A 57,671-nucleotide genomic window follows, 5' to 3' on the forward strand; every position below is an offset into this window, starting at 1 on the left:
GGTCAGTTGGGAGTCAGGCCTCGCCCTCCTCGGCGAACTGGGACCGCTGCTTGCGGTCCTCGCCGGGCTGCCCGTGCGGCCCTTGCTGATGCGGGACCCGCACGTCGGGGTGGGGCAACGGCACGGCGGCGTGCGGGGAGCGGGCGGCTTCCAGCTGGGAGCGCAGCGAGCGCAGCTCCACATCCTGCAGCCGGACCTGGATGTCGAGCGCCTGCATCCGGCGGCGCTGGGCCAGGAGATAGCGCACCTTCGTCCGCAGCGACCAGGGGTCCACCGGTTTCATCACCAGATCGGCGACGCCAAGGCGATAGGCGACACGGGCCAGTTCGCTGTCCCGTCCGAACCCGGTCAGCAGGATCACGGGTATGTGCTGGGTCTGTTCGACGCGCTGCATGTAGCGGACCACATCGAGACCGCTGACCTGCGGCATCACCACATCAAGCAGGACCAGGGCGATCCCGCCGCGCAGCAGCGACTTCAGCGCGTCATTGCCGCTGGTCGCCCGCTCCAAGGGCTGGCCGAGCGGCGCCAGCGCGCTTTCCAGGGCGAACAGGTTGTCCTCGTGGTCATCGACCAGGAGAACCTTCTCCTCACCACCCGCCATATGCCGGCCCCCTCGCTCACCTGTCCAGGGTAGGGCGCGGACGGGGCCGCGCAGGAGCGGATGCGAGAAAGCGGTTTAGCCGCGGCCCATTGACCTCGCCTCCTCATCGACCTAGCCTCCATCTTCATACGCGAACGCCGTCTACATATGAGGATGAGAGCCATGACGGGGAACGAAGCGCAGCCGACGGAGACGAACGACCGGCGGGCGGACCTCACCCGGAGACTGCGCGAGGGCATGGTTCGCGGCGTGCTCTCCTTCCCCCTGACCAGCTTCGACGACGAGGGGGCGCTGGACCTCGAGGGCTACCGGTCCTACGTGGAGCGGCAGTTGGCGTCCGAGCCGGGCGCCGTCTTCCCCGCGTGCGGCACCGGTGAGTTCCACGCGCTGAACGAGGACGAGTACCGCGCGGTGGTCGAGGCGACCGTCGAGATCGCCGCGGGGCGGCTCCCCGTCGTCGCCGGGATCGGCTACGGCTGGGCGCAGGCGCTGCGCTTCGCACGGATCGCCGAAGAAGCGGGCGCGGACGCCCTGTTGGTGCTCCCGCACTATCTGGTGGCCGCCCCCGAGGCCGGCCTTGTCGAGCAGGTGCGCCGGATCGCCGCCGGCGCCACGCTGCCGCTGATCGCCTACCAGCGCGGCCAGGTCACCTTCAGTGCCGACGGCGTGCGGGCCCTTGCCCGGATCCCGGGGGTGATCGGGCTCAAGGACGGGCACAGCGACCTCGACCGGCTTCAGCGCCTCACGCTCGCCGCGCCGGACGGGTTCCTCTTCTTCAACGGCGCGCCGACCGCGGAGATCCAGGCCCGCGCGTACGCGACCGTCGGCGTCCCCGCGTACTCCTCGGCCGTACACGCCTTCGCACCCGAGATCGCGAACGCCTTCTTCGCCGCCCTCCAGGCCGACGACCTCGCCACCACCGACAAGCTCCTGCGGGAGTTCTACGTCCCGCTGGTCGAGCTGCGCGACACGGTCCCCGGCTACTCGGTCTCGCTGGTCAAGGCGGCCGCCCGGCTGCGCGGTCTGCCCGTCGGTCCGGTGCGTGCGCCGCTGACCGACCCGACGGCCGCCGATCTCGCCGCATTGGACCAACTCCTGGACACCGGGCTGAGGTTGGCCGACGCCACGCGCTGAACCGACCTCCCCGCCCTTGCCGCGCCCGTAGAACAGGAAGCCGCACCGATGACCCAGCCGACCGTCACCTCCTTCGCCGTCTACCCGGTCGCCGGCCGCGACTGCATGGAGCTGAACCTCTCCGGCGCCCACGGCCCGTACTTCACGCGCAACATCGTGGTGCTCACCGACTCCGAGGGCCGTACGGGGCTCGGCGAAGTGCCCGGCGGGGAGAAGATCACCCGCACGCTGCGGGACGCCGAGCCGCTGGTCCTCGGCGCGAAGGTGGGCGACTACCAGCGGGTCCTGCGCGAGATCGGCGACCGCTTCCGCGACCGGGACGCGGGCGGCCGTGGTGCGCAGACCTTCGATCTGCGCACCACCGTGCACGCGGTCACGGCCGTCGAATCGGCGCTCCTCGACCTGCTCGGGCAGCACTTGGACGTACCGGTGGCCGCGCTGCTCGGGGAGGGTCAACAGCGTTCCTCCGTACGCGTGTTGGGCTATCTCTTCTACGTGGGCGACCCGGACCGCACGGACCTGGAGTACGTCCGCGAACCGGACGCGGACCACGCTTGGCACCGCATCCGCCACGAGGAGGCCCTCACGCCGGAGGCGATCGTGCGGCAGGCGGAGGCCACGTACGAGCTGTACGGCTTCAAGGACTTCAAGCTGAAGGGCGGTGTCCTCGACGGGGCGCAGGAGGTCAAGGCGGTCGTCGCGCTCAAGAACCGCTTTCCCGGCGCGCGCATCACGCTCGACCCCAACGGCGCCTGGTCCCTGCGCGAGGCGATCGAGCTGTGCGCTCCGCTCGGCGACGTCCTCGCGTACGCCGAGGACCCGTGCGGCGCCGAGGAGGGCTACTCGGGCCGCGAGGTCCTCGCGGAGTTCCGGCGCGCGACCGGTCTGCCCACGGCCACCAACATGATCGCCACCGACTGGCGGCAGCTGACCCACGCGCTGGCGCTCCAGTCGGTCTCGATCCCGCTGGCGGACCCGCACTTTTGGACCATGCGGGGCTCGGTCCGTGTCGCGCAGCTGTGCCACGCGATGGGTCTCACCTGGGGCTGCCACTCCAACAACCACTTCGACATCTCGCTCGCGATGGTCACACACTGCGGCGCCGCGGCGCCCGGCGCGTACAACGCCCTGGACACGCACTGGATCTGGCAGGAGGGCCTGGAACGGCTCACGGTCGAGCCGCCGCGGATCGTGGGCGGCGAGATCGCGGTTCCGGACGCGCCCGGGCTCGGCGTCGAGCTGGACCGGGACCGGCTGCTCGCCGCGCACGAGCTGTACAAGGAGAAGGCGCTGGGGGCGCGCGACGATGCGGCGGGGATGCGATTCCTCGTCCCCGGCTGGGAGTTCGACCCGAAGCGGCCCTGTCTGGTGAGGTGAGGGGCGGCTGCTCGGGGTGCGGCCGGTCAGGGGCGCGGCTGCTCGGGGGCGCGGCTGGTCGGGGCCCGGCTGGTCGGGCGTTGACGATGCGCGTGCGACCGATCAGCCCTTGACGATCCGCGTCTCGACCCCCGGCATCCCCTTGTCCCACCAGTGCCCGTACCGCCGGTACACCTCGGGATCACGGTCCGCGAGCCAGGTGACGAGGCGTTCGGCCTCCTGCGTCAGACCGCGCCACTGACCCACCGTGAGCTTGCGGAACGCGGTGAGTTCCAGACCTCCGCCGTCGAGCGACCGCCACACGCCCGCGACCTGCCCGTCGACCAGGAGGCAGGGCAGCACATCGCCGTTGCGGCGGACGGCCGCCGGCCGGAACTCGGCCGGCATGAACCGGCCCGGCACGGCATGCGCGAGCAGCGAGCTGTCCCACATGGGCAGCAGCCGCGGCGGTACGGGCACGTCCTCGTCCGGCACGGTGGCCCCGGGCAGGTCGTACAGCACGGCGCGTCCGGTTCCGCCGACGGGGCGCAGGGTGTCGCGGAGGGCCTCGACGGCGTGCTTGACCGTGGCGCTCGGCAGCAGCGTGAACCGCGCGAAGTCCTGTGCCGTCGCCGGTCCGAAGGCCCGTAGATACGAGAGCAGCAGCTGCTGTGCCCCTTGTGCCGCCGTCACTTCGGGCGCCGGCGGTGCGGCGCGGAAGGTGTTGCGGTGGCCGAAGGACCAGGGGCCGCCGGAGGGCACGTGGTGCAGGGGCGCGTAGGTGCGCAGCGCCCACCAGGCGCGCTCGGTGCCCGCGCCGAGCCGCGCCACGACCTCGGCCTCCGCCTCGGCGCCGGTGCGGGATGCGCGCAGATACGGCGTGAGGTCGGCGAGCAGGGTGTCGGCGTCCTCGGCGCTCAACCCCGTGTCGGTGAAGCGCCGGTCGTACAGGCGCGCGGCCCGCAGACAGCTCAGCATCGCGGCGTGGAAGGCCGGGTAGTCCTCGGCGTGGACGGCGTGCAACGTGATCCGCATCAGGCTCGCCTTGACGATCCGGCCGTCCGCGAAGGCCGCGTCCAAGTGCTCGGGCGCGAGGTCCGCGACGCGGTTCCACAGCGCGAGATACGGGGAGGCGGGCGTCTGCGCCTGGAGGGCGCACAGGCGCCGTACCGCGTCCGTCACGTCGATCGGCCGGCGCTCCAGGAGGAGCTGCCGGTCCAGGGTGGCGAGGGCGAGACGGCGCGGGGAGAGGGTCACGTCGGGATTATGCCGCCCACCTCGGACAACCGGCCGGGTTCAGCCCACCGACCAGGACTCACGGTTGTTGAGATCGGCGACGTCCGCACCCGTGGTCGTGCGGTAGGCGGCGTGGAACGCGGCCAGTTCCTCGGCGGTCAGTACGTCCTCGATCCGCGTGAAGCCGTCCGGGGCGCGTCGGGCGACCGTGGCCAGGAGCCGGTCGGCGGGCATGGCGCGGTGGGCGAGGACCAGGGCGTTGGTGACGGGACGGCGTTCGGCTTCGTACGCCTTGAGGGCCTGTTCGGGACCGGGCGCCGTCGCCAGGTGGCGGGCCAGCGCGCGGGCGTCGAGGACCGACTGGGAGGCGCCGTTGGAACCGATGGGGTACATCGGATGCGCGGCGTCACCGAGCAGGGTGACCCGGCCTCGGCCCCACCAGGGCAGCGGGTCGCGGTCGACCATCGGGTATTCGAGGATGCGGCCGGTGGCCTCGAGCAGCGCCGGGACGTCGAGCCAGCCGAGCCGCCAGTCGGCGAAGTGCGGTAGTACGTCGGAGAGTTGACCGGCTCGATCCCAGTCGGCGGCCGGCCGGCCGGGGCCCCCGAGGCGTACCTCGGCGACCCAGTTGACCAGGGCGCGGCCGCGGATCCCGGCGGAGCGCGACACCGGGTAGGCGACGAATTTGGCGCTCTCGTTGCTTCCCGCGACGGCGAGGGTGCGGCCGCCCAGGAACGGGGCGGTCTCCACCAGGCCGCGCCACATACGGATGCCGTTCCACAGCGGCGGGCCCTCGCCTGGGTGCAGTTGGGCGCGGACGGCCGAGTGGAGTCCGTCGGCGCCGATCAGTGCGTCCGCCACCAGGGTGCCGCCGCCGGCGAAGTCCACCCGTACGCGGTCGCCTTCGTCGCGGAAGGCGGTCACGGCGGCGTTCGTCGTGATCTCACCGATGCGGGCGAGCACCGCGTCGAGCAGCAGCCGTTGCAGATCGCCGCGGTGCAGCGAGTACTGCGGCCAGTGGTAGCCGAGTGCGCGGCCGCGCGGCTCGCCCCAGATGCGGTTGCCGTGCCGGTCGAAGTGGACCATCTCGGCGGTGGGGACACCGGTCTCGGCGAGGACGGTGCCGAGTCCGAGCTCGGTCAACTCCCGTACGGCGTGCGGCAGCAGGTTGATCCCGACGCCGAGGGGCCGCAGCGAGTGGGCCGCGTCGACGAGCGTGACGCCGAGGCCCGCGGCGTGCAGGGACAGGGCCGCGGTGAGTCCGCCGATGCCGGCGCCCGCGATGAGGACGTGGGTCATGTCCGCCGTACCGCCCTTCCTCGTCCGGCCCGCGGGCCGCGTCGGCCGGCGGCCCCGGTGGCCAACAGGGCTATCCCTGCCCATAGTTGCCCGGGCAGGAAGCCTCGCCCGGCCGGTCCGGAAGCCTCACTCCGCCGGGAGCACCCGCCCCACGGCTCGGAGGTCCGCCGCAAGCACCCGCCCCACGGCTCGTACGCTCCCTTCATGCTGATCGAACACCGCGGCCGCCGGCCCTCCGTCCATCCGTCCGCCTACGTGGCCCCCTCCGCCGTACTCTGCGGCGCCGTCACCCTGGGCGAGGGCGTCCGGGTCCTGCACGGCGCCGTCCTGACCGCCGAGGACGGCGAGGTGCGGATCGGGGCGAACACCGTCGTCATGGAACAGGCGCTGCTGCGCGGCCGGGACGGGCATCCGGCCACGGTCGGCTCCTCCGTCCTGATCGGCCCGCACGCCCATGTCAACGGGGCGACGATCGAGGACGAGGTCTTCGTCGCGACGGGCGCCTCCGTGTTCCCGGGTGCGGTGGCCGGGACGCGTGCGGAGCTGCGGATCAACAGCGTCCTGCACGCCAACTCGACCCTCCCGCCGGACACCGTCCTGCCGATCGGCTGGATCGCGGCCGGCACCCCGGCCCGCCTCTTCTCCCCCGACCGGCACGAGGAACTCCAGCCCGCGCAGATGGAGTTGGACTTCCCCCGCACCGTGTACCACGTGGACCGCGGCACCCCGATGCACACGATCATGGCCCGCCAGTCGGAGTACTACGGAGCACATCGCACGGACCGCGTGATCGACGAGCCGTAACGGCTCGAGGGCGTAGGCATACGCCTCGGCGACTCTCGCTCTACGGTACGCGGATGCTCCCCTTGCTCTTCCTCGACGTCGACGGCCCGCTCATCCCCTTCGGCGGCGCCGATCACCCGACGTACGGGCCCATGTCCGCCACCTCGGACACGAACCCGCTCCTGGCCCGGATCAATCCCGCACTCGGCCCTCGCCTGCTCGCCCTGCCCTGCGAGCCGGTCTGGGCCACCACCTGGGGCGAGGACGCCAACGCGGAGGTGGCGCCCCGGCTCGGGCTGCCGGAGCTGCCCGTGCTCGGGTGGGAGGACGGCGGGCGGCCGCAGGGGCCGCTGCACTGGAAGACGCGGCCGATCGTCGCGTGGGCGGGCGGCCGCCCCTTCGTCTGGATCGACGACGAGATCGGTGAGCGGGACCGGTCCTGGGTGGTGGAGAACCACCCGGGACCGGCGCTGCTCCTGCGGGTCGCCCCTGAGGCCGGCCTGACGGAGGACGACCTGGCCGCCGTCGGGCGCTGGCTGGCTGAGCTCGACCGCTAACGTACGACCGGGAGTTGCACCGTGCCCGTGTCGCCCGGTGCGCTCGTCACCGTGACCGGCTTGACGCCCTTGTTGCCGAGGTAGGCCCCGTCGCTCGCCGCGATCACGAACTGGATGCGGTGCCCCTTCTCGTAACGGTGCACGATGCCCGGCAGGGACACCGTGAACGGCTTGGTCACGTCCGGCACACGCACGGGCGCGACAAGCCGGTGCACCAAGGTCTTCGTGCCGTCCGGCGCCACGTCGTACAGCTTCGCGAACAGCACCAGCTTGTCGGCGGCGTCCGACGAGTTCTGGACGCGCTCCGTCCTCGGCGAGACCACCTTCAGCGTCGCCTTCGGGCTGCCCACGACGTCTGTCGCCTCGGCGAGCGGCTCGGTCGACCAGTCGAGATACGTGCCGCGGGTGTCGTACGGCGCGGGGTCCGGCAGACCGATCAGGCCGGCGAGCGAGGACTCGGAGTGCGAGGTGGGGATCAGCCAGTTGCGGTACTCACGGCTGCCGCGCACCACCTTGCGCCGGTTGTCGACCAGCTTGCCGTCGCCGGAGAGGTAGTACGTGGTGGTCGGCGACGGGGGTCGCGACGCGCTGGCGTAGGTCCGCTGCGGATCGGCGACCCAGTCACGGTAGTACGCGAAGTCCGGCCCGGTGTCGGCACCGTCATCGCCCTGCAGATAGCGGTCGAACCAGGCGAGCACCCGCTGCCCGACGTAGCTCGTCTCGAAGTTGCCCGAGCCCAGGCTCAGTTCACCGCTCGCCGGGTCCGTGATCCCTCCGCTGTGCCCCCACGACTGCCAGATCATCTTGGCCGTGGTGCCCTGCGCGCGCAGCGTCTCGTACGTCGCCTGCGCCTCGTTGAGGTTGAACAGCGAGTCCGCCTGCCCCTGCACCAGCAGCGTCGGCGCCTCGACCTGCTTCAGATACGAGACCGGCGAGACGCTCCGCGCATAGTCGAGCAGCTCGTCGGTCCGCCCCGCGGGGTAGCGGCCGGAGTTCAGCATCCGGATCGTGTCGCAGGCCCGGTCGACGAAGTGCAGGCAGGTCAGCTTGTTGATCCGGGAGGGGTCGAGCGAGGGGACGAGCAGCGGCTGCCCCTCCCCCATCAGATAGAACCCGTTGGCCCACTGCCACTTGTACGCACCGGGCACGTCGGTGCCCACGGCGTTCTGCGGGTCGAGCGCGTAGGCGAGGTTGTTCCACGTGATCAGCGGAACGAGCGCGTCCACCCGGTGATCGACGGCCGCGGTCGCCAGCTGGATGGCCCCGCCGTACGAGCCGCCGATCATCCCGACGCGCGGATCGTCGCCCTGGCCGCCGCCGTCCGCCGTGACGTAGTCGACCTTCGTCCCGTCGTCTGCCGCGCGCTTGCCGGCGAGGAAGTCGATGAGCGCGGAGGCGGCCTTCGCGTCGATACGGGGGTCGTCGAGGGAGATCAGACAGCCGGAGTTCCCGAACCCGAGCCCGGAGTAGGCGAGCCCGACGTACCCGCGCTGCGCGAACGCCTTGGCCGCACCGGCCGTTCCCCCGTCGGCCTTGTTCCCGCCGAACCCGTTGGTGGTGATCACAGCGGGGGCGGTGTGCCGGGCGTCGACCCCCGCGGGCCGGTAGAGGTCGGCGTCGACGACGCAGGTGCGGTCGCCGGTGTCGACGGTGAACTTCAGGGCGGTGACGGTGTATTCACCCAGGTCCGGCGCGGTCGCCGCCGTCGCCGGCACGGTCAGGGCGAGCGGTGCGGCGAGGGCTGCGACCGCGGTGCCGATGGCTGCGGTGAGGGTGGCGCGGGATCTGGGCACGGCTCGGGGCACGGTGACCTCCACGGGGTTATACCGACCGGTAGGTTCGGGAATCGAGGTCATCGTGGGGGGTTGGTTACTCACGGGTCAATAAGCGCGCGGTGGGATTCGTGAACCTGCGCGGATTCTTCTCAACCTTGGGTTGCTCCAGGGTCTCGGTCGGCGCGATTCAGCGGTCCGGGTTGGTCACCCGGACGACACGGAATGGCAGGTGACCGCCGACGGGCGCGACAACTCCCTTTCCTGTGGGCGGGCCTGCGTACCAAATCGCCCGAGGGTCGTCGCCGCCACGCCGCGCAACGGTGTAGCTGAAGGCGACGGACTGGAGGAGCAGCTCACCTTCCGAGCCGGGCATCTCGACGCGGAGGCGGTAGTTACCTGGGCTGTCCACTCGCCGGCACGGCATCTCCTGCCACGGGTATGCCCGCAGGATGCGGCGCGCCCGCCACGAGTTGTAAACGCACACCATGCCCACCTGCACAGACATGACGGCTGCGATCATCGAGAAAACGAACGCCAGTACTGACCAGCTGCTGGCGATGAAGGCGTAGCCCACAACCACGCCGGCGGCGATGGCCGCGAGCACCACCAGGGCCCACACCGTCCCACGCTCCCGCGCGCGCTTGAGGCTGTTCGCCGTAGCCGGTTCGTCCATCGCGGCCTTGGCGAGGGATTGGGTGGTCATGTGATCAACTCCGCGATGCGAGATGTGGGTTGTCGTGGTGCACGCGCATGCTTCGGCTCTTCGAAACTGATCGTGCTCGCCACGGCGCTGAGGATCTCCGCGTACGCCTCCGCTTGCGTGAGATCGGAGCTGGTCAGCGTCGCTGTGATCAGAGTCGGAGTGCCAGGAATCAGAAAGGTGCACGCGGTCTGGCACACTGTCGCGGCGCCCTCGTCGTCGCAGCGCAGTACCCCGGTAGTGAATGCGGCGGCAGTTGTCCGTGCGACGGTACGCAGCTCACACGTGCCTGCGGTCCAATGAACCCACCCCTCGCGGGAGATCAAGGCCCGGGCGGCGGCCACTTGGGGATCGCTCACCAGCGTGCGGGTGGAGGACAGGGTGAACAGCGAAGTGGCCACCGCTTCGTACACGTCAGTGCGGTGCAGCCCCAACGCCGCGTAGAACGTGCCGTGGCGGAAGATCTCGTCCAGGGCATAGGCCCATTCGGGAGCGCGCTCTCGAATCGGATTCAGGCCTGCCGGGTCGAACTGCTGGTATCCCGGAGGCAGCCGGAACCACAGTTGCGGCCTGTCTTCCATGGAGGTCCTCACAGGGTTGTTGCGGCGCGCGACAGGCGCGCGAAGGTGCTGGGGATGTCATCTGCGACGATGCGCGCGCCATCGACTGCCGGCGCTACGGTCTCGTAGGTCTCGTCGTCCTTCAGCGGGGTCACGTCCCCCAGACTCGTCGCCACGCCCGCGGTCGCGATGCCTGCCTCGACTGCTTCCTTCGTCCCCGAGCTGACGCCGTGCAAGGCCCATTCGGTCACGCGATTCGTTCCTCTGGCCATCTCCAGACCGGTCGCCTTCGCGCCGTCCACCAGGCCCATCGCCCCGGCACGGGCAGCGTCATCCACCGAGCCGGCCGCCCTGACGGCGGTAACCGCACCCTTCGTGCCACCCGCGGCCAAGCCGAGGACAGGGAGGGCACCGATGCCGTCACCGATCAGCGTGACCGCGCCGTCCCAGAACTTGGCGTCCAACTTGCCCTCGCTGAGGCCGCCCCAGACCGCGTCACGGATCTTCGGATCCCTTGCGTGCAACCCGAACGCACCCGCACTCGCCGTCGCAGCAATCGTCAGAGCAATGGCGACCCCGACCGGAGGTGTGGCCAGAACGGCCGCCAGCCCCGCAACCGACGCCGCCACCGACAGGTAATCGCCGAGATCCTCCTCGATGAACCCCACAACCTCGTCCAGCACCCCCGGCTCCTCCGGAGCCAACCCCTCATCCGCAGCCTCGAGATCTCGAGCCACACCCCGAGCGGCCTCCGCATGCACCCCCTCCAACTCCCGCGCCAGCCGCCGCACATCGGCCACCGCGTCCCGCGCCTTCGAGAGCTGCTCGGGGTCCTCCGAGGCGGCCCGGGCCTCTGCCTCCGTGAGCGCCGAGACGGCCGCCCGCGCGCGGTCCTCGTAGGACTGGGCCGTCAGTCGGCGGTCGACGACGCCGTCGTGCCAGCGCAGCAGTGCGCCCGAGGCCTTCGAGAGGGACTGGTGCGCGTCCAGGAGCCGTTTGGGCAGGTCCTGCGACAGCGCCCGGCGGAACGCGTCGCCGCCCTCGCCCTGCCAGGACGAGGCCGACCGGAGCAGACGGTCGACCAGCTCGTGGCCCGTGCCCAGCGACTTCGCCGACTTCGCCACCTGCTTCTGGAGCGCGGAGATCTCCGCGGGGTTCCCCGGCACGGGATTGAACCCCAGGTGCGGATACGGTCCGCCGGCCGGACCCGCCTCACCCATCGACCCGCACCGCCCTGAACGCCTCCGCGATGGCCCGGTTCAGCTCGACGTACCCGTTGTGGCTGTGCGCCACCGCCGACTGGATGCGGGCGATCCGCTCGCCGAGCTCCTCGGCGCCGTGGCCCCAGGAGTCCTGGAAGGAGTCGCAGGCGGCGTCGAGTTCCGCCGTGCCGATCTGGTCGGCGCGTACGTGGTCGAGCGCGCGCCGCGCCTCGGCCAGCGACTCCACCGAGTCGTGCAGGGCCTTGGCGAACCGGCCCAACTCGGTCGTCTGCACCCGCAGATCGGGGTGTTCACCAGTCATGGGCGAGCACCTTGGCAGAGTCGGCGGCTCATCGGGCAATCAGCTCTCACCCGTACGTGGACCGGGCCGGGGATTCAGGGCGTGGAGCAACAGACCCGGCGCACAGGCCCGCCACCCGGACAGGTGGCGCACAGGACGCCGGATGACAGCCGTCGGCACCTCACAACGCCCCCGCCCCCGCCCGCGGTCGGCGTCAAGACACCTGCGCACACGCATCGGGCCGGGCACCCCTCGTACGAGGAGGCGCCCGGCCCGACCGTTGCAGCCGCGAGGAGACCCGTTACTTCTTGCCGCCGAAGTTGCCGAGCCCCTTCGGGTTGAGGTGCGCGATATGGCCGCTCTCGGTGCCGGCCGACGGATCGATGACGCAGTCGATCAGGGCCGGTCCGCCGGCGGCCAGCGCCTCGGTGAGGGCGGCGGTGATCTCGGCGGGCGTGGTGGCCCGGTAGCCCTTGCCGCCGAAGGCCTCGATCATCTGGTCGTGCCGTGCCGCGCTCATCAGGGCGGTCGGCGCGGGGTCGCTGGAGCCGCCGCCGGGTGCCTCGTCGCCCTTGTACACACCGCCGTTGTTCATGATGACGGTGACCACGGGCAGGTTGTAGCGGCAGATCGTCTCCAGGTCCATGCCGCTGAACCCGAAGGCGCTGTCCCCCTCGACGGCGACGACCGGCTGCCCGGACTCCACGGCCGCGGCGATCGCGTACCCCATGCCGATGCCCATGACGCCCCACGTACCGCTGTCGAGGCGGTGGCGCGGCACCTGCATGTCGATGACGTTGCGGGCGATGTCGAGCGCGTTGGCGCCCTCGTTGACGAGGTACACCTCCGGGCGCTCGCGCAGCACGTCCCGTACCGCCTTGAGCGCGCCCATGAACTGCATCGGGTGCGGATCCGCCTCGAGCCGCTTGGCCATCTTGGCCACGTTGTCCGCGGTCTTCGCGGCGAGCTCGTCCTTCCACGCCTGGGGCGCGGCGATCTGGCCGGGCTTGGTGCGCTCGGCGAGCGCGTCGAGCACCGACTCGATATCGCCGACGAGCGGTGCGGCGATGGGCTGGTTGGAGTCCATCTCCTTGGGCTCGATGTCGATCTGGATGAACTGGGCGTCCGGGTTCCAGCCCCGCTCCCCGTGGTTGAGCAGCCAGTTGAGGCGCGCGCCCATCAGGACCACGACATCGGCCCGCTTGAGCGCGAGCGAACGGGCGGCGGCCGCGGACTGCGGATGACCGTCGGGCAGCAGGCCCTTGGCCATCGACATCGGGGCGTACGGGATGCCGGTGGACTCGATGAACTGCTTGATCTTGTCGTCCGCCTGGGCGTACGCGGCGCCCTTGCCGAGCACGACGAGCGGGCGTTCCGCGGACGCGAGCAGCTCGATGGCGCGGTCCACGGCCTCGGGCGCGGGGAGCTGGCGAGGCGCGGGGTCGACCAGCCGGCTCAGTGTCTTCGCGCCCTCCTCGGCGGGCATGATCGAGCCGAGTACGGCGGCCGGGATGTCCAGGTAGACCCCGCCGGGCCGGCCGGAAATCGCGGTCCGCAGGGCACGGGCGATGCCGCGGCCGATGTCCTCGACCCGGCTGATGCGGTACGCGGCCTTCACGAAGGGCTGGGCGGCGGCGAGTTGGTCCATCTCCTCGTAGTCGCCCTGCTTGAGGTCGACGAGATGGCGTTCGCTGGAACCCGAGATCTGCACCATCGGGAAGCAGTTGGTGGTGGCGTTCGCCAGCGCTACGAGCCCGTTGAGGAAGCCGGGCGCGGATACGGTGAGCGCGATCCCGGGCTTCTTGGTGAGGTACCCGGCTATCGCGGCGGCGTGCCCTGCGTTGGACTCGTGCCGGAAGCCCACGTAGCGGATGCCCTCGGCCTGGGCGAGGCGTGCGAGGTCCGTGATCGGGATGCCGACGACTCCGTAGATCGTCTCGACATCGTTGAGCTTGAGCGCGTCGACGACCAGGTGATACCCGTCGGTGAGCTCGGCCCGGTCTTCATCGCTCGCCGCGGTGTCGGTGGCAGCAGCAGTGTCAGTCATGGTCCGAGCTCCTCCTTGAGCGTCATACCTGCTTCGGCAGTCATGCGTGCGGCTCCTGGTCTCACCTTGCGCACCCCGCTCGCCGCCGTCCAAGACGTATCGGCGACCAGCCGATAGACGGCGTCTATCGAGCAGCCGACTCCCCTTCGCCACCTGGGGGTTCGCCACGGTTGATAAGCACCTGCTATCGGCTGGTCGCCAGTGCGTATTGGACGTGCGCCGACGGGCCGCGCACGCTCACTGGACGGCGGCCTTACGAGGGCTGCGCCCCGGTGGTTCTTCCTTACGAAGAGGTGGTGGTCATGGCCGCTGCGACCGCAGCATCGGTGCGGGGCGTATCGCTGTACCGTCCGCCGGCGATCACCGGCCTCGCGGATCTCCTCGACCGGCCGGTACGGGAACGGCCCTCGGCCACCGCCCTCGTCCACGGCGCCGACCGGGTCCGCCTGTCCTACCGCGAACTGCGCGATCTGGCCGAGGATGCGGCGCAGCGGCTCACCCGGTCCGGGCTGCGACGCGGTGACACGGTGGCGCTGGTCGCCGCCAACACCGTGGAGTTCGTGGTCGGCCTGCTCGGCGCGGCCCGGGCCGGGCTCCTCGTGGCACCGGTGGATCCGGGCTGGGCGAAGGATCAACTCGGCGAGCGCCTGGCCGGGTTGGCGGCGCGCGCCGTCCTGGCCTCGCCCGACGTCGCCGTGCCGGAGGCCTGGACGCTGACGGTGGATGCGGCGCGCGGGGCGGTGGCGCTGGTGGAGGGCGAGGTGCGCGAGGCACGGGGCGACGGCCGGCCCGACCCCGCCGACGTACTGGTCCTGTTCACGGTCGGCACCAGCGACCGCGCCAAGATGGTTCCGCTCACCGATATCAACGTGATGGCGGCGGTCCGCGGGATCTGCGGCACGTACGAACTGGGGCCCGGTGACGCGACGGTCGCGGTGATGCCGTTCTTCCACAGCCACGGGCTGTTCGCGACGCTGCTCGCCTCCCTCGCGAGCGGCGGCTGTGTGCTGCTGCCCGACGGCGGGCGGTTCTCGGCCACCACCTTCTGGGATGACGTACGGGCGGTGGCGGCCACCTGGTTCACCGCGGTACCCGCCGTGCACGAACTGCTCCTGGAGCGTTCGGAACTCGACTATCCCGGTCCGCGCGCCGCCCCCTTGAAGTTCGTCCGCAGCTCCAGCGCCCCGCTCAACACGGCGACGCAGCGTGCCCTGGAACGCACCTTCGGGGCGCCGCTCCTGACCGCGTACGGCATGACGGAGTCCACGCATCAGGTCACCAGCGAACCGCTTCCGCAGCACGGTTTCCTCAAGCACGCCTCGGCCGGGCGGCCCACCGGAGTCGAGCTGCGGATCGCGGACGCGCAGGGCCGGCCGTGCGCGACGGGGTCGGAGGGCGAGGTGTGGGTGCGCGGTCCTGCCGTGGCCCGCGGCTACCTCGCCGATCCGGCGGCGACCGCGCGCGGTTTCCGGGACGGCTGGCTGCGCACCGGCGACCTGGGCCGCCTCGACGAGGACGGCTATCTGTTCCTGTCGGGCCGGATCAAGAACCTGATCCACCGGGGCGGCCGCAGGATCTCCCCGGAGTACGTGGAGGACATCCTGGCGGGCTGCCCGGGCGTTCTCGAAGCGGCGGTGTTCGCGCTGCCGGACGAGGAGTTGGGCCAGCGGGTGGGTGCGGCCGTGGTGGCGCGGGAGGGCGAGCACCTGGGGTCGGAGCAGGTACTGCGCTACTGCCGGGGACGGCTGGCGTCCGAGGGGGTACCGGACCGCGTGGAGATCGTCACCTCCTTGCCGCACACGGCCCAGGGCGGCCTCGACCGCCAGGCCGTCAGGGAAAGGTTCACTACCAGCCCCTGCGGCGCTTGAGCAGATCCGAACGAAGTTCGGATGCGGACGCTCACCCGACAGGCTGCCGCACCCGACGCCCACCCGCAGGCAACGGCTCCTCGAAGAACTCGTCCAAGGACAACCCCGTCGCGGCGGCGACAAAGGCACGGGCGGCCACCGACCCGGGCGTAGCCGCGTGAATCGCGACGGACACCTGCGCCCGCACATCCGGCGCCACCAACCGCACCGCCCGCGTCCGCCCGATCACCGGCATCGCCCGCAGCCAGGAGTGCGGCACGATGCTGGCCCACTCCCCCACGCCGACATGCGCGTACAGGGACGCGATCGAGTCGGTCTCGACCTGCGGGGTCGCGACAAGACCGCTGCGGGTGAGGACCTCGTCGATGAGCTGCCGGATCCGCATGTCCGGGGTCAGCAGCGCCAGCGGCAGCTGCGCGGCCTCGGCCCAGGTCATGGTCGCGGCCGGGGGCAGCAGCTGGTCCCCGGAGACGACCATGTACCGCTCCTCGTACAGCGGAACGATCTGCAGCCCCTCCTGGTCGTCGGCCCCGAAGTAGCCGATCACCGCGTCCAGCTCGAACTCCCTGAGCTGGCGCAGGAGCTCCTTGGTGGCGAGCCGCGAGCGCACCTGCACCTTGGCCAGGGGATGCGCCGAACAGAACGCGCCCACGGGCAGCGCCAGCGTCGTCGACGCCGTGGGTTCCGTGCCGAGCCGCAGGGTCCCGGTGATCCCGGACTGCACGGCGGCCACCTCGGCCTTGAACGCCTCCTGCTCGGCGAGGATCCGCTTGGCCCAGACGACGAGCCGCTCGCCCTCGGGCGTCAGCCCTTCGTAGGTGTGGCCGCGGTTGATCAGCGTGACGTTGAGCTCGCGCTCCAGCTTGGCGATCGCGGCGGACAGCGCCGGCTGCGATACGTAACAGGACTCGGCGGCCCGCGCGAAGTGCCGCTCCCGCGCCACGGCGACGAAGTACTCCAGCTGACGAAACAGCATGGGTGGCCCCTCCCGCCCGGCGCATGGCCCGATCCGGTCACCGGATCGCAGATTGCATACAGTAGACGAAGCGGTGGGGGCCAACAAGGAGTTGCGCAGAGCGCGACCGGCCTGCGGAGCGGCTGTCCTACGGAGTTGCTGTCCTACGGAACCGGTGCGGCAGCGGGGCGCGGCAGAGCGGGCCGGCGCGGCGACGGCACGGGCTTGTGCTCCCAGCGCCTGCTGATCCGTACGTAGCCGTAGATGACCGAACCCATCGCGCCCAGCACGATCAGCCCGAAGAGCACGGGGTAGCGGGACATCTCGACGGACGCGTACCGGTACATGACCAGCATGACCGTGAAGACGCCCGCGCCGTAGCCGGCGAGCTTGAGCGCCGAACGGTCCCAGCCGTGCTCCTGCGCGCGCAGCGCGGCTTCGATCGTCAGGACGAACACCACGCCGGACGCGAGATCGACCCCGTAGTGATAGCCGAACCCGAGCGTCGCGCTGAGCGTGGCCACGAGCCAGAACGTGCCCGCGAACCGCAGCAGGCGCGGCCCCTTGCGGGAGTGGATGAACAGCGCCGTCGCCCATGCGGTGTGCAGGCTTGGCATGCAGTTGCGCGGGGTGATCTGGTCGAAGGGGATCGCCTGCGGAGCGGTCAGCTTCACCGGCGTGTGCGGCCACACCTGGCCGGCCGCCCACAGGCCGCCGTCGATCCCGTACGCGAAGACCGGTCCGACCACCGGGAAGATCATGTAGATGCCGGGCCCGAGCAGACCTATCAGGAGGAAGGTCCGTACGAGGTGGTGCCGCGGGAAGCGACGGTCGGCCGAGACGTTCCGCAGCTGGTAGAGCGAGATGACGACCGCGGCCACGGCGAGCTGCACATAGACCCAGTCGAGGACATGAGCGCCGACCGGGCCGATGGCCTCCAGGATGCGTCCGGCCACCCACGAGGGATTGCCGAGCGCGTGGTCGGCGGTGGCGAGATAGGGGTCGAGGACGGTCGGGCGGGTCTTCGAGGTGATCAGCAGCCAGGCGTCACCGGTCTTGCGGCCGGCGACCAGGAGCAGTCCGAGGCCGACGCCCTTGAGCAGCAGCACCCGCTCCGGGCCGGTGCGGCGGGTGACGGCGAGGGCGGCGACGCCTGCCATCACCCACAGCGCGCCGTTGCCGAAGTTCATGTCGGCGCCGACGGCCCAGCGCGCTCCCCAGAAGGCCAGGTCGATGCCGACCGCGGCCCCGAAGGCGATGAACCGCTCCCGCTTGGTGAGCACGACCATCATCAGCGCCATGGCCGCGTACAGGAGCGGTCCCGAGGCGGGCGCGAAGATCAGTTCGCGCGCCTGCTGGGTGAGCGGTCCGGGCACGCCGTAGCGACGGGCCGCGACCTCCAGGCCCACGACGAACCCCAGGGCGATGACGCCCGCCGCGACCCAGAGCAGGGTCTTCGGCTGCCACCGTGCGGACTCCCGCGTACGGCTGCTGCTGCGCGACAATTCCCGCGACGGAATCGGTATCAATGCTCCTGGCCAGTTCGCTCGATATTGGCTCGATGGTCGCTATGTGTCCTTGAAGACGTTGCTTCCCGGTAGAAGGTTCATGCGCGCGATCTCCATGCGATCGAACATGCTAACGGAGCAGCTCGGGCCCCTGTGCATCGGCTGTGACCCGTGCCCTCGAAGGGATGGAAACAAAGTCCTGATCCCCGTGGTTCGCGTGGCCGGGAATCGCCCCTCTCCGCCTCACGGGACGGTTCAGCGGAGCCGGATCACATTCCACGACAGGGGCTCGAGGACCGCCTTCAGCGTGCCGTCCGCCAGGGACGTGCCGATGACCTCGTGCGGAGTGACGCGCTCGGGGTCGTCGAGGGTGTTGCGCGCGTTCGGGTCGGCGTCGGCGAGCGCGCTGTGACCGATGAGCTCGCTCGGGCCGAGGTCGCGCAGCGCCACCTCGAGCGGCAGCTCGTCGGTCCGGCTTCGGTTCACCGCGAAGACCGTGACCGTGCCGTCGTCGCCGCGTACCGCCGTGGCGTGCAGCAGCGGCACCTCGCCGTACTTCTTCGTCGTATACGAGGGAGAGTCCACGCGGACGTCGAGGACCTCGCCTCGGCCGTACCGGGACGCCTCGGCGAAGGGGAAGAAGGTGGTCTGCTTCCAGGCCGGACCGCCCGGCTCCGTCATGACCGGCGCGATGACGTTGACCAGCTGGGCGAGGCAGGCGATCTTCACGCGGTCGGCGTGGCGGAGCAGGGCGATCAGGAGCGAGCCGAGGACGACGGCGTCGGTGACGGTGTAGCTGTCCTCGAGGAGGCGCGGGGCCTCGGGCCAGTCCAGGGGGTTGCTCTCCGCCTCCTCCTGGGACGTGGTCATGTACCAGACGTTCCACTCGTCGAAGGAGAGGTTGATCTTCTTCGACGACTTGAGCTTCGCGCCGACGTGGTCGCAGGTGGCGACGACGTTCTCGATGAAGGACTCCATGTCCACGGCCGAGGCCAGGAAGGAGTCCACATCGCCGTCCGCCGGCTCGTAGTAGGCGTGCAGGGAGATGTGGTCGACGACGTCGTACGCCTCCGTGAGGACCGTCGCCTCCCACGCGGCGAAGGTCTCCATGGACTGGCCCGACGAACCGCAGGCGACCAGTTCGACGTCGCGGTCGATCTGCCGCATGGCGCGGGCGGTCTCGGCCGCGAGCCGCCCGTACTCCTCGGCGGTCTTGTGGCCGGTCTGCCAGGGGCCGTCCATCTCGTTGCCCAGGCACCACAGCCGGATGCCGAACGGGTCCTTGTCGCCGTGCGCCGCCCGCAGGTCCGAAAGCGCGGTCCCCGAGGGGTGGTTGGCGTACTCCTGCAGCTCGATGGCCTCACCGACGCCCCGGGTGCCGAGGTTGAGGGCCATCATCGGTTCGGCATCCGGGCCGAGCTTCCTGAGGAAGGCCATGAACTCGGCGAGCCCGAAACGGTTGGTCTCCGTGGACCGCCAGGCCAGGTCCAGACGGCGCGGACGCTCGTCGACGGGGCCGACGGAGTCCTCCCACCGGTACCCGGAGACGAAGTTGCCACCGGGATACCGGATGACGGTGACCCCCAACTCCCGTACGAGAGCGAGCACATCGCCGCGCAGCCCGGCCTCGTCGGCGGTGGGGTGGCCGGGCTCGAAGATGCCGGTGTACACACAGCGGCCGAGATGCTCGACGAAGGAGCCGTACAGGCGGGGGTCGACCCGGCCCACAGTGAAGGCCGGGTCGAGGGTGAGGCGGGCAGCGCGGGACATGAGGGTCCTTTGTTCGATATTTCGAAGGCTGATCGTCACATCGAACGGGACCGTAGAGTCGCCGCGCTCGCGCGTCAATGCCAGTTGCTGATCCGCACGTCGTGCGGCGCGGGTTCGCCCTTGCCCGTCTCGGTCAGGTTCTTGAGGCTCATCAGGAAGGTGGCCCACTTGGTGCTGCAGTGGTGCATGAACTCCCCCGGCTCCTCCCAGCCTTCATGCCGGAACAGCACGATGGTGTACCCGTCCTCCTGCTTCAGCTCGAAGACGATCCGCGTACCGATCCACTCCTTGGGGCCGTCGACGACCTCCCAGAGCACGCGCTCGGCGGGCTCGGCCTGAAGCACCTTCATGTCGAAGCCGTCGGGCATCGGCACTCCGTGGAAGCGGAACTTGAGGATCCCGCCCACGTCGCTGTCACCGGACGTCTCCTGCGTCCACCAGCTCGCGAGACCGTCGACCGTGGTCAGGGCGGCATAGACCTTCTCGGGAGTGGACGTCGTTCCGATCCTGTGCAGGATGTCGACCATGTCGTATCTCCTTGTCGTCTGCGGTTCCGTATGAGGTTTCGTACGAGGTTCCGTATGAGGCTTCGTACGAGGTTCCGTATGAGGCTTCGTCCGCGGTCAGTTCTCCTGACCCCGCTGAATGGCTTCGGCGATCCGCTTGATGCGCTGCAACCGGGCGTCCCAGGCGGCGGTCACCGAGGACAACTGCTCGACGGCGCGGGCGAGTTGCCCTTCGTCCACGCGGAAGCGACGCTCGCGCCCGGAGGCGGCGGAGTGGACAAGTCCGACCCGTTCGAGCAGCTGGAGATGCTTGGCCACCGCCTGCCGCGTCACGGGAAGACGCTCGCTCAGCGTGGTCGCCGTGCCGCCGCCCTCGGCCAGCATCAGGTCGAGCATCCGGCGCCGGGTGGGGTCCCCCACCGCGGACCAGAGCTCGTCGTCGACGGTGTCGCTCACGCCGTCCGCACCAGCCGGGCGGCGTAGGCGACGAGGCGGGGCAGGAAGTGGTCCCAGCCGGTGACGTGATCGTCGTACTGCTGCTCACGCTCGGCCTGGTCGGAGAACTTCTCCGCGAACCCGGTCTCGGTGAACCGCAGCAGTGTGCCCGCGCCCGACGGGATCAGATCGAAGGTCACCAGGAAGGAGTTGGACGGCGCGGCGGACTCGCCCTCGCCGTACACCCAGCGGAACGAGAACCGCCGGGGCGGGTCGGCTTCGAGGACCGTGAGGGGTACGACCTTCGCGTCCGGCGCACCCTTGTCGCCGAACGTGATGACGCCCGTGGCGCCGGCGGCCGGCGTGAGCTCGGCCTCGTCCGGCCACCACTGCCTGAGGTGCTCGGGGGTGCTGATGACCTTGTAGACGACGTCGGGTGCGGCGTCGATCCGGATCTCCCGTTCGATCCTGGCGTGCTGCATGCTCTCCTCCATCGTCGCGCAACCTTTCGTTGCACATGACGATAGAGCAACCCGCCCCTATGTGCAACCATCGGTTGCGCATAGGGGCGGGGACCCGTGGTCAGCTCAGCGAGAATGTGGCGAGCCGCAGCCCCTCCGTGAGGACCAGGTACACGTCCTGGCGCCGCGAGGCACCCGAGAGCGAGGCCGTCACCTCCGTGTACGCGTACCGCGAGCCCGTGCTCGTCACCGTCGCGCGGCCGGCCAGCCGGCCGTCCGGAGCGCCGAGCCGGACCTCGACCGCTCCCTCGCCCGACGACTCCTTCGCGACCCGCGCCGTCAGACGCCGCGCGCCGCCGCGCAGATCCGCGTCGGCGAACAGCAGCCAGGCCCGGGCGGATTCCGCGCCGACGGCCGTGCCGCGCGGCTTGGCCTCGTCGACCAGCCGTACGCCCGCGTAGTCGTCGAAGTTCTCCGCGCGCGTGGTGCGCGACAGATCGCGCGCCGGGACCGTCTCGCCCCGCACCTCCAGGGTCGTACGGCCGCGCAGGTCACCGGAGGACGAGCCGACCATGACCTCGTACGCGCTCTCCTCCACCACCCACCGGGAACGGGTGACGTCCCAGTGCGCCAGATCGTCCCGCGACAGCGGCAGGGTGACGGTCCGCGTCTGGCCCGGCTTCAGGGTGACCTTGCGGAACGCCTGAAGCTTCTTCAAGGGCTGCTTGACGCGTGAGGTGCGCTGCCGGGTGTAGAGCTGCACGACCTCGGCGCCGGTGCGGCGCCCGGTGTTGGTGACCGCGACCTCGATCCCGCCGCGGACGGCGCGCGGCTTGCCGTAGCGGAAGGAGGTGTACGAGAGGCCGTGCCCGAAGGGGTAGAGCACCTCGCCCTTGAAGTACTGGTACGTGCGGTCGAACTTGATGTTGTCGTATTCGAGCAGCGACGGCAGATCGTCCTCGGAGCGGTACCAGGTCTGGGTGAGCTTGCCGGACGGACTGACGTCGCCGAAGAGGACGTCGGCCAGTGCGTTGCCCGTCTCCTGGCCCGCGTGGGTCGTCCAGAGCAGGGCAGGGACGTGCTCCTGTTCCCAGGTGAGCGTCGTCGGGTAGCTGTTCTCCACCACGACCACCGTCTTCGGATTGGCCGCCCGCACGGCCTTGACCAGCGCCGCCTGGGTCTCGGCCAGGCCCATGTCCTCGCGGTCGTCGGTCTCGCGGGAGTTGATGAAGGGCATGGAGCCGACCACGACGACGGCCGTGTCCGCCGTCCGCGCCGCCGCGACCGCCTCCTTGATGCCGTCGCGCACGATCTCGCGGGTGTAGCGGCTCGCCTCGGCCGCGGAGCCGAGGACCAGGACGCCGTCCGCGGCGCGGGCACGCAGGTAGACGTTGTCGCCGAGCCAGTTCTCGTAGCCGACGTACTTGAGCAGGACCGTGCCGTCGCTCTGCTCCTGGAGCGAGAACAGCTGGGAGACGAACCAGCCGTTGGGCTGTGCCTGGTCGTTGAAGAACTGGTTGCCGCTCCCGCCGGGGTCGCGCATGCCGACGACCTTGCCGTTGGCGGCGGCCCGCAGCGTGACCACGCCCTGGCCCCAGCCGAACACGTCGAAGTGCTCCGTGGCGCCGGGCTCCGTGGCGCTCTCCTTGAGGGCCGCGCCGGCCGCTCCCGCGCCCGCCGTGACGTACGCGCCGGTCGAGGCGTTCTTGAGTGCGATCCGGTCGACGCCCTCGCTGCTCACCACATCGGCGCCCGCACCGAGCCGCTTCGCGATCCCGTCCAACGGCGTGACGCGGTACGGCAGTTCGCCGGAGTACCAGTCGGTGTAGAGGGTGTCCGCGAGCGGGCCCACGACGGCGACCTTCCGCAGCGCGCGGGCATCCAGCGGCAGGGCGCCGCGCTCGTTCTTCAGGAGCACGATCGCTTCGGCGGCGGCCTTGCGGGCGAGCCGCCGGTGCGCCGGGCTGTCGATGACGGACTTGTCGATGCGCCCGTGCGGGCCGCCGTCCTCGTCGAACTCGCCGAGTCGGAAACGGATGTCCAGGATGTGCCGTACGGCGGTGTCGACGTCGGACTCGGCCAACAGGCCCTTGTCCAGGGCCTCGTTGATCGCCGCGATGGTCTTGGAGGGGTCCGTGTCATCGGTGGTGAAGCTGTCGAGGCCCGCCTTGAGGATCGCGGCGTCGGCCTCGGCGAGGGTGTCGAAGTATTTCTGCGATCCACTGGCGGGCAGGTTGTTGGGCGCCCAGGCGTCGGTGACGTTCAAAAGCGCGCGGTCGGTCCAGGTGCGCACCGAGTTGTTGAGGTCGGTGACGGTGCAGGGGCGGCCGTTGACCAGGTTGTACGCGGTCATCACACCGCACGCCGCGTCGGCCGCGATGGCCGCCTTGTGCGCGGGCTCCTCGTACTCCTTGAGCACCCGGGGCCGCAGGTCCGAAGAGGTCTGGTCCCGCCTGACCTCGTTGTTGTTGGCCAGGTAGTGCTTGACCAGGGGCGCGGTCTTGAGGTGGTCCGGGTCGCCGCCGCTGAGGCCCTTCGCGTACGCCGTCGCCATCACGCCGACCAGGTGCGGGTCCTCGGAGTAGCCCTCCTCGTTGCGGCCCCAGCGCGGGTCGCGAAGGAGCTGGGTGACCGGCGCCCACACGTTCAGGCCCCAGCCCGCGGGGCGTTCGTGCTGCAGGCCGCGCACCTCGTCGCCGACGGCGGAGCCGACCTCCTCGATCAGCTCCGGGTTCCAGGTGGAGCCGAGGCCGATGGCCTGCGGGAAGACGGTGGCCGGGCCGAGCCAGGACAGACCGTGCAGCGCCTCGGTGCCGGTGCGGAACGCCTTCATCCCGAGACGGGGTATCGCCGGCTGCCACTGGTGCAGGAGCGAGATCTTCTCGTCCAGGGTGAGCTTGCCGAGCAACTCCTCGACGCGGCCCGCGAGTCGTGCGGCAGCCGGCGATGCGGCCGGGGCGCCGAGCGCGGCCGCCGGTCCGGCGACGGCGCCGGCGAGTGCGGCGGCGAACGGGATGGCGATCATGGTTCTGCGTTTCACGTACGTGTCTCCTTCTCATCTGGCTCAACTGGCTGAACTGGCTGATCTGGCTGATCTGGCTGATCTGGCTGATCTGGCTGATCTGGTCGAATCGCTTCGACCCGTGTCATGGATCCGGTATTGCCGTACGTACGTCTGGCGCTCCGCCCCTCGGCGGAAGCGGCCCAGGACACCGCTCCTCAGCCCGAAGCGGACCGCGGCGCCGTGGTCTGCCGGCGCGTCAACCGCGGGGGCAGCAGGGTGGATTCGGGCACGGGCAGCTGCTCCAGCTTGTGCATCAGGAGCTCCACCGCCTCGGCCCCGATCTCGGCCGACGGAACCGCCACGTTCGACACCGGCAGGGGCGCCTGTTCGGCCTGCGCGTCGGGGCAGATCGCCACCACCGACAGGTCATCGGGCACCCGCAGGCCCAGCTCGCGGAACGCGTCGATGAGCGGCTGCACCAGCGGTTCGTTGTGCACCACGAGGCCGGTCAGCCCCGGGTGTTCGCGCAGCAGCCGCTGCGCCATGTCGCGCGCCGCCGCCTGCGTTGCCTCGCAGGGATGGACCGTCGACGTGAGTCCGCGCTCGTCCGCGGCCGCGGTGAAGCCGCGCGTGACGCGCTGGGCGAAACCGGTCTCCCGCAGGTAGACCTCGGGCGGCGAGCCGACCAGCGCCACGCACCGGTGGCCCAGCTCGGCCAGATGCCGCACGCACGCCCCGCCCGCCGCCTCGAAATCGAGGTCGATGCAGGTGAGCCCCCGCGGCTCGGCGGGGAACCCGATGAGCACGCTCGGCCGGTCGAGTGCCCGCAGCAACGGCAGCCGGGCGTCGTGCAGTTGGACGTCCATCACGATCAGCGCGTCGACAAGCGCCGTGTCCGCGACGCGCCTCAGCCCCTCCTCCCCCTCCTCCTGGGTGAGCAGCAGCACGTCGTGGTCGTGCCGGCGCGCCGCGGTCACCACCGACACGGCGAACTGCATGACCACCGGCACATGCATCCCGGTGCGGAACGGCACCACCAGGGCGAGCACGTTGGACCTGCTGCTGGCCAGCGCGCGGGCGCCGGCGTGCGGCCGGTAGCCGAGCGTGTGGATGCTGGCTTCGATGCGCTGCCGGGTCTCCGCCGAGATCGGCCGCTTCCCGCTCAGCGCGTACGAGACCGTGCTCGGCGACACCCCGGCATGCCGGGCCACATCGGTGATCTTGACCATCAACTCCCCCTGGACGACTGGTCGGACGGACCCCGGCTCAGCCCAGCTCCGCCACGACCGCCCCGGTGCCGGCTTCGGCGCGCGTCTCGGGACCGCCCGCCACCTGAAGCCCCCACGGACGGCTCGTGTCGCTCGTCGAGGCCCGTACCGTGGAGCCCTCTCGTATGACGGTGAAGTCCACGCCGCCCACGGTCAGTTCGACCCGCTCGCCGCTGCGCAGCCCGTACGCACGCAGCGTCACACCGTCCGCGTGGTCGTAGTCCGGCCGGTCGTCGACGGCGCCCACCGGCAGCACCGCGCCCGGGCGTACGAGCACCGGCGCGCTGTCGAAGCCGTGGCGCTCCTTCACCCAGCGCGGCCCCTGCACCTCCTCGCCGGTCAGCAGATGCGTCCAGGTGCCCTCGGGCACGTAGTACGAGACATCGCCCGCGTCCGAGAACACCGGCGCGACAAGGAGGTCGGGGCCGAGCATGTACTGCCGTTCCAGGTGGGTGCACGCCGGGTCGTCCGGGAATTCGAGGACCATCGCCCGCATCATCGGCACGCCTTCGGTGTGCGCCTGGCGGGAGACCGCGTCGAGGTACGGCATGAGGCGCAGCTTCAGGCGGGTGAACAGGCGCAGTACGTCGACGGCCTCCTCGTCGAACAGCCACGGCACCCGGTACGAGGACGAGCCGTGCAGCCGCGAGTGCGAGGAGAGGAGCCCGAAGGCGATCCACCGTTTGAACAGGGCGGGCGACGGTGTGCCTTCGAAGCCGCCGATGTCGTGGCTCCAGTAGCCGAAGCCGGACAGGCCGAGCGAGAGCCCGCCGCGCAGCGACTCGGCCATCGCCTCGTACGTGGACTCGCAGTCACCGCCCCAGTGCACCGGGAACTGCTGGCTGCCTGCGGTCGCCGAACGGGCGAAGACCACGGCCTCGGCCTCCCCGCGGTGCTTGGTCAGCACGTCGAAGACCGTCTGGTTGTAGAGGTACGTGTAGTAGTTGTGCATCCGCTCCGGGTCGGAGCCGTCGAAGTAGGCCACGTCCGTGGGCACCCGCTCGCCGAAGTCGGTCTTGAAGCAGTCGACGCCCATCTCGAGCAGCGCCTCCAGCTTGCCCGCGTACCAGGCACGCGCCTGGGGGTTGGAGAAGTCGACCAGGGCCATGCCCGGCTGCCACAGGTCCCACTGCCACACGCTGCCGTCCGGCTTCTTCAGGAGATAGCCGCCCTCACGCCCCTCGGCGAACAGCGGGGAGCGCTGCGCGATGTACGGGTTGATCCAGACGCAGATCCGCAGCCCCTTCTCCTTCAGGCGGGCAAGCATGCCCCGCGGGTCGGGAAAGACGCGCGGGTCCCAGGTGAAGTCGCACCAGTTGAACTCGCGCATCCAGAAGCAGTCGAAGTGGAAGACGGACAGCGGCAGTTCGCGCTCCGCCATCCCGTCGATGAAGGACGTCACCGTCTCCTCGTCGTAGGAGGTGGTGAACGACGTCGACAGCCACAGCCCGAACGACCAGGCCGGCGGCAGCGCGGGCCGGCCGGTGAGCGCGGTGTACTTGCGCAGGATCTCCTTCGGGGTCGGGCCGTGGATGACGTAATACGTCAGGTCCTGGCCCTCGACGCTGAACTGCACCCGCGAGACCGCCTCCGAGCCGACCTCGAGGGACACCCGGCCGGGGTGGTCGACGAAGACGCCGTAGCCCGCGTCCGTCAGGTAGAACGGCACGTTCTTGTAGGCCTGTTCGGTGGCCGTGCCGCCGTCCGCGTTCCAGATGTCGACCACCTGGCCGTTCTTGACCAGCGGCCCGAAGCGTTCGCCGAGCCCGTAGACGTTGGTGCCGACCGTGAGGTTCAGCTGCTCGCGCAGATAGTGCTCGCCGCTGTCCGTCTGCATGATGCCCATGGCCTTGGGGCCCGAGGACGTGAGCGGCTTCATCCCGTCCGTGGTGAGGAAGTCGAGCTGCCAGGGCCCGCCGCGCGACACCCGCAGGGCGAGGCTGCCCGCGACGAGCAGCGCATGGCCGTCGTCGTACGACACCTGCGCGTGCGTGTCGCCCTCGGCCAGGGCGAAGTGCGGGCCCCGGTCGACCTCACCGTCGAAGTGGGTGAGGGTCACGCCGATCACATCGGGCAGGGGCGAGTGGCACGAGACCGTCATGACCGGGCCCTTCAGCAGATCGCCGCGGTGCCGGATGGGCTGGGTGGGGGCGTGGATCTCGAGCGTGCCGCCTTCGGCGTCGGTCACGTCGAGGACCTCGACCGGATGAGCGGCGCTCACGCCCTTGCGCAGCATCCAGTAGCCGTCGGTGAACTTCATGCGGCCGCCTTTCGGGGTGTACCGGGGTGGGTTCGGGGATCACTTGACCGCGCCCACGGCGATGCCGCGGGTCAGCGTCCGCTGGAAGAGGAGGAAGAAGGCGATGGCGGGCAGCACGCCGAGGAGCGCGGCGGCGTTCGTCATCGTGGCGTCCATGTCGCGCTGGCCCTGCAGCACACCGAGGGCGACGGAGACGGTCTGGACGTCGTCGGAGACGAGCATGACCAGGGGCAGCAGGAACTCGTTCCAGGTCCAGATGAAGAACAGCACCATAAGGACGCCGATGGTGGGCCGGCTGACCGGCACCACGACCCGCCACAGGACCTGCCACTTGGTGGCCCCGTCGATCCGGGCGGCCTCGATGATCTCGCGCGGGAAACCGGAGAGCACGGAGGAGAGCAGATAGGTGCCGAAGGCCGACTGGATGACCGTGAAGACGATGATGACGCTGAGCCTGGTGTCGTAGAGGCCGGCCTCCTTGGAGAGGTAGTAGATCGGGTAGACCAGGGTCTCCTGCGGCAGCATGTTCGCCAGGACGAAGAAGGCGAGCACCCACGGCCGTCCCTTGATCCGGCCGATGCCGATGGCGTACGCGCTGAACACGGAGAGCACGACGGCGAGCACCGCCACCGAGCCGGAGATCAGCACGGAGTTCCACAGCTTCTCGCCGAAGTCCACGCGCTCCCAGAAGTCGGCGAGACCGTCCAGGTACACGCTGTCGGGCAGGCTGAGCGGCCCGTCGGAGGAGTACTCCTCGGGGGACTTCACCGCGTTCATGAGCACGACCACGAACGGCAGGACCATGAACAGCGCGCCGAGTACGAGCGCCGCGAGTACGGGGTACTTCTTGAGGGCGGTCATCCGGCCTCGTCCTCCGCCCTGGTCTGCAGGCGCAGCGCGACGAGGGCCAGCACCATGATGAGAATGGTGAGGACGGTGGAGACAGCGGCCCCGTAGCCCGCCTGGAAGTTCTCGAAGAAGTTCTGGTACGCGAAGTAGGACGGCACGTTGGTCGACCCGCCGGGGCCGCCGCCGGTCAGGACGTACACCATGCCGAAGACCTTCAGGGCCGCGATCGTGCACCACAGGAGCACCACCGCGATCTCCGGCCGCAGTTGCGGCAGGGTGACGTGCCAGAACCGCCGCCACCAGCCGGCGCCGTCCAGCTCCGCCGCCTCGTGCAGGGCCGGGTCCAGGCGCTGCAGTCCGGACATGAAGATGACCAGCGGGAAGCCGATCTGCACCCAGACCATCACGGCCATGACGCTGTACAGCGCCCAGTCGGGATCACCGAGCCAGTCCTGCTGCAGCGAGTCGAGGCCGACTGCTCCGAGCAGATCGTTAAGGGAGCCGTTCTCGGGTGCGAGGATCCAGCTCCAGACGATGCCGGCGACCGCGATCGGCAGCACCTGCGGCAGATAGAAGCAGGCGCGCAGGGCCGACGCCCAGCGGCTGCCGGCGTGCTTGGCGACCACGTCGAAGAGCGCGGAGGCGAGGACGAGTCCGAGGGCGGTGGGCACCAACGCCATCGCCACGACCATCGCCAGACTGTGCCGGAACGACTCCCAGAAGTCCTCGTCGCCGATGAGCTTCTCGTAGTTGTCCAGACCCGTGAACTCCGGGGTGCCGACGCCCGACCACTCGGTGAAGCTGATGCCGGTGTTCATGACGAACGGCACGACGATGACGACGAGGAACGCGAGCGCGCCCGGCAGCAGGTACAGCGCGTACGACCCGTCCGTCCGGGAGCGCCCGGCGCCCGCCCGGCGCCGACGGGAGGGGGTCGGACCCCCGTCGGCGCCTGCCGGGGCCTTGGTGGCGAGGCCGGTCATTCCTTCAGCACGTTCTCGTCGTACTCGGACTGGAGCGACTTCAGTACGTCACCCGGCCCGGCGCTCTGCGTGATCAGCTTCTGGACCTCGGAGGCGAGGCTGTCGTAGAAGCCGTTGGCCGGCCAGTCCGGGTAGAACGCGAGGCCGTCGTTCCCCGCGAGCGTGTCGAACTGCTCGATCAGCTTCTTCGCCCGCTCGTCGGTGATGGCGGAGGAGTCCGCGGCGACCGGGACGCCGCCGGCGTTGCCGAGGGTGTTCTGGGCCTGCTTCTTCATCGTGATGTCGATGAAGTCGTAGGCGAGTTCCTTGTTCTTGGCGCCTTCGGGCACCACCCAGAGGTTGCCGCCCGAGCCGAGCGTGAGCTTGCTGCCGGGCCACATGAAGGTGTCCCAGTCGAAGCTCTTCACCTCCTCGGCGAAGCGGCCGAACCACCAGCTGCCGGAGAAGAACATCGGGTGCTTGCCCTGCATGAAGGAGACGCCGGCGTCCTCGGCCTTCAGGCCGCTGGAGCTCTTGGCGATATAGCCCTTGTCGACCCAGTCGGCGAAGGTCTCGGCGGCGTAGGTCCAGGCGGCGTCGGAGAAGTCGGTCTTGCCCTTCATCTGGAAGTCGTCGACCCAGGAGCGGTCGGCCTGCGAGAGGGCGAGCTGGTAGACGTACTGCTGGGCTATGTATTCGGCGCCGCCGTTGGCGAACGGGGTGAGGCCGGCGTCCTTGAAGGTCGCGAGGGCGTCCTCAAGCTCGTCGACCGTGGTCGGGACGTCGACCTTGTGCTCGGTGAACAGGTCCTTGTTGTAGTAGACCATCGTGTACTCGGCGTAGTTGGGCACGCCGTACCAGGCGCCCTTGCCCATGACGCCCTTGTCGTACCTGCTGGTGATGGCGACGGTGGGCGGGACGGTCTTGTCCCAGCCGCGCTTCTTCGCCTCATCGGTCAGATCGGTGAGCAGCCCCTGCTTCGACAGCTGCCCGGTGGTGGCGTTGCCCTTGTTGTACTCGAGCAGGTCGGGTGCCTTGTCGGAGTTCAGGACCTGCGGGGCGGTCTTCTGGATCTGTTCGAAGCCCTTGGCCTCGAACTCGACCTTGACGTCCGGGTGCGTCTTCTTGAACTCGGCGATGGCCTCGTTCCAGGCCTTGCCCATGGCGCTCTCCGGCGCCTCGTAGTGCCAGAGCCGCAGCGTCTTGCCGGACTCCTTGTCGCCTGCGTCGTCGCCGCACGCGGCGAGCGTGCTCATCGAAAGAATCCCTGCCAGGGCGGCCGCCAGTAGGCGCGCCCTTCTCCGTGCCTTCAACATCGGCTGCCTCCATCGGAGTGGGAAATGCCGGAAGGAAGTGCGGGTGCGTCGAATCGATTCGATGACTGCTGTCGAATCGCTTCGACGGAGCAAGGTAGGGATGTGTCGGCAGTAGGTCAATGGCGTGAACAAATCGAATATCACTTAGGCTCGGCCCACGATGAACAGCAGTGACCCGTTCGCCACCTCCCCCAAGGCCGACAAGGCGACCCTGCGCCGGCACAACCTGAGTCTCGTGCTGCGTACGGTGCACGACGCGGGCGAGGCGACCCGGGCCGCGGTCGCCGGGCGGGTCGGGCTGACCCGGGCGGCGGTCTCCTCCCTGGTGGACCAGCTGCTCGGCGACGGATACCTCACCGAGTGGGGCAAGACGTTCAGCGGCCAGGCGGGCCGGCCCGGCACGGTCCTGAAGATGGCGCGCACCGGGCCCGCCGGGCTCGGCGTCGAGATCAACATCGACTACATCACCGTGTGCGTGGTCGATCTCGCCGGCACGGATCGTGTACGGCTGGTCGAGCGCCTCGACAACCGGGCGGCCGCGCCCACCGCCGTCCTGACGCAGGCCGCGCGGATCGCGGCCCGCGCCCTGGAGTCCGCCGCCGAGCAGGAACTGCGGCCGGTGGCGGCCGAGTTGGCGCTGCCCGGTCTGGTGTCCGGCGGCGCGGTGCGGCAGGCACCCAACCTCGGCTGGAACCGGGTGGCCGTCGAGGGCGTGTTCGCCCAGGCGCTGTCCGCCCTGCGTCCCGCGCACCGTGCGCTGCCGGTCAGCGCGGACAACGAGGCGAATCTGGCGGCGATGGCCGAGCTGTGGTTCGGCGACGTCGTGGGGGACGGTGCGGGGAAGGGCGCGGGCAAGGGCGCGTCGGCCCACGACGGCACCGGGCGCGTGACCAGCTTCATCTATCTGACCGGCGAGATCGGTATCGGCGGCGCGCTGGTCCTTGGGGGCCGGCTGCTGCGCGGCGCCCACGGGTTCGCGGGCGAGATCGGGCATGTCGTGGTGGAGGCGGACGGGCCCGAGTGCCGGTGCGGGGCGCGCGGTTGTCTGGAGCAGTACGCGGGTCAGGCCGCACTGCTGCGGGCGGCGGGCCTCGACGAGAGCTCGGGGGCGGCCGGTGTCGCGGAGCTGGAGTCGCGGGCACGGGACGGGAACAAGCAGGCCCTTGCGGCGCTCGAGGACGCCGGGCGGCGTCTGGGCCGGGTGCTTTCGGGGGCTGTGAACCTCATCGATCCGGACGCGGTGCTGCTCGGCGGTGTCTTCCGCGGGCTGATGCCGTGGCTGGCCCCGGCCGCGGACGCGGAGTTGACGGCGCGGGTGGTGTCGGGCCTGTGGACGCCCGGCAACGGCCGGCTGCGCGCTTCGTCCTCGTCCGGGGACGCGGCGCGCGGCGCGGCCGCGCGCGTGATCCGTGAGGTGCTCGCGGATCCGGCGGCGTACGCGGAGCGCGGGACCAACTGACGCCCTGCTTCAGCGGGGCATGGCGGCGCCGGTCCGGTCCCGCGCTCCGGGTCAGAGTTGGGACAGGTCGGCAGTAGGGCCTGTCCCGGTGTGTGCTTCAGGTCAGCTCTGCGGCCTGCCCTGGTGTGCGGCGATCAGCTTCCGGTACCAGTGGTAGCTGTCCTTCGGGGTGCGCTCCTGGGTGTCGTAGTCGACCCGGATGATGCCGAACCGCTTCGCGTAGCCGAGGGCCCATTCGAAGTTGTCGAGCAGCGACCACACGTAGTAGCCGCGCACGTCGACGCCCGCGTCCATCGCGGCACGCAGGGCCGTGAGGTGGTCGTGCAGGTACGTGACCCGGTCGGTGTCGTGGACGGCGCCGTCCGCCGCGACCTCGTCGTGCTCGGCGGTGCCGTTCTCCGTGATGTGGATCGGCGGCAGGGCGTCGCCGTAGCGGTCCTTGAGGCCGGTGAGCAGCTGGGTGAACGTCTCGGGTACGACGGGCCAGCCCATCGCGTTGCGCCGTACGTCCGGCCAGGGGCGTTCCGCGTACCGGTTGTCGGTGGCGACGCGCACCGCCGGGTCGGTCTCCCGGTAGGGGGCGTCGGCGACGAGGGTGGGCCGGTAGTAGTTGACGCCGAGGAAGTCCAGGGGCTGGGCGATGAGTTCGAGGTCGCCGTCGCGCCGGAAGTCCTGTCGGGTGATGAGCTCGCCCCAGGTGTCCTGCTCCGCTTCCGGGTAGCGGCCCGCCAGGATCGGGTCCGTCCACACCAGGTTGTGCTGGGTGTCGGCGCGCAGGGCGACGGCCCGGTCGGCGGCGGAGTCGGTGGCGGGCACGTTGAAGTCGGGGTTGAGCGTGATGCCGACCTCGCGTACGCCTGCCGCACGCAGCGCCTTGACGGCGAGTCCGTGGCCGACGAGGAGGTGGTGGGCGGCGGCCAGCGCGCCGGTGCCTTCCTGGGCGCCGGGCGCGTGGCGGCCCACCGAGTAGCCGAGGAACGCGCTGCACCAGGGCTCGTTGAGGGTGATCCAGCGGGGCACCCGGTCGGCGAGGAGCTCGGCGACGATCGCCGTGTACTCGGCGAACCGCTCGGCCGTCTCCCGGACCCGCCAACCTCCTCCCGCGGCGGAGCCGCTATTGGATGGAGTCTCGAGGGCCTGGGGCAGGTCCCAGTGGTAGAGGGTGGCGGCGGGCTCGATGCCCGCCTCCAACAGCTCGTCCACCAGGCGCGAGTAGAAGTCGAGCCCCTTCTGGTTGGCGGACCCCTGCCCCGTCGGCTGGATGCGCGGCCAGGCGATCGAGAAGCGGTACGAGTCGACGCCGAGCCCGCGCAGGAGCCCGATGTCCTCGGCGTAGCGGTGGTAGTGGTCGCAGGCCACGTCACCGGTGTCGCCGCCCGCGGTGCGGCCGGGCGTGTGGCTGTAGGTGTCCCAGATGGAGGGGCCCCGGCCGTCGTCGTACGCGGCGCCTTCGATCTGGTACGAGGCGGTCGCCGCGCCGAACACGAAGCCCTCGGGGAACACGGGCAAGTCACTCATGGAAAGCCTTACTTGACGGATCCGCCGGTGATCCCGGCGGCGATGTACTTCTGGGCGAGGACGAGCAGCACGGCGGCCGGGATCGCCGACAGGACGGAGGCGGCCATGACCGAGCCCCAGTCGCCGACGTGGGCGCCGATGTACTGGTAGATACCGAGCGTGACGGGCTTGACGTCGTCGGTGGTGTTGAGCGTGAGCGCGAACATGAAGTCGCTCCAGGCGTACAGGAAAGCGAACAGCCCGGCCGTGATGAGGGAGTTACGGCTCATCGGCAGCACCACCTGGAGGAACGTGCGCAGCTTGCCCGCGCCGTCCACCTCCGCCGCCTCGATGACCTCCTTGGGGATGGCCACCATGAACGAGCGCATCAGGACGATGGCGAAGGGGATGCCGAGCGAGGCGTCGGCGAGCATCAGGCCGAAGTAGGAGTTGACCAGGCCGAGATCGACGTACGCGCTGTAGAGGGCGTTGGCGATGACGATGCCCGGCACCATCTGGGTGATCAGCGTGCCGAAGACGATGCTCTTCGTGCCGGGCAGCCGGAACTGCGCGAGCCCGTACGCGGCCGGCGCCGCGACCGCCAGGCAGATGGCGACGGCGCCGAGCGCGACGACGAGGGAGGTCAGCAGATGGCCGCCCTGCTCGGTGATCGCGGAGGTGAAGCCGGAAAGGTCCAACGACCCCGGAACCGGGGAGACTTCGAGGAGTCCGGAGTCGGGCTGAAGGGCCGTGTTGACCATCCAGTACAGCGGGAACAGCATCGTGCACAGGATCACGACGCCTGCGACGGTGGCGCCCCAGCGGCGCTTCGGCTTGCTGGTCACGGTGACGGTTGCCATGCCGGTCACTTCCCCTCGGAGCGGTTGGCCCGCAGGTAGAACACCGCGAAGACGGCGGAGATCAGAATGAGCACGTTGCCGACGACGGCGCCCGCGCCGAAGTCCAGCTGGACGAAGGAGTTCTGGTACGTGAGGGTGCCGAGCGTCTGGGTGGAGTCGGCGGGTCCGCCGTCGGTGAGGGCGAGGATCAGATCGAGGATCTTCACCGTCGACATGAACCCGAGCACGAGCACGACCGTGATGACGGGCTTGAGCAGGGGCAGCGTGACGGACCGGAAGGTGCGCCAGGCCGAGGCACCGTCCAGGGCGGCCGCCTCGTGCAGCTCCTTGGGTATCTCCTGGAGTCCGCCGTAGAGGATGACCATGTTGAACGGGATGCCGATCCAGATGTTCACCATGATCACGGAGAACAGGGCCATGCCCGGACTGGTCAGCCAGGGGGTGCTGCCGCCGAACCCGAGGGTGTCGAAAAGGGAGTTGAGGACGCCGGTGTCCTGGTCGAGGATGCGCCGCCACACGATGCCGGAGACGACCATCGGGACGAGCCAGGGCAGCAGGATCAGGGAGCGCAGGAACCCGTTGAGCGGGAACTTCTTCGTGAAGAAGACGGCGAGCGCGAGTCCGATGCCGAACTGGCCGATCAGGGACCCGATCGTGAAGACGATGGTGTGCCAGAGCGCCTTGCCGAAGAGGTCGTCCTGGAAGACCTTGCTCCAGTTGTCGGTGCCGTTGAAGGGTGCCTTGCCGTCGAAGAACGTGGACGGCGAGAAGTCCTGGAAGCTCATCACGATGTTGCGGACGAGCGGGTAGCCGAAGAACAGCAGCATGAAGACGACGGCGGGGGCGATGAAGCCCCACTGGGAGAGCCTGCGCCGGCGCCGTGCGCGCAGCGGGTCGGGCTGCTTCGTGGCGGTGGCGTTCTCGGCGGCCGTAGCGGCGGCGGGCGGTGAAGCCGTGGTGGTCGACATGTTCGTGAGTCCCCTCAGTTCCCGCTCGCGGCGCGGGCCTGCGCCTTCTTCAGCGCGGCCGCGCTGTCCTGACCGGTGAGCGCCGACTGGAAGGCGCTCTGCAGGGCCAGCGATACGGAGGCCCAGCCGGCCCCGACCTGCGTGGTGCGCGAGCGGGCGGTGGCCACCTGGTCGGCGAGCGCGTCGAGTTCGGGCACTTCCTTGCGCCAGATCGCGGCGGCCTTCGCGTTGGCGGGCACCATCCAGCTGTTGCGCGCGTAGGTGATCTGCTCCTGCTCGGAGGACATGCACCCGACGATCTTCGCGGCGGTCTTCTCACGGGCCGTGTCACCGGTGTTGGGCACGGTGAGGATGGCGCCGCCGAGCGGGCCGACCGAGTCGTCGCCCGCCTTCGGGACGGGAATCTGCGCGATGCCCCAGTCCAGGTTCTTCTTGGTGTTGAGGGTCTCCACCTGCCACGGACCGTTGATCATCATGGCGGCGTTGCCGGCCATGAACTGGTCGTTGACGTCGGCCTGGGTCCAGTTGACGGTCGACTTGGACAGGGAGCCGTCCTTGATGAGGCCCTTCCAGTAGTCGAGCGCCTCGGCGACGTTCTTCGAGTCGAGCTCCCGCTCGTCACCGCCGTTGGACCACATGAACGGCGTGAACTGGAAGACGCCGTCCTCCGCGCCGCCCGCGCTCAGGGCGATGCCGTACTGCTTGCCCTGCGTGAGCTGCTTCGCCGTGTCCCTCATCTCGTCCCAGGTGGAGGGGACTTCGAGTCCGGCCTTGTCGAGGATGTCCTTGTTGTAGAACAGGGCAAGGGTGTTCACCGTGCGCGCGGCCCCGTAGTACGTGCCCTCGTAGGAGCCGAAGTCGACGATGCCCTCGGGTATGTCCTTGGTCGAAAGACCCAGCGTGCGCAGGTCGATCAGGCCGCCGGCCTCGGCGAACGTCGGCATCTCGGAGGCGTCGAACTGGATGACGTCCGGGAGCGACTTGGACGACGCCATGCGCAGGGACTTCGTCATCACCTGCGGCGCGGGCACGCTCTGCTGCTCGATGGTGATGCCGAGCTTCGCGCTGCACCGCTTCAGGGTGGCCGCGTCCCAGCTGTGATACGAGTCGTCGGTCGACGAGTTGAGCACGGTGTAGACATCGGGGTCGCGCTGCTGTCCGCAGCCCGCGAGGGCGGCGGTGGCGAGGAGCGCGGAGACAACGGTGAGCGGGGCTGCGACTCGTCGGCCCCGTCGGACCAGTCGGCCGGAGCGTCGGCGCCTGGCACGCGTCGCGTCCGGAGGAGGAACTGCTGTCACGGTGGTTGCCCTTGCCTGGGAGGGGTGGCCGGCCCCGACGGAACGCCCGTGTCCCGTCGGGGTGTTCGCGGTGGCCCGGTACGGCTCCGGCCTGCGCCGTACCGGCCGTGTCGCGAAGGGATCGGCCTCACGGGACGTCGAAACGTCCAGCTGCCGAATCGCCTGAAGTGAGCGGCGTCAGCGGACGCCGAGCAGGTGGTCCATGGCGAGCTGGTCGAGGCGCTCGAAGGCCATCGACCGCTCGGCTGCGGCCGTCACGTCGAACTCCTCGAACGCGCCCTTGTCCGCGAGGAGTTCGGCGAGCCCGTCGGCGGTGGGCCGGGCGAGCTCGTCGAGCCGGGAGGTGCGCAGCGCCTCCTGCACCTCGGGGTCGGCGCGGAACGCGGCCGCCCGCTCCTTGAGGATCAGGTAGTTGCGCATGCAGTTCTTCGCGGACTCCCACACGCCGTCGAACCCGTCGGTGCGCACCGGCTTGAAGTCGAAGTGCCGCGGGCCCTCGTATCCGGCCGTCTCCAGGAGGTCGACGAGCCAGAACGCCTGGCGTACGTCACCGGCGCCGAAGCGGAAGTCCTGGTCGTACTTGATACCGGTCTGGCCGTTGAGGTCGATGTGGAAGAGCTTGCCCGCCCACAGCGCCTGGGCGATGCCGTGCGGGAAGTTCAGGCCCGCCATCTGCTCATGGCCCACCTCGGGGTTCACGCCCACGAGTTCGGGGCGCTCGAGCCGCTCGATGAACGCGAGGGCGTGACCGATGGTCGGCAGGAGGATGTCGCCGCGGGGCTCGTTCGGCTTGGGCTCGATGGCGAACTTCAGGTCGTAGCCCTGCTGCGTCACGTAGTCGCCGAGGAGGTCGAAGGCCTCCTTCATACGGTCGAGGGCGTCGCGCACGTCCTTGGCGCCGCCGGACTCGGCGCCTTCGCGGCCGCCCCAGGCGACATAGGTCCGTGCGCCGAGCTCGACCGCGAGGTCGATATTGCGGATCGTCTTGCGCAGCGCATAGCGGCGCACATCGCGGTCGTTGGCGGTGAAGCCGCCGTCCTTGAAGACCGGGTGCGTGAACAGGTTCGTCGTCGCCATCGGCACGACGAGGCCTGTCTCGTCCAGAGCGGCGCGGAACCGCTTGACGATCGCGTCCCGCTCACTGGCGGAGGCGCCGAAAGGGATCAGGTCGTCATCGTGGAACGTGACGCCGTGCGCGCCGAGTTCGGCCAGGCGGCGCACCGACTCGACGGGGTCGAGGGCGGGGCGGGTGGCGTCGCCGAAGGGGTCGTTGCCACGCCATCCGACGGTCCACAGACCGAAGGTGAACTTGTCGTCAAAGGCGGGGGTGAAGCGATCGGACATGCTGCGGCCCTTTGCTGCTCACGTGCTTCGCGTCGGCCCGGTGTTCACCGAGCTGTTTGTTTTCTGACATGACTAATACGCGATGAAGCGTCGAAGCGCTAGACCCTTGAGCTCAGATGACCCCGAGCGCACCCTCAATCACCAGCTGTAAGAAGGATCGAAGCGCTTCGATGATTCCTAGACCCCGACCCCTTGCCCTTTTGTTTTCTGTACGATCAAATGGCGCCCAGAGAAGCTTTGCCTTCAGGATCGCAAGCAAGTGGAGAGGCGCCATGCCACCGTCATCACCGCCTTTTGCAGTCGTGATCGGGGTGGACAGTTCGACGCAGTCCACGAAGGCGGCCGTCACGGACGCCGGCACCGGACGCCTGCTGGCCGTGGGCCGCGCCCCGCACTCGGTGACCGGAGAGCACGGCGCGCGCGAGAGCGACCCGGAGCTGTGGTGGTCGGCGCTGCGCGACGCCGTCGCGGCCGGCCTGAAGGAGGCCGGTGTCACTCCCGAGGCGGTGACCGGCATCGCGGTCGCCGGGCAGCAGCACGGCCTCGTCGTCCTCGACGCGCAGGGCCGTCCGCTGCGCCCCGCGATGCTCTGGAACGACACCCGCGCCGCCCCGCAGGCCGCCGCCCTGACCGAACGGCTCGGCGGCGCGCGGGCCTGGCTCGAGCGCACCGGCACCGTGCCCGTCGCCTCGATGACCGCCGCGAAATGGCAGTGGCTGCGGGAGAACGAACCCGACCTCGCGGTGGCCGCGGTACGGCTGCCCCATGACTTCCTCACCGAGCGCCTGTGCGGCGTCGCGCTCACCGACCCCGGTGACGCCTCGGGCACCTGCTGGTACTCCACGGCCACGGGCGCGTACGACCCGGAGGTCCTCGACCTCATCGGACTCGCACCCGAGCTGCTGCCCGCGCTCGCCCCCGGCGGCGGATCACGCGCGGGTTCGCTCACCGCGCGCGCCGCCGAGCAGCTCGGCCTGCCCGAGGGCATCGCGGTGGGCGTGGGCACCGGCGACAACATGGCGGCGGCGGTGGGGCTCGGCCTGGGCGGCGCCGGACTCCTGGACCATCCCGTGCTCAGCCTCGGCACCTCCGGCACGGTGTTCGCCGCGACCCGCGCCCGGCCCGCGTCCGAGGCCCTCGCCGGCTTCGCCGCGGCCGACGGTACGTATCTTCCGCTGGCCTGCACGCTGAACTGCACGCTCGCCGTCGACCGGATCGCGGAGCTGCTCGGTCTGGACCGCGAGGACGCCGAGCCGGGCGGCGAGGTCGTGCTGCTGCCGTATCTCGACGGCGAGCGCACCCCCGATCTCCCGCACGCGGCCGGCCTGTTGATGGGACTCCGGCACGCCACGAGCGGCCGGCAGATCCTCGGCGCAGCCTACGAGGGCGCCGCGTTCACCCTGCTGCGCGCCCTCGACGAGCTGCTGCGCGCCTGCGGTCTCGACCCCGACGCCCCCGGGGCGGCCGCACGCCCGGTCCGTCTGATCGGCGGCGGTGCGCGGGGCCGCGCCTGGGCGGAGACCGTGCGCCGGCTGTCCGGCCGCCCCGTGCTCGTACCCGAGGCCGAGGAACTGGTGGCGCTCGGCGCCGCCGCCCTGGCCGCCGGAGCCGTCAGCGGCCACGACCCGGTCGCCATCGCCACCGCATGGGACACCGGCCGCGGCACGCTGCTCCCCGCCCTCCCCCGCGACCTGTCGGCCTGGCGCCGCCTGTCCGACGCCCTGGAACGGGCGACGCCCGCCTTGCTGAGCTGATCCGGCGCAGCCGACCCGTAATACCGCCGAAGACCCGACCCACCCCTGCTCCCCTGGGAAGATCATGAAGTTCACCGATGGCTTCTGGCTGATGCGCGACGGGGTCCAGGCCTCGTACGCCACCGAGGTCCGCGACATCCGCGCGGACGCCGACCGCTTCACCGCGTACGCCGCCGTCAAGCGGGTCGAGCGCCGCGGCGACACCCTCAACTCCCCGCTCCTCACCACCGATTGCTTCTCCCCCGCCGAGGGCGTCATCGGCGTCCGTACGACACATCTGGCGGGCCGGCGCAGCACAGGACCCGACTTCGAACTGCCCGGCGGCGACGCGTCCGTCGGCCAGGTGCGCCGGGACGGCGAGGTCGTCGAGCTGACGAGCGGTGCCCTGTCGGTGCGTCTGGACACCACAGCCCCCTGGACGCTGTCCTTCCGCGATGCGGACGGCCGCGAGGTGACCTCGGCCGGCCGCAAGGGCACCGCCTTCTTCACCACCGGTGACGGCGCCCACCACATGGCCGGTCAGCTGGCCCTCGGCGTCGGTGAGCAGGTCTACGGTCTCGGTGAGCGTTTCACGCCGTTCATCAGGAACGGCCAGGTCGTCGACATGTGGCAGGCCGACGGCGGCACGAGCAGCGAACAGGCTTACAAGAACGTCCCGTTCAGCCTGCATGTCTCCCCCGCGGGCGCGTACGGCGTGTTCGTGAAGCACCCGGGGAGGGTCTCGTACGAGATCGGCTCCGAGTCGGTGGGCCAGATGCAGTTCAGTGTCGAGGACCAGTCGCTCGAGTACTACGTCGTCGCGGGACCGACCCCGAAGGACGTACTGCGCCGCTACACCGCGCTCACCGGACGCCCGGCGCTGCCGCCCGCGTGGTCGTTCGGGCTATGGCTGACGACGTCGTTCACCACGCAGTACGACGAGGCGACGGTGACGAAGTTCGTCGACCAGATGGCCGAGCGCGATATCCCGCTGAGCGTCTTCCACTTCGACTGCTTCTGGATGCGCGAGTACCAGTGGTCCGACTTCACCTGGGACCCGGAGGTCTTCCCGGACCCGGTCGGCATGCTGGCCCGGCTCAAGGAGCGGGGCCTGAAGATCTCCGTGTGGATCAATCCGTACATCGCCCAGAAGTCCGCCCTGTTCGACGAGGCCGCGGAGCTCGGGTATCTCGTGAAGCAGGCGAACGGCGACATCTGGCAGTGGGACCTGTGGCAGGCGGGCATGGCGCTCGTCGACTTCACGAACCCGGACGCGAGCGCCTGGTTCCAGGCGAAGCTGAAGGTGCTGCTCGACCAGGGCGTCGACTGCTTCAAGACGGACTTCGGCGAGCGCATTCCCACGGACGTCGTCTGGTACGACGGCTCCGATCCGGAGCGGATGCACAACTACTACACGCAGCTGTACAACCAGGTCGTCTTCGAACTCCTCCAGAAGGAACGGGGGTTGGGCGAGGCGGTCCTCTTCGCGCGGTCCGCGACGGCGGGCGGACAGCAGTTCCCCGTGCACTGGGGCGGCGACTGCTGGTCGTCGTTCGGCGCGATGGCCGAATCGCTGCGCGGGGGTCTGTCGCTCTCCCTGTCCGGCTTCGGCTTCTGGTCGCACGACATCGGCGGTTTCGAGGGCACGCCCGACCCGGCGGTCTTCAAGCGCTGGCTCGCCTTCGGCCTGCTCTCCTCGCACAGCCGGCTGCACGGGTCGAGCTCGTACCGCGTGCCGTGGGAGTTCGGGGACGAAGCGGTCGACGTGGCGCGGAAGTTCACCAAGCTGAAGCACCGGCTCATGCCGTATCTGTACGGCGCGGCGACCGAGGCGCACGGAGCCGGTGTGCCGCTGATGCGGCCGATGCTCCTGGAGTTCCCCGAGGACCCGACGGCCCGCGCGCTCGACCGCCAGTACATGCTGGGTCCCGATGTGCTCGTGGCGCCCGTCTTCTCCGCCGACGGCGACGTCGAGTTCTATCTGCCGGAGGGCACTTGGACGCACCTGCTGACCGGCGAGAAGGTGCAGGGCCCGGCCTGGCGCCGCGAGACGCACGGCTTTGAGGGCCTCCCGCTGTACGTACGGCCCGGCGCCGTCCTGCCGTTGGCGGCGGACGAGCGGCGGCCGGACGGCGACTGGACCGAGGGCCTCACGCTCCTGGTCACGCCCGACGCGCAGGACGTGACCGTCACGGTCCCCGACCACGACGGCCGCCCCGCCGCCGTGTACCGGGTGACCCGGCAGGCGGGCGTGACCGCGTCGGCGTCCGAGGGGGTGCCGGCTCCGTCCGTCACGGAGCTGTGAACCGGGCGCCGAACGGTTCGGGTCCGGCGCGGCGCGTCGGACCCGAACCCGGTTTCCATTGAACGGAATCCCCGTAGGCACAGGGGCAGTTCACCGGTGAGATGGACCGCAGGCAGGTCCGTCGACCATGGGGAGCCGAAGCCATGCCCTTCGCACGTAACCAGTGGTACGTCGCCGCGTACGGCGAGGACATCGGGGACGCTCTGTTCGGGCGGACCATCTGCGGTGAGCCCATCCTCTTCTACCGGACGGCGGACGGACGTGTGGTGGGCATGGCGGACCGCTGTGTGCACCGCCGCTATCCGCTGTCGGCGGGCAGCAGGGTCGGCGACCGGGTCGTGTGCGGCTACCACGGCTTCACCTACGACCCCGACGGTTCCTGTGTGGCCGTGCCGGGCCAGTCACGCGTTCCGCGGACGGCCCGCGTCCCCTCGTATCCGGTCGTGGAGCAGGACTCCCTGATCTGGGTGTGGATCGGGGACGCCGCCGCGGCCGACTCCGCCGCCATCCCCCGTGCGCCCTGGCTGGACTCGCCCGACTACACGACGGTCCGCGGGATGGAACCCCTCGCCGCCCGCTACGAGTTGCTCGTGGACAACCTGATGGACCTCTCCCACGAGACCTATCTGCACGCCGGATACATCGGCACGCCCGAGGTCGCCCAGACCCCCATCACCACGGAGACCGACGAGGACGCCGGTGTGGTGTACGCGAGGCGCCGGATGAAGGACGTCGAGTGCCCGCCGTTCTACGCCAACTCCACCGGGATCAAGGGGCGTATCGACCGGTGGCAGGACATCGAGTACCGCCCGCCCTGTCTGTATCTGCTGCACAGCCGGATCGCCCCGACCGGTCTGGAACCGGGCCCCGACGGCGACGACAGCGCGGCGAACCACGCGGAGATCGTCTACGCGATCACTCCGGAGACCGAGCACAGCACCTTCGACTTCTGGATGGTGGCCCGGGACTTCGCGCGCGACGACGAGGAGGTCTCGGCCTTTCTCGCCGAGAGCAACCGCACCGTGGTGCTCCAGGACGTGACCGCCCTCAACCTCCTCGAACAGGCCATCGCCGCCGAACCCGAGGGGTACCAGGAGCTCAGCATCAACATCGACACCGGAGGCCTGGCCGCACGGCGGATGCTGCACCGGCTGATCGAGCAGTCGTGACGTCCGAGGGCCGGGTGCCGGACATGAAAGGCGGGTTCCAAGTGCCAGGCGTGAAGCGCGGGTTCCAGGTGTTCTGGCAGCCGGGCTCGGACATTCTCACCGGCACCTGTCACTGCGGGGCCGTCGTCCGCGCCGAGGACCCCATCGGTGTCTGGAACCGACTGCTCGCCCATCCCGACCACGGCCCGGAGGCGCGGTGATCGAGGTCGTCGTCGCGGACCGCGAGGCGGTGGCCGAGGACGTGGTGGCCCTGACCCTGCGCCGGGCGGCCGGCGGACCGCTGCCGCCCTGGGAGCCCGGTGCGCATATCGACCTGCGGCTCGCCGACGGCCTGGTCCGCCAGTACTCCTTGTGCGGGGACCCCGCCGATACGGAGTCCTGGCGCGTGGCCGTGCTGCGCGAGCCGGACGGGCGCGGAGGTTCGGCCCAGGTCCACGAACGGCTGCGGCCCGGTGTGCGGCTGACGTCCGAGGGGCCCCGTAACCACTTCCAACTCGCCGCCTCTCCAAGCTACTTGTTCCTCGCGGGAGGCATCGGGATCACACCGATCCTGCCGATGGTGGCGGCGGCCGATGCGGCCGGAGCGGACTGGCGTCTGGAGTACGGAGGCCGCAGCACGGCGTCGATGGCCTTCCGCACCGAGCTGGCCCGGTACGGCGACCGGGTGCGGATCCGGCCGCAGGACACCACCGGGCTGCTCGATCTCGACGGCCTGCTCGGCACACCGCTGCCGGACACCCTGGTCTACTGCTGCGGCCCCGAGCCGCTCCTGGCCGCCGTGGAGGAACGCTGCGCCCGCTGGCCCCAAGGGGCCCTGCGGGTCGAGCGGTTCACGCCGAAGCCGGTGGACGAGGCCGAGGAGGACGAGGGGTTCGAGGTGGAGCTCGCCCGCAGCGGTCTGACGCTGAAGGTACCCGCCGGCCGCTCCATCCTCGAAACGGTGGAGGCGGCCGGCGTCACCGCCCTGTCGTCCTGCCGCGAGGGCACCTGCGGCACCTGCGAGACCGAGATCCTGGGCGGGGTCCCCGACCACCGCGACGCGGTGCTCACCGAAGAGGAGCGGGCGGGCGGGGAGTTCATGATGATCTGCGTCTCGCGCGCCCATTCGTCGCGACTCCTTCTCGATCTTTGACGTCCGCCGTAGACTCCGTCGCCCTGGAAGCCCTGCGCGCACAGGGAGCCCGGGAAGCCATGGATGCCCTGATAGGGACGCCACGGACGCGACGGAGCGGAGACGGCGATGGACAAGCCCGCCCGGCCTTCGGTGACCCGGCGGGCGCTCGGGATCCTGGACGCGTTCACGCCGGAGCGGCCCGGCCTTTCCCTGGCGGAGATCAGCAGGCGGACCGGTCTGCCGCCCCCGACCGCGCACCGCCTCGCCGGCGAGCTGGTCGCCTGGGGCGCGCTCGAACGCGACGCGCACGGGATCTACCGGATCGGCCTGCGGCTGTGGGAAGTCGCCTCGCTCGCCCCGCGCGGCCCTGCGCTGCGGGAGGCCGCGCTGCCGTTTCTGGAGGACCTGTACGAGGCGACCCACCAGAACGTGCAACTCGCGGTGCTCGACGGCCTTGAGGTGATCTATCTGGAGCGGCTCTCGGGCCGGAACGCCGTCCATGTGTTCACCCGGGTCGGCGGCCGCTTCCCCGCGCACGCGACCGGAGTGGGCCTGGTGCTGCTCGCGCATGCGGACCGGGCCACGCAGGAACGTGCGTACGCCGGTCCGTTGCAGCGCTTCACCGAGAAGACGATCTGTTCCGGGGAGCGGCTGCGCCAGGTACTCGCCGAGGTGCGGCGGACCGGGGTGGCGGTCAGTGACGGGCAGGTCGAGCTGGTGGCACTGTCGGTGGCCGCGCCCGTGCACGGGCCGGACGACACGGTGGTGGCCGCGGTGTCGATCGTGGTCCCGGCCGAGGGTGCCGAGCCGCGCGCCCTCATCCCCGCCGTACGCGCGGGAGTCCGCGGCATCTCCCGCGCCCTGGGCGCGCCGAGCGCGCTGCGCGCCCCGGACTCGGCCGACCGCCTCAGCCAGAGCATCGGCCCGCGGGGCGCACCCGTCCGCCGGGGCCCTCAACTCAACGGCGCGAGCCCCGAGTTCAGTCGACCCGAATGAACTCGAGGGCTTCGTCCGCAAGGCGCCGCGCCGGCTCCTCGTAGCGGGCCCGCAGCTCCCACAGCACGTGTTCGCCACGGATCGCCGGCCAGTCCTGGGGCAGGTACTCGACGGGCAGTCGGGGGTCGAAGCGGACCAGTTGCAGCCATTCCGTGGTCATCCAGAGAAACCTGGCCAGGTCGTCGGGGGCGTCGGGCAGCGGGTCCGGGCGGTCCCAACGGGCCAGGAACGCCTGGTAGTTCTCCGTCAGCCCGTCGAGGTCGAAGGCGTCCTTGATCATCGACGGTACGTCCGTCGGCTCCTGCGCTGCGCCGGTGAAGACCTTCATATGCCCGTTCAGGCCGAGTCCCGCGGCGATCGGAGTCACATCCACCTCGGCGGGGGCGATCCACATCCCGTTGCCGAGCGAGCCGAAGCCGGCCCAGGTCAGCCGCGAGCGCAGCTCGTGCCGGCGGCTCTGCCAGGACTCCGGCATGGAGAACGCGAGCACGGTCCAGGATCCGTCCCAGTCGCCGTTGACCGCGCCATGGGTCCAGACCCGCTGTTCCCCGTCCATGAGGATGCGCCGCGAGCGGTCGGTGAGCCCGAAGTGCATCCGCCGGCCCTGCCGGTGACGGGCGAGCAGATCCTTGCCGACCATGCGGGTCAGCGTGGAGCGCAGCGCGTGCTCGCTGACACCGAGGCGCCCGAAGAGCTCGATGAAGCTGCCGGAGAAGACGGCGATGTCGCGCCGCAGCACGTAGTTGCCCAGAAAGGTGAGCATCAGGGACTGCGGCCGCAGCCGCGGAGGTGCCCCGGCGGGATCTGTGTCCACTTGTTCCGCTCCCCTTCGGATGATGCAGATGATGTTGGGCAGATTATTGACGGTCGTGACCAACACGCCTAACTTCAGGCAGGTTACCTCTTCGCCGGGCGTTGCCGGGGAGGGTGCGGCAGACCAGATCCATTCCCAGGAGGTCTTCCATGCGCAAGCTCATCCCCTTATTGGCGGCGGCCGCGCTGGCCCTGACCGCCTGCGGCTCCGGGGACACCGGTGGCGGCGGTGACACCATCAAGATCGGTTTCATCGAGTCGCTGACCGGCAACTACGCCCCGCTGGGCGGCGAGGCGAAGAAGACCGTCGACTTGGCCGTCGACCAGATCAACAAGGCCGGCGGCATCGACGGCCGGAAGATCAAACTGATCACCCTCGACGACAAGACCGCACCCGACCAGGGCGTGCTGCATTTCAATGAGCTCAGGTCGCAGGGGGTCACCGCGATTCTGGGGTCGACCTTCTCCAACGTCGGCCTCGCGGTGGAGCCGCTTGCCGAGCGGGCGAAGATCCCCTACATCTCCCTGGCCCCGGCGGACGAACAGGTCGACCCCGTCCAGAAGTACACGTTCGTGGTGCCGGCGGTCTCGTCCAAGTACGCCGAGGCGATGCTCCAGTACTTCCAGGCGCACAAGATCACCAAGATCGCCGTCGCGTACGACACCAAGAGCTCCTACTCCGTGGCCGGTTTCGCCGGGATGAAGAAGTACGCCGCCAAGTACGGCGTGACGATCGTCGAGGAGGAGCCGTACGAGACCACGGCGACCGACTTCAGCCCGGTCTTCACACACGTACGGAGCTCCGGCGCGCAGGCCCTCGTCGCGTGGGCGAGCGGCGCCCCTGGAGTGACCCTCGCCAAGCAGTTCCCCAACTCGGGCCTCAAGCTTCCCCTGTTCATGACCGCCTCGCAGGCCAGCAAGCTCTGGCTCGACCCGGTGGGCAAGGCGAGTGAGGGCGTGTACGTGCAGAGCGCCATCGGCGTCATCGGCGACACGCTGCCCGACGGCAAGCTCAAGAAGTCGATCGAGGAGATGTCCGTCCCGTTCAAGGAGAAGTACGGATACGAGCCGCCGCAGTTCGCCATGGACGGGTATGCGGGCGTGAAGCTGCTCGCCGCCGCGATCGAGAAGGCGGGCGGCACCGACAAGGAGAAGATCCGCGACGCACTCGAGTCGCTGACCCTGGTCACCCCGACGGGCAAGTACACCTACTCCCCCACCGATCACTCGGGGCTCAAACCGACGGACATCTCCATGAACCGGGTCAAGGACGGCAAGCTCGTGCCCACCGAGTGGTCGGCCGAACGCAATGCCGCGACCGCCAAGGCCGCGGGATGACCTCGCTGCTCGAAGTGCACGACGTCGGCAAGGCGTTCGGCGGTGTCTACGCCGTACGCGAGGTCGGCCTGACCGTGGCCGAAGGCGAGCTGCGCGGCGTGATCGGGCCCAACGGGGCAGGAAAATCGACCCTGTTCAATCTGATCAGCGGTCATCTCCTGCCCGATCACGGCACGTTGACCTATGCGGGTCGGCGTCTGGAGCGGCTGACCCCGCACGCCCGGGCCAAGCTCGGCATCGCGATCGTCTTCCAGGGCGCCCGGCTCTTCCTGGGCATGACGGCCCTGGAGAACGTGATGGTCGGCGCGCACGCCAGAACCCGGCACGGCTTCCTCTCGGCGGCGCTCCGGCTTCCGGCGCACCGCAGGGAAGAGCGGGCGATCAGGGCCGACGCCCTGGAGGCGCTCGACCGGGTGGGCCTCAAGGACTGGGCGGACCGGGCCGCCGAGGAGCTTCCGCTCGGCCAGCAGCGCTCGCTCCAGGTGGCCCGCGCGCTGTGCGCCCGGCCGCGGCTGCTGCTCCTGGACGAACCGGCCTCGGGGCTGCGCGCCGCCGAACGCGAGGCCCTCGCCCAGCTCATCGAGTCGCTTCGGGGCGAGGGCCTGACGACGCTGCTCGTCGAGCACGACGTCGCCTTCGTCGCCCGGCTCGCCGACCGGATCAGTGTGCTCGACCTCGGCGCGCACATCGCCGAGGGCACCCCGGCCGAGATCCGCCAGGACGAGCGGGTCATCGCCGCCTACCTCGGCAAGGAGGCCGCATGAACGTGATCGAGGCGGAGGACCTGGTCGTACGGTACGGAACGGCCACCGCTCTCGACCGGGTCGGCCTGAGGGTCGCGGCCGGTGAACTCGTCGCGCTCATCGGCCCGAACGGGGCCGGCAAGTCCTCCCTCGTCAACACGGTCCTCGGCATCGTCCGCCCGGAGTCGGGACGCGTCGCGGTGCACGGCCGCGCCGCCCTCGTCCCCGAAGGGCGGCAGCTCTTCGGAGACCTGACCGTCGACGACAACCTCGCGCTCGGCGCCTGGCGGCGCAGAAGAGACTCCAAAGCCCGCGACACCGGCAAGGTGTACGAGGTGCTGCCCGGCCTGGTCCGCCTGCGCAAGCGGCGCGCGGGCAGCCTGTCCGGCGGCGAGCAGCAGATGGTCGCGTTCGGACGGGCCCTGATGGCCGACCCGGATGTGGTGGTCGTGGACGAACTCTCCCTGGGTCTCGCCCCGTTGGTCACCGCGGACCTGGCCGCGCAGCTGCGCACTCTGAACGCCGAACGGGGCATGGCCGTGCTCCTGATCGAGCAGAACGCACGGCTCGCCCTCGACCTGTGCAGCCGCGGTTACGTCCTCGAGGCGGGCCGGATCCGAGCCGAGGGCACCGCGGCCGAGCTCACCGCGAGCGCCGAGGTCGCCGACGCCTATCTGGGGGCGGTCCTGTGAGCGACTTCCTCCAGTACCTCGTCGCGGGCCTGGCCGTCGGCTGCGGCTTCGCCCTGCTCGCCAGCGGATTGGTGGCCGTCCACCGGGTGACCCACGTGGTCAACTTCGCGCAGGGCATGTTCGCCGTAGTGGCGGGCCTGACCGCCGGTTCGCTGCTCTCGGCCGGGCTCCCGCACGGGGCCGCCGAGCTCCTCGCGGTCCTGGTGGCCGGCGCGGTCGGTCTGCTCGTCGGTCTCATCGCCACCGGCAAACCCGGGACCAGCGCCCAGTCCGCGCTGATCGTGACGCTCGGCGTGGGCTTCGTCGCGTACGCCGTCGAGATCATGATCTGGGGCGACAACCCCCGTTCCCATCCCGGACTCCGCGGCTCGGTGCAGATCGCCGACGCCTACGTGCAGAAGCAGTCGTTCCTCGTCATCGGCGTGACCGCGGTGGTGTTCACCCTGCTCGGCCTGTTCTTCACCCGCACCTACCTCGGCAAGGCCTTCACCGCCTGCGCCTCCAACCCCTACGCGGCGCGTGCGGTGGGCATCGACGTGACCCGTATGGGACTGATCGCCTTCGCCCTCGGCGGGATGCTCGGCGGCGCCGCGGGCGTGCTGCTCACCCCGCTCCTGCCGATCTCGTACAACAGCGATGTCCTGCTCATCACCAGCGGATTCGCCGCCGCGATCCTCGGCGGCCTCACCCGGCCGGGGCTCGCCCTCGTCGGCGCGCTGATCCTGGGCGTCGCGGAGTCCATGGTCGCCGGGTATCTGGACGCCTCGTACCAGACGGTGGTCGCGCTGCTCCTGATGCTCGCGATCATGATCTGGCAGGCCTCGCAGCGTACGTCGCTCACCGAAGAGGCGGCCCGATGAACGAATCCGTCCTTGTCCTCCTGCTGCTTTCCGCGATCGTGGTCACGGGCCTGTCCATGCTGATGGGCTACGCCGGCCAAGTCTCCCTCGGCCAGGCCTCCTTCACCATGATCGGCGCCTACACCGCGGCCCTGATCGCCACCCATGGCCGGCCGACCTGGCTCGGCCTGCTCGCCGCGCCGTTCGTCGCCACCGCGGCCGCCGCCCTGATCGGCATCCCGCTCCTGCGCCTGCGCGGCCACCGTCTCGCCTTCGCCACACTCGCCGTCCAGCTGGTGCTCCTGAGCGTCGTGGGACAGCAGGCGTGGACCGGCGGCGACATCGGCCTGCAGGGCATCCCGCTCCTGAACATCGGCGGTTACGAATTCTCCGGCGACCGTCCGTACATCTATCTCGCTCTCGCGGCCCTGCTCCTGGTCGTCCTGATCACGCGGAACGTCGTGGCCTCCCGGCCGGGGCGCGGACTGCGGGCCCTTGCCACCAGTGAGGTCGCCGCCGAGTCGTCCGGGGTGCCGGTGGCCACGTACAAACTGGTCGTCTTCAGCCTCTCGGCGGGCTTCGCCGGACTGGCGGGCGGCATCTACGCCTTCTACATCGGCTATGTGTCGCCCGGTTCGTTCCCCGTGCTCCTTTCCTTCGAATACGTGGTGATGGTCGTCGTCGGCGGCGCGGGCACCATCTGGGGTGCGCTCGCCGGCGCCACCGCGATCACCCTGCTGCTCCAGTGGCTCAACGACCTCGGCACCCGCGAGGGCATGCCCGCCTCCGCGCCCGCGGTCCTGTCCTATGCCGTCTACGGAGTGCTGCTGATCCTCGTGGTGCTCTTCCTGCCGCGCGGTCTGGTGCCCAGCGCGACGTCCTGGTGGGCACGGCACGTCCGATGGCCGCGACGCCGCACCTCGGAGCCTGCCGACACTCCGTCAACTGCCCCGAAGGAGATGCACTATGAGCCGAATTGATCTCAACGGCAAGGTGGCCGTCGTGACCGGTGGCGGGCGGGGCCTCGGGCTCGCCTATGCGCGGGCGCTGGCTCGTACGGGCGCCTCGGTCGTGGTCAACGACGTCGACGAGGAGATCGCCGCGGCGGCCGTCAAGGAGATCACCGGCGCGGGCGGGCAGGCGGTGGCGGAGGTCGTGCCCGTGGGGGACGCCGCGGCCGCCGACCGCCTCGTGGGGCGGGCCGTCGAGGCGTTCGGGCGGCTCGACGTCATGGTGACCAACGCCGGGATCCTGCGCGACCGGGTGCTGTGGAAGATGTCCGACGACGATTTCGACGCGGTCCTCGGCGTCCATCTGCGGGGCACGTTCACCTGCGCCCGGGCCGCCGCCGTACGGATGCGGGAGCAGGGCGACGGCGGCTCGCTCGTCCTGGTCGGCTCGCCCGCCGGACAGCGCGGCAACTTCGGGCAGACCAACTACGCCGCGGCCAAGGCGGGTATCGCCGCCATGGCCCGCACCTGGTCGATGGAGCTCGCCAGGTCCGAGATCACCGTCAATGCGATCATCCCCGTCGCGGCCACCGCCATGACCGAGACGATCCCGGTGTTCGCCCCGTATATAGAGGAGCAGCGCAAGGGCCGTCCGCTGCCCGATTTCCTGCGCAAGGGCGAGGGGTTCGGCACACCGGAGGACTGCGCCGCACTCGTCCCGTACCTCGCCTCGGACGCGGCCCGCGGCATCACCGGGCAGTGCATCGGCATCGGCGGGGACAAGCTCGCGCTCTGGTCGCACCCGCAGGAGATCGCGGCGGCCTACGCCGACGGCGGCTGGACACCGGAGACGATCGCCGCCGTCTGGCCCGCCTCGCTCGGCCGCGCGCCCCAGTCCGTGGGCATCCCGGCCCCCGTGGTCCCGGAGGGCTGACCGTGCTGAACCCCGACGAGCTCACCGCCATCGACGTGCACACGCACGCCGAGGTGTCCGCGCGCGGGAACGCCTCCCTGGACGAGGAGTTGAGCGACGCGTCCAGCACGTACTTCAAGATCGACCCGGCCCGGCGCAAGCCCACTCTGGAGGAGATCGCGGCCTATTACCGTGAGCGCTCCATGGCCGCCGTGGTGTTCACCGTGGACGCCGAGCACGCCACCGGGACGCCGCCCGTGCCCAACGAAGAGGTGGCCCAGGCGGCCGCGGCCAACCCGGACGTCCTCATCCCGTTCGCCTCGATCGACCCGTTCCGGGGCAAGGCGGGTGTGCGCCAAGTGCGGCGTCTGGTCGAGGAGTTCGGCGTACGGGGGTTCAAGTTCCACCCCAACGTCCAGGGCTTCTTCCCCAACGACCGGATCGCCTACGGCCTGTACGAGGCGATCGAGGAGCTCGGCGCCATCGCGCTGTTCCACACCGGGCAGACCGGGATCGGCTCCGGGATTCCGGGCGGTGGCGGCATCCGGCTGAAGTACTCCAATCCGCTGCATGTCGACGACGTGGCCGTCGACTTCCCGCATCTGAAGATCATCCTGGCCCACCCCTCGTTCCCCTGGCAGGACGAGGCGCTGAGCATCGCCACGCACAAGCCGGGCGTCTACATCGACCTGTCCGGCTGGTCGCCGAAGTACTTCCCGCCGCAGCTCGTCCAGTACGCCAACACCTTGCTCAGGGAGAAGGTGCTGTTCGGCTCCGACTACCCGCTGCTGACTCCGGACCGCTGGCTGGCCGACTTCGCCGAGCTCCCGATCAAGGACGAGGTGCGGCCCCTGATCCTCAAGGAGAACGCGGCGCGACTGCTGGGGCTGCGGAAGACCTGAGCCGTCCGCGCGAGGAGTCGAAAGGAGGTCACGCACATGCGCAACGAGGGAATCGGGTCGTGGCCGGCGCGCAGAGCGCGCAAGACCCCGCACCGCACCGCCCTGATCCACGACGGCAGCACGATCACCTACGGCGAGCTGCACCGGCGAGTCCTCCAACTCGCCCACGCGTTACGCACATTGGGCGTGCAGCGCGGCGACCGCGTCGGCTATCTCGGCCCCAACCACCCGTCGTTCCTGGAGACGCTGTTCGCCACCGGCGCGATCGGCGCCGTCTTCGTCCCGCTCAACACCCGCCTGGCCGCTCCGGAGATCGGCTATCAGCTCGCCGACTCCGGGGTGTCCGTCCTGATCCACGCCCCGACCCACGCACCACTGGTCGACTCCCTGCGCGCCACGACGGACGTCCGCGTGCACGTGGCGCTCGCGGACCCGTCCCCCTTTGCGGTCGACTACGCGGAGATGATGCGGGCGGCCCCGAAGGACCCGCTCGACGAGCCGGTGGCTCCCGACGACCTGTGCCTGATCATGTACACCTCGGGGACCACGGGCCGTCCCAAGGGCGCCGCCCTCACCCATGCCAACCTCACCTGGAACGCCCTCAACGTCCTGGTCGACACCGACCTGATCGCGGATGAGACCGCGCTGGTGTCGGCGCCCCTGTTCCACACCGCCGCGCTCAACATGCTCACCCTGCCGGTGCTGCTCAAGGGCGGCGCCTGCGTCCTCGTCCCGGCCTTCACACCCGACTCCACCTTCGAGCTGATCGAGCGCCACCGGGTCACGTTCATGTTCGGTGTACCCACCATGTTCAACGAGCTCGCCCGGTCCCCCAAGTGGCCCGCCGCGGACCTGACTTCACTGCGTCTGCTGACCTGCGGCGGCTCCCCGGTCCCGACCTCCCTCATCGAGACCTACGCCGCCCGGGGCCTGACCTTCCTCCAGGGATACGGGATGACGGAGGCGGCTCCCGGAACGCTGTTCCTCGACGCGGCCCACGCCGTGACCAAGACCGGCTCCGCCGGAGTGCCGCACTTCTTCACCGACGTACGCGTCGTCGGCCCCGACGGCGCCGACGTCACACCGGGCGAGCCGGGCGAGGTCCTGGTCAACGGCCCGCATGTCATGGCCGGTTACTGGGGCCTGCCCGACCAGAGCGCCGCCGTCCTCAGGGACGGCTGGTTCCACACCGGCGATCTGGCCGTACTCGACGAGGACGGCTACGCGTTCATCACCGACCGGCTCAAGGACATGATCATCTCCGGCGGCGAGAACATCTATCCGGCCGAGGTCGAAAAGGCCATCGCGGCCGACCCCGACGTCCTCGACTGCGCCGTCATCGGCGTCCCCGACCCCACCTGGGGCGAGGTCGGCCGCGCCGTCGTGATCCCCCGGCCCGGCTCGGGCCTCACGCCCGCACGCGTCATCGACGGCCTCCGGGGCGCGCTGGCCTCGTACAAGATCCCCAAGTCGGTGGTGTTCGCCGACGAACTGCCGCGCAACGCGGCCGGAAAGATCCTCAAATCCCGCCTGCGCGACCTCCACGGCTGAGGAGCCCTCATGCATGTGCACATCGACGACCTCGTCGGCCTGACCGGCAAAGAGCTGGGCACGAGCGACTGGTTCCCGGTCCCGCAGACCCGTATCGACACCTTCGCGGACGCCACCGACGACCACCAGTGGATCCATGTGGACCCCGAGCAGGCGAAGAACGGCCCCTTCGGCGTCCCCATCGCCCACGGCCTGCTCACTCTCTCGCTCTTCATCCCGATGTTCACGGCACTCCTGGACGTGGACGGGGTGCGGACCAAGGTCAACTACGGCTTCAACAAGGTCCGCTTCCCGGCCCCGGTCCCCGCCGACTCCCGCCTACGCCTGCACGCCCGCCTCACCGAAGCCACCGACGTCCCGGGCGGTGGCGTCCAGATCACGGTGGACGGCACGATCGAAATCGAGGACGCACCCAAGCCGGCCTGTGTGCTGCAGTCCGTCTCGCGCTTCTACCGCTGAGACGGCGCCCGTTGTCAGTGGCGTACGGCATCGTGTGCCGCCGACGTCGGACCGACACCAGGGGTGGGCAGCGTGGCGGAGCAGAGGCTCTCCGAGTATGTGGCAGGCGAGTTGAGCCGTACGGACTGGGAGGTGCTGGGGCATGCCTACGGTCCGGCAGGCGACATCCCTCCGTACTTGGCCGGGCTGCTCGACTCGGACGCGGACAGACAGTCCGAGGCGCTGGGGATGCTCGATATGGCGGTGCTCCACCAAGGTTCGCTCTACTCCGCGACGCCACCCGCCGCGCTCTTCGTCGCGGCCGTCCTCGATCATCCGCGCACCCTCGCCGAGCACGAGAGCCACTACCCCTGGGACGAGCGGACGCGCCCGCTGCGCGCCGCGCTGATCGAATGGCTCGGCCAGATCGCGGACTGCGCCGCCTACGGCGAGACGACCGGTGGCGAGGATTCCAACGATCCGGGCGTGACCGCGGCATGCCGTGCCGTCAGGCCCGCGCTCTACCAGAGCGTGCAGCGGTATCTGTCGGACCCCCATCCGGCGATACGGGAGGCGGCGGTGGGCACCGTCACCCATCTCCTGCGCGCCCCCGAGCTCGCGGAACACATCCCGCACGCCGCCGGGCACCTGCGGCACACCCTCGCGCACAGTCCGTCCCGGCGGGAGCGGGCCACCTGCGCCGTCACCTTGGGCCTGTGGGGTCAGGACACCACGGCGTATCTCGACGATCCCGACCCCGCCGTCGCCACCTGCGCCGCCCTCGCCGACCGCAACGCCGGCGAAGCGAAGGCCACCGCGCTGCTGCTGGCCGCGCTGGAGCATCCGGCCGAGGCGGATGCCTGGTTCCGGCCGCATCTGCCGCACTTCGACGGCTGGTTCCGCTTCACGCTCCTGCGGGTCGCCCTGGAGCGCACGACGCTCGAGGAACTGCTCCCGGCTGCGCTCGCCATGCTGCGGATGAGCAGCCACTTCACGGTGGAGTGGGACTGGGGGCCGCTGATGGTGAAGGCGTTTCCCGACGGGCATCGGGCCCCGCTCACGCAGGCCCAGCGCACCTTCCTGAGGGCCGCATTGGAGCACGACGACGACTGGGGGAACACCGCCGGCCGGATCATCTGGCTCCGGAAGGCGGGGCTTCCCTCCGAGCGCGAGGCCCTGTGCGAGCTGCTGTAGCCGCGGACGCCGCCTCAGCCCGGTGCTCGGGCTCCGTGGCTGGTCAGGTGGTGGATATTCTGGCGGGATGGTGGACAGAACCGGTGGTGAGCCGCAGATCGACGGGCGCTCCACCCGCTGGGACGAGCACAAGGCGCAGCGCCGGGTCGAGTTGGTGGATGCGGCGGTCGCGCTCATCGAGGAGGAGGGCACGGCGTTCCGCGTACAGCGTCTCGCGGAGCGTGTGGGGCTGCCGCGATCGGTGCTGTACCGGCATTTCAAGGACCGGGCCACGCTGGACGAGTTGATCCGGCGCCGGGTCGTGGAGTCCTTCATGCGGCGGATGGAACCCACGCTCAGCTTCGAGGGGACGGTCGAGGAGTCCGTCCAGCGGGTGGTGGGTGCGCATCTGGACTGGGTCGTCGAACATCCGCGGCTCTACGCCTACATGGGCGTCGGGGAGCATGCGATGGGGGACGGTTCGCTGGTGGCGGACGCCAAGTCGGCCATCGCGCTGATGCTGGCCGACCGCTTCGGGGACATCCTGCGGGCGCTCGGGCTGCGGGAGGCGCCGATCCGTTCGGTCGCGGTGGGGATCGTGGGGTTCGTGGACACCGCGGTCAATCAGTGGGTCCACGACCCCGGGCGCGAGCAGTCCGAGGAGGAGCTGCGGGCGATGCTGTGCCGCTCGGTCTGGGCGGTCCTCGACGCGACGCTGCGGGACCTGGGTGTGGAGCTGTCACCGCAGCAGAAGGTCTCGGAGCTGGAAGGGATCTGAAGCTGTCCGGCCCCGCGCGAGGGTGCTCTGAAGCTGTCCGGTCCCGCGCGAGGGTGCTCTGAAGCTGTCCGGTCCCGCGCGAGGGTGCTCTGAAGCTGTCCGGTCCCGCACAAGAGACCCGAGCCCGTGCGGTCCCGGACGTCATGGGTGTCAGCCGCGTGCCGCCGGGGTGGCGTTCGCGGCACCGTGCAGGGACTCCGTGTCCGTGAGCTTGACGCGCGGCCGGCCCTGGGCCTCGCCGGCCGACCGCTCCGCGTGGTCGATGGCGCGCCATGCGTCGAGGCCGAGCCCGTCGACCGCCACGGCCCCGCGGTGTTCCGGACGGCCGAGGAGACCGGCGGCGACGTCGTCGAGCAGGGACTCGACCGTCTCCTGGGCGCAGGTCTTGTTCGTACCGATGTAGCCGGTCGCCCCGCGCTTGATCCAGCCCGCGACATAGACACCGGGCTGCACCCGGCCGCGCTCATGCGGGACCGTCGCGCTGTCCTCGTCGAACGGCAGGCCCGGCACGGGCCGGGCACGGTAGCCGACCGACCGCAGGACGAGACCGGCCTCCAGGGTCTGCGACGCGCCGGTGGGCCGGGCGCGGACGGTGCCGTCGCCGTCGGTGTGCAGTGTGGTGGGGGTGAACTCCAGGGCCTGGACGGATCCCTCGCCGATGAGCCGTACGGGACTGGCCAGGAAGCGCAGCACGATCCGGCGGCGGCCCTCGACCGGCGTCCGGCCGGCCAGCTCCCACAGCAGCCGGGTCTTCTCGGTGGCATCGGGCGCCAGGTCCTCGGGCCAGCCCTCCACCCGCACGTCCACGTCCTTCAGGGCACGAAGCGCCAGGAGTTCGGGCACGGTGAACGCCGCCTGAGCGGGCCCGCGCCGGCCGAGCAGGACGACTTCGCGGACCTTGCTCGCGCGCAGCGCGGCGAGTGCGCGGTCCGAGATGTCGGTACGGGCCAGTGCCTCGGGATCGGCGGTGAGGATACGGGCGACGTCGAGGGCGACATTGCCGTTGCCGATGACGACGGCGCGTTCCGTATCAAAGGGGTACGCCTCGTGTGCGCGGTCGGGGTGGCCGTTGTACCAGGCGA

General features: G+C 70.3%; 51 protein-coding genes (1 of these 51 running past the window's edge). 23 read left to right on the forward strand and 28 right to left on the reverse strand.

Annotated elements, in window-relative coordinates; genetic code table 11:
• Positions 1-13: 13 nt before the first annotated feature.
• A complete protein-coding gene (locus G6045_RS05065; protein WP_165330578.1) occupies positions 14-604 on the reverse strand; it encodes a response regulator in 591 nt (196 codons plus the stop codon).
• 162 nt (positions 605-766) lie between these two features.
• Here G6045_RS05065 and G6045_RS05070 point away from each other — a divergent pair, with 162 nt between their 5' ends.
• On the forward strand, positions 767-1,738 hold the full coding sequence (locus tag G6045_RS05070) for a 5-dehydro-4-deoxyglucarate dehydratase (RefSeq protein WP_235967568.1): 972 nt from the start codon (positions 767-769) through the stop codon (positions 1,736-1,738).
• 48 nt (positions 1,739-1,786) lie between these two features.
• Complete coding sequence (locus G6045_RS05075; RefSeq protein WP_165330580.1) at positions 1,787-3,115, forward strand: enolase C-terminal domain-like protein; 1,329 nt, start codon at positions 1,787-1,789, stop codon at positions 3,113-3,115.
• 102 nt (positions 3,116-3,217) lie between these two features.
• Here the strand turns inward: G6045_RS05075 and G6045_RS05080 are convergent, their stop codons facing one another.
• Together G6045_RS05080 and G6045_RS05085 are read right to left on the reverse strand one after the other, a co-directional pair.
• A complete protein-coding gene (locus G6045_RS05080) occupies positions 3,218-4,351 on the reverse strand; it encodes a winged helix DNA-binding domain-containing protein (RefSeq protein ID WP_165330581.1) in 1,134 nt (377 codons plus the stop codon).
• 39 nt (positions 4,352-4,390) lie between these two features.
• Positions 4,391-5,629, reverse strand: a complete 1,239-nt coding sequence (locus G6045_RS05085) for a flavin-dependent oxidoreductase (RefSeq protein WP_165330582.1) — start codon at positions 5,627-5,629, stop codon at positions 4,391-4,393.
• 204 nt (positions 5,630-5,833) lie between these two features.
• Here G6045_RS05085 and G6045_RS05090 point away from each other — a divergent pair, with 204 nt between their 5' ends.
• Both G6045_RS05090 and G6045_RS05095 read left to right on the forward strand, forming a co-directional pair.
• Positions 5,834-6,433, forward strand: a complete 600-nt coding sequence (locus G6045_RS05090) for a gamma carbonic anhydrase family protein (protein ID WP_165330583.1) — start codon at positions 5,834-5,836, stop codon at positions 6,431-6,433.
• Positions 6,434-6,486: 53 nt separating this feature from the next.
• Positions 6,487-6,969 (forward strand): HAD domain-containing protein, encoded by a 483-nt coding sequence (locus tag G6045_RS05095; RefSeq protein ID WP_165330584.1) that lies wholly within the window; start codon positions 6,487-6,489, stop codon positions 6,967-6,969.
• Here the strand turns inward: G6045_RS05095 and G6045_RS05100 are convergent.
• The 6 genes from G6045_RS05100 to oxc form a co-directional block, all read right to left on the reverse strand.
• Positions 6,966-8,786, reverse strand: coding sequence for a CocE/NonD family hydrolase (locus G6045_RS05100; protein ID WP_408056299.1), 1,821 nt, complete (start codon positions 8,784-8,786; stop codon positions 6,966-6,968). The genes G6045_RS05095 and G6045_RS05100 overlap by 4 nt on opposite strands.
• A 145-nt stretch (positions 8,787-8,931) precedes the next feature.
• The gene (locus G6045_RS05105; protein ID WP_165330586.1) at positions 8,932-9,447 is read right to left on the reverse strand and encodes a hypothetical protein; all 516 of its coding nucleotides are present in this window, start codon (positions 9,445-9,447) and stop codon (positions 8,932-8,934) included.
• Positions 9,444-10,025, reverse strand: coding sequence for a hypothetical protein (locus G6045_RS05110; RefSeq protein WP_165330587.1), 582 nt, complete (start codon positions 10,023-10,025; stop codon positions 9,444-9,446). Before G6045_RS05110 ends, G6045_RS05105 begins: the two co-directional genes overlap by 4 nt.
• 8 nt (positions 10,026-10,033) lie before the next feature.
• Entirely contained in the window at positions 10,034-11,224 is a 1,191-nt protein-coding gene (locus G6045_RS05115) for a hypothetical protein (protein ID WP_165330588.1), read from the reverse strand.
• Entirely contained in the window at positions 11,217-11,528 is a 312-nt protein-coding gene (locus G6045_RS05120; RefSeq protein WP_165330589.1) for a hypothetical protein, read from the reverse strand. The genes G6045_RS05115 and G6045_RS05120 overlap by 8 nt, the downstream gene beginning before the upstream one ends.
• Positions 11,529-11,808: 280 nt before the next feature.
• Positions 11,809-13,554 (reverse strand): oxalyl-CoA decarboxylase, encoded by a 1,746-nt coding sequence (gene oxc, locus G6045_RS05125; RefSeq protein ID WP_165330590.1) that lies wholly within the window; start codon positions 13,552-13,554, stop codon positions 11,809-11,811.
• A 302-nt stretch (positions 13,555-13,856) separates the two neighbouring features.
• Here oxc and G6045_RS05130 point away from each other — a divergent pair, with 302 nt between their 5' ends.
• Complete coding sequence (locus G6045_RS05130) at positions 13,857-15,422, forward strand: FadD7 family fatty acid--CoA ligase (RefSeq protein ID WP_165330591.1); 1,566 nt, start codon at positions 13,857-13,859, stop codon at positions 15,420-15,422.
• A gap of 31 nt (positions 15,423-15,453) precedes the next feature.
• Here G6045_RS05130 and G6045_RS05135 read toward each other — a convergent pair whose 3' ends face one another.
• From G6045_RS05135 to G6045_RS05190, 12 genes are all read right to left on the reverse strand, one after another.
• The gene (locus tag G6045_RS05135) at positions 15,454-16,398 is read right to left on the reverse strand and encodes a LysR family transcriptional regulator (RefSeq protein WP_165330592.1); all 945 of its coding nucleotides are present in this window, start codon (positions 16,396-16,398) and stop codon (positions 15,454-15,456) included.
• A 143-nt stretch (positions 16,399-16,541) separates the two neighbouring features.
• A complete protein-coding gene (locus G6045_RS05140) occupies positions 16,542-17,882 on the reverse strand; it encodes a phosphatase PAP2 family protein (protein WP_235967569.1) in 1,341 nt (446 codons plus the stop codon).
• Between the two features lie 258 nt (positions 17,883-18,140).
• A complete protein-coding gene (gene arfA, locus G6045_RS05145) occupies positions 18,141-19,655 on the reverse strand; it encodes an arabinosylfuranosidase ArfA (RefSeq protein WP_165330593.1) in 1,515 nt (504 codons plus the stop codon).
• 74 nt (positions 19,656-19,729) lie between these two features.
• On the reverse strand, positions 19,730-20,182 hold the full coding sequence (locus G6045_RS05150; protein WP_165330594.1) for an SRPBCC family protein: 453 nt from the start codon (positions 20,180-20,182) through the stop codon (positions 19,730-19,732).
• Between the two features lie 96 nt (positions 20,183-20,278).
• Complete coding sequence (locus G6045_RS05155) at positions 20,279-20,617, reverse strand: ArsR/SmtB family transcription factor (RefSeq protein ID WP_165330595.1); 339 nt, start codon at positions 20,615-20,617, stop codon at positions 20,279-20,281.
• On the reverse strand, positions 20,614-21,078 hold the full coding sequence (locus tag G6045_RS05160) for an SRPBCC family protein (protein WP_165330596.1): 465 nt from the start codon (positions 21,076-21,078) through the stop codon (positions 20,614-20,616). The genes G6045_RS05155 and G6045_RS05160 overlap by 4 nt, the downstream gene beginning before the upstream one ends.
• A 100-nt stretch (positions 21,079-21,178) precedes the next feature.
• Positions 21,179-24,097: a glycoside hydrolase family 3 C-terminal domain-containing protein gene (locus tag G6045_RS05165; RefSeq protein ID WP_165330597.1), complete on the reverse strand. Its 2,919-nt coding sequence runs from the start codon at positions 24,095-24,097 to the stop codon at positions 21,179-21,181.
• Between the two features lie 179 nt (positions 24,098-24,276).
• Positions 24,277-25,290, reverse strand: a complete 1,014-nt coding sequence (locus tag G6045_RS05170; RefSeq protein ID WP_165330598.1) for a LacI family DNA-binding transcriptional regulator — start codon at positions 25,288-25,290, stop codon at positions 24,277-24,279.
• A 37-nt stretch (positions 25,291-25,327) separates the two neighbouring features.
• Complete coding sequence (gene yicI / locus G6045_RS05175; protein WP_165330599.1) at positions 25,328-27,589, reverse strand: alpha-xylosidase; 2,262 nt, start codon at positions 27,587-27,589, stop codon at positions 25,328-25,330.
• A 39-nt stretch (positions 27,590-27,628) separates the two neighbouring features.
• Positions 27,629-28,450, reverse strand: coding sequence for a carbohydrate ABC transporter permease (locus G6045_RS05180; RefSeq protein WP_165330600.1), 822 nt, complete (start codon positions 28,448-28,450; stop codon positions 27,629-27,631).
• Positions 28,447-29,421 (reverse strand): carbohydrate ABC transporter permease, encoded by a 975-nt coding sequence (locus G6045_RS05185; RefSeq protein ID WP_165330601.1) that lies wholly within the window; start codon positions 29,419-29,421, stop codon positions 28,447-28,449. The genes G6045_RS05180 and G6045_RS05185 overlap by 4 nt, the downstream gene beginning before the upstream one ends.
• Complete coding sequence (locus G6045_RS05190; RefSeq protein WP_165330602.1) at positions 29,418-30,716, reverse strand: ABC transporter substrate-binding protein; 1,299 nt, start codon at positions 30,714-30,716, stop codon at positions 29,418-29,420. Before G6045_RS05190 ends, G6045_RS05185 begins: the two co-directional genes overlap by 4 nt.
• 160 nt (positions 30,717-30,876) lie before the next feature.
• Here G6045_RS05190 and G6045_RS05195 point away from each other — a divergent pair, with 160 nt between their 5' ends.
• Positions 30,877-32,175, forward strand: coding sequence for an ROK family transcriptional regulator (locus G6045_RS05195; protein ID WP_165330603.1), 1,299 nt, complete (start codon positions 30,877-30,879; stop codon positions 32,173-32,175).
• A 102-nt stretch (positions 32,176-32,277) separates the two neighbouring features.
• Here G6045_RS05195 and G6045_RS05200 read toward each other — a convergent pair whose 3' ends face one another.
• From G6045_RS05200 to xylA, 5 genes are all read right to left on the reverse strand, one after another.
• Complete coding sequence (locus G6045_RS05200; RefSeq protein WP_165330604.1) at positions 32,278-33,693, reverse strand: GH1 family beta-glucosidase; 1,416 nt, start codon at positions 33,691-33,693, stop codon at positions 32,278-32,280.
• A gap of 8 nt (positions 33,694-33,701) precedes the next feature.
• Positions 33,702-34,532 (reverse strand): carbohydrate ABC transporter permease, encoded by an 831-nt coding sequence (locus tag G6045_RS05205; RefSeq protein ID WP_165330605.1) that lies wholly within the window; start codon positions 34,530-34,532, stop codon positions 33,702-33,704.
• A 5-nt stretch (positions 34,533-34,537) separates the two neighbouring features.
• On the reverse strand, positions 34,538-35,500 hold the full coding sequence (locus tag G6045_RS05210; RefSeq protein WP_165330606.1) for a carbohydrate ABC transporter permease: 963 nt from the start codon (positions 35,498-35,500) through the stop codon (positions 34,538-34,540).
• Between the two features lie 14 nt (positions 35,501-35,514).
• On the reverse strand, positions 35,515-36,798 hold the full coding sequence (locus G6045_RS05215) for an ABC transporter substrate-binding protein (protein WP_165330607.1): 1,284 nt from the start codon (positions 36,796-36,798) through the stop codon (positions 35,515-35,517).
• A 177-nt stretch (positions 36,799-36,975) separates the two neighbouring features.
• Positions 36,976-38,142 (reverse strand): xylose isomerase, encoded by a 1,167-nt coding sequence (gene xylA / locus G6045_RS05220; RefSeq protein WP_165330608.1) that lies wholly within the window; start codon positions 38,140-38,142, stop codon positions 36,976-36,978.
• 272 nt (positions 38,143-38,414) lie between these two features.
• On the opposite strand from xylA, the gene xylB reads away from it, so the two are divergent.
• The 6 genes from xylB (at position 38,415) to G6045_RS05250 (ending at position 45,459) form a co-directional block, all read left to right on the forward strand.
• Entirely contained in the window at positions 38,415-39,896 is a 1,482-nt protein-coding gene (gene xylB / locus G6045_RS05225; RefSeq protein ID WP_165330609.1) for a xylulokinase, read from the forward strand.
• A 64-nt stretch (positions 39,897-39,960) separates the two neighbouring features.
• Positions 39,961-42,180 (forward strand): alpha-xylosidase, encoded by a 2,220-nt coding sequence (gene yicI / locus G6045_RS05230; protein ID WP_165330610.1) that lies wholly within the window; start codon positions 39,961-39,963, stop codon positions 42,178-42,180.
• 143 nt (positions 42,181-42,323) lie between these two features.
• Complete coding sequence (locus G6045_RS05235; RefSeq protein WP_165330611.1) at positions 42,324-43,349, forward strand: aromatic ring-hydroxylating dioxygenase subunit alpha; 1,026 nt, start codon at positions 42,324-42,326, stop codon at positions 43,347-43,349.
• Between the two features lie 41 nt (positions 43,350-43,390).
• Positions 43,391-43,549 (forward strand): hypothetical protein, encoded by a 159-nt coding sequence (locus G6045_RS05240; protein WP_165330577.1) that lies wholly within the window; start codon positions 43,391-43,393, stop codon positions 43,547-43,549.
• The gene (locus G6045_RS05245; protein WP_165330612.1) at positions 43,546-44,481 is read left to right on the forward strand and encodes a PDR/VanB family oxidoreductase; all 936 of its coding nucleotides are present in this window, start codon (positions 43,546-43,548) and stop codon (positions 44,479-44,481) included. The genes G6045_RS05240 and G6045_RS05245 overlap by 4 nt, the downstream gene beginning before the upstream one ends.
• A gap of 108 nt (positions 44,482-44,589) precedes the next feature.
• Positions 44,590-45,459, forward strand: coding sequence for an IclR family transcriptional regulator (locus G6045_RS05250; RefSeq protein ID WP_165330613.1), 870 nt, complete (start codon positions 44,590-44,592; stop codon positions 45,457-45,459).
• Here G6045_RS05250 and G6045_RS05255 read toward each other — a convergent pair.
• Complete coding sequence (locus G6045_RS05255) at positions 45,443-46,273, reverse strand: PaaX family transcriptional regulator (protein WP_328707655.1); 831 nt, start codon at positions 46,271-46,273, stop codon at positions 45,443-45,445. The two genes, G6045_RS05250 and G6045_RS05255, sit on opposite strands and share 17 nt — an antisense overlap.
• A 149-nt stretch (positions 46,274-46,422) precedes the next feature.
• On the opposite strand from G6045_RS05255, the gene G6045_RS05260 reads away from it, so the two are divergent.
• The 11 genes from G6045_RS05260 (at position 46,423) to G6045_RS05310 (ending at position 56,589) form a co-directional block, all read left to right on the forward strand.
• Positions 46,423-47,610, forward strand: coding sequence for an ABC transporter substrate-binding protein (locus G6045_RS05260; RefSeq protein ID WP_165330614.1), 1,188 nt, complete (start codon positions 46,423-46,425; stop codon positions 47,608-47,610).
• Positions 47,607-48,374 carry an ABC transporter ATP-binding protein gene (locus G6045_RS05265; RefSeq protein WP_165330615.1) on the forward strand — a complete coding sequence of 256 codons (768 nt, stop codon included), beginning with the start codon at positions 47,607-47,609 and terminating at the stop codon, positions 48,372-48,374. The genes G6045_RS05260 and G6045_RS05265 overlap by 4 nt, the downstream gene beginning before the upstream one ends.
• A complete protein-coding gene (locus G6045_RS05270) occupies positions 48,371-49,045 on the forward strand; it encodes an ABC transporter ATP-binding protein (RefSeq protein ID WP_165330616.1) in 675 nt (224 codons plus the stop codon). Before G6045_RS05265 ends, G6045_RS05270 begins: the two co-directional genes overlap by 4 nt.
• Positions 49,042-49,905, forward strand: a complete 864-nt coding sequence (locus G6045_RS05275; RefSeq protein WP_165330617.1) for a branched-chain amino acid ABC transporter permease — start codon at positions 49,042-49,044, stop codon at positions 49,903-49,905. The genes G6045_RS05270 and G6045_RS05275 overlap by 4 nt, the downstream gene beginning before the upstream one ends.
• Complete coding sequence (locus tag G6045_RS05280; protein WP_165330618.1) at positions 49,902-50,864, forward strand: branched-chain amino acid ABC transporter permease; 963 nt, start codon at positions 49,902-49,904, stop codon at positions 50,862-50,864. The genes G6045_RS05275 and G6045_RS05280 overlap by 4 nt, the downstream gene beginning before the upstream one ends.
• A complete protein-coding gene (locus tag G6045_RS05285) occupies positions 50,851-51,768 on the forward strand; it encodes an SDR family NAD(P)-dependent oxidoreductase (protein ID WP_165330619.1) in 918 nt (305 codons plus the stop codon). The genes G6045_RS05280 and G6045_RS05285 overlap by 14 nt, the downstream gene beginning before the upstream one ends.
• Positions 51,769-51,773: 5 nt before the next feature.
• On the forward strand, positions 51,774-52,649 hold the full coding sequence (locus tag G6045_RS05290; RefSeq protein ID WP_165330643.1) for an amidohydrolase family protein: 876 nt from the start codon (positions 51,774-51,776) through the stop codon (positions 52,647-52,649).
• Positions 52,650-52,685: 36 nt separating this feature from the next.
• Positions 52,686-54,200 carry an acyl-CoA synthetase gene (locus tag G6045_RS05295; RefSeq protein ID WP_165330620.1) on the forward strand — a complete coding sequence of 505 codons (1,515 nt, stop codon included), beginning with the start codon at positions 52,686-52,688 and terminating at the stop codon, positions 54,198-54,200.
• Between the two features lie 9 nt (positions 54,201-54,209).
• The gene (locus G6045_RS05300) at positions 54,210-54,659 is read left to right on the forward strand and encodes a MaoC family dehydratase (RefSeq protein WP_165330621.1); all 450 of its coding nucleotides are present in this window, start codon (positions 54,210-54,212) and stop codon (positions 54,657-54,659) included.
• Positions 54,660-54,731: 72 nt separating this feature from the next.
• The gene (locus G6045_RS05305; RefSeq protein WP_165330622.1) at positions 54,732-55,832 is read left to right on the forward strand and encodes a HEAT repeat domain-containing protein; all 1,101 of its coding nucleotides are present in this window, start codon (positions 54,732-54,734) and stop codon (positions 55,830-55,832) included.
• Positions 55,833-55,899: 67 nt separating this feature from the next.
• Positions 55,900-56,589: a TetR/AcrR family transcriptional regulator gene (locus tag G6045_RS05310; protein ID WP_165330623.1), complete on the forward strand. Its 690-nt coding sequence runs from the start codon at positions 55,900-55,902 to the stop codon at positions 56,587-56,589.
• Between the two features lie 150 nt (positions 56,590-56,739).
• On the opposite strand, the gene G6045_RS05315 is transcribed toward G6045_RS05310, so the two are convergent.
• A protein-coding gene (locus tag G6045_RS05315; protein WP_165330624.1) for an FAD-dependent oxidoreductase crosses the window boundary here: on the reverse strand, positions 56,740-57,671 show its 3' portion. The gene runs 676 nt beyond the window's last position; 932 of the gene's 1,608 nt are visible here — the last part of the coding sequence; its start codon lies off the right edge, out of view; its stop codon occupies positions 56,740-56,742.

It is taken from the genome of Streptomyces mesophilus (assembly GCF_011044995.1).
Lineage (GTDB): Bacteria > Actinomycetota > Actinomycetes > Streptomycetales > Streptomycetaceae > Streptomyces > Streptomyces mesophilus.

Coding starts and splice junctions, on each gene's coding strand:
- G6045_RS05065 (WP_165330578.1), bottom strand. CDS start 604: ATGGCGGGTGGTGAGGAGAAGGTTCTCCTGGTCGATGACCACGAGGAC.
- G6045_RS05070 (WP_235967568.1), top strand. CDS start 767: ATGACGGGGAACGAAGCGCAGCCGACGGAGACGAACGACCGGCGGGCG.
- G6045_RS05075 (WP_165330580.1), top strand. CDS start 1,787: ATGACCCAGCCGACCGTCACCTCCTTCGCCGTCTACCCGGTCGCCGGC.
- G6045_RS05085 (WP_165330582.1), bottom strand. CDS start 5,629: ATGACCCACGTCCTCATCGCGGGCGCCGGCATCGGCGGACTCACCGCG.
- G6045_RS05090 (WP_165330583.1), top strand. CDS start 5,834: ATGCTGATCGAACACCGCGGCCGCCGGCCCTCCGTCCATCCGTCCGCC.
- G6045_RS05095 (WP_165330584.1), top strand. CDS start 6,487: ATGCTCCCCTTGCTCTTCCTCGACGTCGACGGCCCGCTCATCCCCTTC.
- G6045_RS05105 (WP_165330586.1), bottom strand. CDS start 9,447: ATGACCACCCAATCCCTCGCCAAGGCCGCGATGGACGAACCGGCTACG.
- G6045_RS05110 (WP_165330587.1), bottom strand. CDS start 10,025: ATGGAAGACAGGCCGCAACTGTGGTTCCGGCTGCCTCCGGGATACCAG.
- G6045_RS05115 (WP_165330588.1), bottom strand. CDS start 11,224: ATGGGTGAGGCGGGTCCGGCCGGCGGACCGTATCCGCACCTGGGGTTC.
- G6045_RS05120 (WP_165330589.1), bottom strand. CDS start 11,528: ATGACTGGTGAACACCCCGATCTGCGGGTGCAGACGACCGAGTTGGGC.
- oxc (WP_165330590.1), bottom strand. CDS start 13,554: ATGACTGACACTGCTGCTGCCACCGACACCGCGGCGAGCGATGAAGAC.
- G6045_RS05130 (WP_165330591.1), top strand. CDS start 13,857: ATGGCCGCTGCGACCGCAGCATCGGTGCGGGGCGTATCGCTGTACCGT.
- G6045_RS05135 (WP_165330592.1), bottom strand. CDS start 16,398: ATGCTGTTTCGTCAGCTGGAGTACTTCGTCGCCGTGGCGCGGGAGCGG.
- arfA (WP_165330593.1), bottom strand. CDS start 19,655: ATGTCCCGCGCTGCCCGCCTCACCCTCGACCCGGCCTTCACTGTGGGC.
- G6045_RS05150 (WP_165330594.1), bottom strand. CDS start 20,182: ATGGTCGACATCCTGCACAGGATCGGAACGACGTCCACTCCCGAGAAG.
- G6045_RS05160 (WP_165330596.1), bottom strand. CDS start 21,078: ATGCAGCACGCCAGGATCGAACGGGAGATCCGGATCGACGCCGCACCC.
- G6045_RS05170 (WP_165330598.1), bottom strand. CDS start 25,290: ATGGTCAAGATCACCGATGTGGCCCGGCATGCCGGGGTGTCGCCGAGC.
- yicI (WP_165330599.1), bottom strand. CDS start 27,589: ATGAAGTTCACCGACGGCTACTGGATGCTGCGCAAGGGCGTGAGCGCC.
- G6045_RS05180 (WP_165330600.1), bottom strand. CDS start 28,450: ATGACCGCCCTCAAGAAGTACCCCGTACTCGCGGCGCTCGTACTCGGC.
- G6045_RS05185 (WP_165330601.1), bottom strand. CDS start 29,421: ATGACCGGCCTCGCCACCAAGGCCCCGGCAGGCGCCGACGGGGGTCCG.
- G6045_RS05190 (WP_165330602.1), bottom strand. CDS start 30,716: ATGTTGAAGGCACGGAGAAGGGCGCGCCTACTGGCGGCCGCCCTGGCA.
- G6045_RS05195 (WP_165330603.1), top strand. CDS start 30,877: ATGAACAGCAGTGACCCGTTCGCCACCTCCCCCAAGGCCGACAAGGCG.
- G6045_RS05200 (WP_165330604.1), bottom strand. CDS start 33,693: ATGAGTGACTTGCCCGTGTTCCCCGAGGGCTTCGTGTTCGGCGCGGCG.
- G6045_RS05205 (WP_165330605.1), bottom strand. CDS start 34,532: ATGGCAACCGTCACCGTGACCAGCAAGCCGAAGCGCCGCTGGGGCGCC.
- G6045_RS05210 (WP_165330606.1), bottom strand. CDS start 35,500: ATGTCGACCACCACGGCTTCACCGCCCGCCGCCGCTACGGCCGCCGAG.
- xylA (WP_165330608.1), bottom strand. CDS start 38,142: ATGTCCGATCGCTTCACCCCCGCCTTTGACGACAAGTTCACCTTCGGT.
- xylB (WP_165330609.1), top strand. CDS start 38,415: ATGCCACCGTCATCACCGCCTTTTGCAGTCGTGATCGGGGTGGACAGT.
- yicI (WP_165330610.1), top strand. CDS start 39,961: ATGAAGTTCACCGATGGCTTCTGGCTGATGCGCGACGGGGTCCAGGCC.
- G6045_RS05235 (WP_165330611.1), top strand. CDS start 42,324: ATGCCCTTCGCACGTAACCAGTGGTACGTCGCCGCGTACGGCGAGGAC.
- G6045_RS05250 (WP_165330613.1), top strand. CDS start 44,590: ATGGACAAGCCCGCCCGGCCTTCGGTGACCCGGCGGGCGCTCGGGATC.
- G6045_RS05260 (WP_165330614.1), top strand. CDS start 46,423: ATGCGCAAGCTCATCCCCTTATTGGCGGCGGCCGCGCTGGCCCTGACC.
- G6045_RS05265 (WP_165330615.1), top strand. CDS start 47,607: ATGACCTCGCTGCTCGAAGTGCACGACGTCGGCAAGGCGTTCGGCGGT.
- G6045_RS05270 (WP_165330616.1), top strand. CDS start 48,371: ATGAACGTGATCGAGGCGGAGGACCTGGTCGTACGGTACGGAACGGCC.
- G6045_RS05280 (WP_165330618.1), top strand. CDS start 49,902: ATGAACGAATCCGTCCTTGTCCTCCTGCTGCTTTCCGCGATCGTGGTC.
- G6045_RS05285 (WP_165330619.1), top strand. CDS start 50,851: ATGAGCCGAATTGATCTCAACGGCAAGGTGGCCGTCGTGACCGGTGGC.
- G6045_RS05295 (WP_165330620.1), top strand. CDS start 52,686: ATGCGCAACGAGGGAATCGGGTCGTGGCCGGCGCGCAGAGCGCGCAAG.
- G6045_RS05300 (WP_165330621.1), top strand. CDS start 54,210: ATGCATGTGCACATCGACGACCTCGTCGGCCTGACCGGCAAAGAGCTG.
- G6045_RS05310 (WP_165330623.1), top strand. CDS start 55,900: ATGGTGGACAGAACCGGTGGTGAGCCGCAGATCGACGGGCGCTCCACC.